This window comes from Pseudomonas sp. TWI628 (genome assembly GCF_039673865.1).
GTDB lineage: Bacteria > Pseudomonadota > Gammaproteobacteria > Pseudomonadales > Pseudomonadaceae > Aquipseudomonas.
In genome coordinates this window covers 1-56,077 of record NZ_JBDJMM010000008.1, presented here as the reverse complement: position 1 = coordinate 56,077, position 56,077 = coordinate 1, and the positions used below count along the sequence as shown (strand labels likewise).

Here is a 56,077-nt window from a genome sequence, read left to right as displayed (position 1 = left end):
CGCATCCTCGGAGCTCACATCGCTGTCTGGTGGCCGTCTTCCACGGGACACCAGGTAGTTCTTCGCCGTGTTGATGGCGATGCGGTACAGCCAGGTATAAAACGCACTGTCACCGCGGAAATTGCCAAGCGCACGGTAGGCCTTGATAAAGGCTTCCTGCGCCACATCCTGGGCCTCGTGGGTGTCGTGAACGAACCGCACGATCAACCCTAGAATCTTGTGCTGATACTTCAGCACCAACAGATCGAACGCTCGCCTGTCTCCGCGCTGCACGCGCTCGACAAGCTGCTGATCCTCTTCCTGGGTTAGCATGAACACTCCTCAGTGAACTCGAAGGAGCGTTGCAACAGCCTTTGTTCAGGCCTGCAACCATAGACTCGGGCTTTGCGCAAAAGTTCTCCCCTCCAAGCAAGTTTCCTGCGGCCCTTGGTCGGCTCGCACGGAAGACGCGGCACGGTCACGGCCCGCTGCGTCGATAATCAGGTTTCGAATACGCAGGTGTCAGCCCGGATAGAGCTGCCGCCCCGCGTCGCCGCGGCAAATTGTGGCGTGCGGACAGCCTTCATAGGATTTCCGGCCGTGTCGGAAAGTTCCCACAAAGATTGACGCAACGTCCTAACCGGCATGGAAATTGGCTACCGCAGGCTGCTATAAAGGCAGCCCGGCCAGTATTCACGATAGTTTCACATTGCCATCTGCACGTGACTATTGTGCCGCGCCCTTTCCAAAGATTACTAGTGTCCCGACATGAGCCAACAATTCCAACATGATGTCCTGGTGATCGGCAGCGGCGCAGCCGGTCTCAGCCTGGCACTGAACCTTCCCGGCCATTTGCGCATTGCCGTGCTGAGTAAAGGCGACCTGGCCAACGGTTCGACCTTCTGGGCCCAAGGCGGCGTCGCCGCCGTACTCGACAACACCGACACCGTGCAGTCGCATGTCGAAGACACCCTCAATGCCGGTGGCGGCCTGTGCCACGAAGAGGCTGTGCGCTTTACCGTCGAGCACAGCCGCGAAGCCATCGAATGGCTGATCGAGCAAGGTGTTCCTTTTACCCGCGACGAACACTACAGCGTCGATGATGGTGGCTTCGAGTTCCACCTGACCCGTGAAGGTGGCCACAGCCACCGACGCATCATCCATGCTGCCGACGCTACCGGCGCGGCGATTTTCACCACGTTGCTGGAACAAGCCCGCAAGCGCCCGAACATCGAATTGCTGGAACAGCGGGTAGCGGTCGACCTGATCACCGAGCGCCGCCTGGGCCTGGCGGGCGATCGTTGCCTCGGGGCCTACGTACTGAACCGCAACAGCGGCGAAGTCGACACCTTCGGCGCGCGCTTCACCGTGCTGGCGACGGGGGGCGCAGCCAAGGTCTACCTCTATACCAGCAACCCCGACGGTGCCTGCGGCGATGGCATCGCCATGGCCTGGCGCGCCGGCTGTCGGGTGGCGAACCTGGAATTCAACCAGTTCCACCCGACCTGCCTGTATCACCCCCAGGCCAAGAGTTTTCTGGTCACCGAGGCCTTGCGTGGCGAAGGGGCGTTGTTGCGCCTGCCCAACGGTGAGCGCTTCATGCCGCGCTTCGACCCGCGCGAAGAACTGGCACCGCGCGATATCGTCGCCCGCGCCATCGACCACGAGATGAAGCGACTGGGCGTGGACTGTGTCTACCTGGACATCACCCACAAACCCGCCGATTTCATCAAAAGCCACTTCCCGACCGTTTACGAGCGCTGCCTGGCCTTCGGCATCGACATCACCCGCCAGCCGATCCCGGTGGTTCCGGCGGCCCATTACACGTGTGGCGGGGTCATGGTCGATGATCGTGGCCACACCGATGTACCCGGCCTGTACGCCATCGGCGAAACCAGCTTCACTGGCCTGCACGGCGCCAACCGCATGGCCAGCAACTCGTTGCTGGAGTGCTTCGTCTATGGCCGTGCCGCAGCCGCGGACATCGAGGCGCATCTGGACCAGATCGCCATGCCCAGGGCCCTGCCCTGCTGGGATGCCAGCCAGGTGACCGATTCGGACGAGGACGTGATCATCGCGCACAACTGGGACGAGCTGCGCCGCTTCATGTGGGACTACGTGGGGATCGTACGCACCAGCAAACGCCTGCAGCGCGCCGAGCATCGCGTTCGCCTGTTGCTCGACGAGATCGACGAGTTCTACAGCAACTACAAGGTCAGCCGCGACCTGATCGAACTGCGCAACCTGGCCCAGGTGGCGGAGCTGATGATCCGCTCGGCGATGCAGCGCAAGGAAAGCCGTGGACTGCACTACACCCTGGATTACCCGGGGATGCTGGCCGAAGCCAAGGACACCATCCTCAGCCCGATCTGAAACAGGCGTCGAAGCGGCGCCGGCTGAACTTCAGCCTCACCCGCAAACGCCGATGCAGGTCAGCCCCCAGGGCGTCTCGCGGCACGCACTGGCTCTCGCCGAGCCAGTGCCCTGCCCTGACGAACCGCAACACCACCAACCCCGGCACTGCCACGCTGTCCCGGCACAAGCGCACCGGCTGCCAGCCCTGCGCCAGGCTGAACACACGCCAGCCCTGCGCGTCACGGCGCAGGCCGGTAACAGCACGGGGGTCAGTCAGCAGGATACAACGAGGGATGGCCCAGCTAGCGTGGGCAATACAACTGGCAAACACACAAAGGCCAAGCCACCAGGGCAGCGCACTCAGCCACAACACCAGTAGCGCCAGCACCTGGCAACCCAGGTAGGCCGTCAGCAACAGGCGCGAGCCCTGCCAACGGCACTCGAAACACTCACTTGGGCTGGACACGATCCAGAATGATGCGGACCATGCGCTGCAGCTCCGGGTCTTCCGACTCGGTGCGCTCCATGAACCAGCCGAACATGTCCTGATCTTCACAGCTCAACAGGCGGACATAAAGTTCGCGGTCAGCTTCGCTCAGGGTCGAATAGACCTCCTGGGTGAATGGCACCAGCAGTACGTCCAGTTCCAGCATGCCGCGGCGGCTGTGCCAGAAAAGCCGGTTGAGTTCAGTTTGTTCGACCATGGGGCCCTCCTCGAATGGTCGCGCAGTATACCGCGCAGCGAACGAAGCGGCACAGGGCGTTGGTCTAGTCACCTACCTATTTTGTTACTGGCGTTCTATGATGGCCGCCAGTCTTTAGCCACCGCGATCACCCATGGCCGATTCCGCTTTCTTCAGCCCCCTGTCCCACGAGGGCATCCTCGCCGTCCGCGGCTCCGACGCCGGCAAGTTCCTGCAGGGCCAGCTGACCTGCAACATCAACTACCTCAGCCTCGAGCACGCCAGCCTTGGCGCCCGCTGCATGGTCAAGGGGCGCATGCAGTCGAGCTTCCGCATCCTGCCCGAGGGCAATGGCTACCTGCTGGCCATGGCCAGCGAGTTGCTGGAGCTGCAACTGGCCGACCTGAAGAAGTACGCCGTCTTTTCCAAGGCCACGCTCACTGACGAGAGTGCTGCCTGGGCGCGCTTCGGCCTGCAAGCTGGTGGCGCCGCGCTGCAGGCATTGGGGCTGGACCTGCCGACAGCAGCGGGCAGTACCGTTCGCCATGATGGCCTGATCGCCATTGCCGTCTCCGCCGACCGTGCCGAGCTTTGGGTACCGGCAGACCAGGCCGCCAGCATTCGCCAACAGCTGGCAGCCACGCTGCCGCAAGGCAGCCTCAACGACTGGTTGCTGGGGCAGGTGCGCGCCGGTATCGGCCAGGTCATGGGGCCGACCCGTGAGCTGTTCATCCCGCAGATGATCAACCTGCAGGCAGTCGATGGCGTGAGCTTCAAGAAAGGCTGCTACACCGGCCAGGAAATCGTCGCGCGCATGCAGTACCTGGGCAAGCTCAAGCGCCGCCAGTACCGGTTGGCGCTTGAACAGCAGGATATTCCGGCCCCGGGTACGGAAATCTTCTCGCCGACCCATGGATCCTCTGTTGGCGAGGTGGTACTGGCCGCCAGCACCGGCCAGGGCTGTGAGCTGCTTGCAGTGCTCAGCGCCGAGTCGGTGGAAGACGATAACCTGCACCTGGGCAGCCTCGAAGGCCCTCGCCTGCAGGTACTGAGCCTGCCGTACGAGCTGGACCGCGATCAGGAAATCCTGCGCTGAACAGTGCACCACCCTTGCCGTTGAGACGTTCATGAACAAGCTGGCCGAGATGGTTCAAGCGCAGTTGCTCGCTGCCATCGACAACGATGACCTGGTCCTGCCAACCCTGCCCGAGGTAGCCCTGAGCATTCGCGAGGCTGCCGAAGACAGCGAGATCAGCGTGGCCGCCCTGAGCAAGGTGATCGGCCGTGACGCCGCCCTGTCGGCGCGCCTGATCAAGGTGGTCAACAGCCCGCTGCTGCGCGCAGCGGTCGAAGTCACCGACCTGCACACGGCCATCACCCGCCTGGGCATCAACTACAGCTGCAACCTGGCCATCGGCCTGGTGATCGAACAGATCTTCCATGCCCGCTCGTCGGCAGTTGAACAAAAATTGCGCGATATCTGGTCGAACAGCCTTGAAGTTGCAGGCATAAGCTATGAAATTTGCCGCCGCTTTACGCAACTGAAACCCGACCAGGCGACGCTTGGCGGGCTGGTCAACCAGATCGGCGCGCTGCCAGTGCTGATCTATGCCGAAGAACACAACGAGCTGCTTTCCGACCCGGTCTGCCTGCACTATGTGATCGAGCAGATCCAGCCGGTGCTGGGGGACAAGATTCTCTCTTCGTGGGAGTTTCCCGAGCAGTTGGTCAACCTGCCGAGCCAGGTTCAGGACCTGGACCGGCGTACCGACAAGGTCGACTACATCGATGTGGTGCAGATCGCCAAGTGCCTGAGCCAGCGCGCGCGCAGCCGGCCGTTGGCGGCGCTGCCGGCTTATCGCCACCTTGGGCTGCCGTTTGGCACCGAACTGGACGTTGCCGAGTTGCTGGAAGCGCGAAGCATGCTGCGCTGACTTGCGCTACCTGTGCCGGCAACACATCAGTGCAGGCAACAGATCAGTCGGCGATAAAGCTCACGCGCACTTTCAACCCGCCCTTCTCGCCATCATGCAGGCTTATCTGCGCCAAGTGCGCCCTGCAGATCTCACCTACGATAGCCAACCCCAGCCCACTGCCCTGTACACCGCGCCGATAGAAGCGCTCGAACACCCGTTCGCGCTCATCTTCGGGAATCCCGGGGCCATCATCCTCGACCTCCAGCACCGCCGGCGCCAACACCCGAAGGATCACATTGCCGCCCGCCGGTGTATGCGCCAGCGCATTGTCCACCAGGTTGCTGAGCAGCTCGTTGAGCAAGGTCGGCTCCCCCTTCAACCACACTGGCGCCTCGGCTTCCAGGGCCAAGGCTACGCCCCGGTTGTATGCCAATGGCGCCATGGCCATGCCCAGTTCACGGGCCAACTGACTCAAATCCAGGCGCTGGGCTCCGCCTTCGGCAATCGCTCGGGCACCGTTCTCGACCCGCGCCAGTGACAGCAACTGATTGGCCAGATGAGTCAGGCGATCTGTGCCTTGGGCCGCCGACTCCAGGGTCTGCCGCCACTCTTCGGGCTGCTGCGAACGCAACCCCAGTTCGACCCGCGCCTTCAGCGCCGCCAGCGGCGTGCGCAGTTCGTGGGCAGCCTCGGCAATGAACTGCGCCTGGCGTTCGAACTGCCCACGCAAACGCTCGGTGAAATGGTTCAAGGCACGCACCAGTGGGCCCAGCTCACGCTGTACCTGCACCACCGGCAACGCCCGCAGGTCATCCGGCTGACGCTCCTCCACCGCCGTGCGCAGGCGCTCCAGCGGGCGTAGCGCGGCGCTCACCGCGAACCACACCATGACCAGCGCACCCAGTGCCAACATGCCCAGGCGCAGCAAGGTGTCGGCCATCAACCCACGGGCCATGCGCACCCGCGCCTCTTCGGTCTCGGCCACGCGGATTTCCGCCATGCCGTTCATGTTCGGCTCGCTCACCGCCTTCAGCAGGCTGACCACCCGTACATCCTGGCCGAGGTAGGTGGCGTCGTAGAAGCGCGCCAGCGCCGGGTAGTCGTCAGTGCGCGGCGTGCCGGGCGGCGGTGGTGGCAGGCGCTCGTAACCGGAAATCAGCTTCTGATTGATGTCCAGCACCTGGTAGTAGATACGCCCGGCGCTGTCGTAGGCGAAGGTGTCCAGCGCCACGTAAGGCACGTCGGCACTGAGGCTGCCATCACGCTGGGACAGCCCGGCGGCGATGGTCCGCGCCGAGGCCAGCAAGGTGCGGTCATAGGCGGTATCCGCCGCTTCGCGACCGTTCCAGTAGGCGCTCAGGCCGCTGGCCAGCATCAGCACCACCAGCAGCAGCGCCAGGTTGCCCAGCAGCCGCCCGCGCAAGCTGCCGTTGTCACGCATCGCGGTGCTCGAGCAGGTAACCCAGCCCGCGGAAAGTGACGATGGCGACCGGGTGGCCATCGAGCTTCTTGCGCAGCCGATGGATGTAGATTTCGATGGCGTCGGGGCTGGCCTCTTCATCCAGGCCGAATACCTGGGCGGCCAGCTGTTCCTTGCTCATCACCCGGCCTGGGCGGGCGATCAAGGCCTCCAGCACGCTTTGTTCGCGCGAGGTCAGGGTCAGGTTGTCCTCGCCGAGGCTGAAGCGCCGGGTGTCCAGGTCGTAAACCAGTGGCCCGCAGCGCTGCTGGCGTTCGCCACCGAGCACACTGCGCCTGAGCAGGGCCTTTACCCGCGCCTCAAGCTCGGTCAGCTCAAAGGGCTTGGCCAGGTAATCATCGGCGCCGAGGTTCAGGCCATGCACGCGGTCCTTCACATCGCTGCGCGCGGTAAGCATCAGCACCGGCAGGGTCTTGCCACGGCCACGCAGGCGCGCCAGCACCTCGAAACCGTCCATGCGCGGCAGGCCCACGTCGAGCACGGCAACGGCGTATTCCTCGCTGGCCAAGGCCAGGTCGGCGGCCACGCCATCGTGCAATACATCCACGGTCAGGCCGTGGCTTTTCAGGGCCTGAGCCACGCTTTCGGCCAGTTGCAGATGGTCTTCGACCAGCAGCACACGCATCGGATTCTCCCTGCTCGGGTGGGGCGGTGGCGCGGAGTGTACCGCTGTCGCCGGGCCTGTGAAGCCCCTCGGAACAAACCTTTCACGCTGAAAGGTTAGCGAAAGGTTGATTGCCTAGCATCGCACTACGGTCGCTCCACGCACCGAAAAAAGCACCAGCAAGGTGCAACGAATAAGAACAAAAAAACGGAGTCATCCCGATGCTGTCATTACAGCCTCAGGCGTTCGCGCCTAGCCGTTCCCTGTCCGCACGCCCTTCTGCCATCGCCAGTGCCCTTGCACTTGCCGGTGTCGCCCCGCTGAGCCAGGCCGCCTTCTTCGAAGACAGCACGGCCACCTTCGAAACCCGCAACATGTACTTCAATCGCGACTTCCGCGACGGCACCAGCGCGCAGCAATCCAAGCGCGACGAATGGGCCCAGGGCTTCATGCTCAACTTCGAGTCCGGCTACACCGATGGCCCCGTGGGCTTCGGCCTGGATGCGCTGGGCATGCTGGGCATCAAGCTCGACTCCAGCCCCGACCGCACCGACACCGGCCTGCTGCCGACCCACGATGACGGCAAGGCCGCCGACGAGTACTCCAAGCTCGGCCTGACCGGCAAGGTGAAAGTGTCGAAGACCGAACTGAAGATCGGCACCCTGATCCCTGAACTGCCGACCCTGCAGCCCAACGATGGTCGCATCCTGCCGCAAACCTTCGAGGGCGGCCTGCTGACCTCGCAGGAAATCAAGGGCCTGACTTTCACCGGCGGGCGCCTGGACAAGGCCAAGGACCGCAACGACACCAACTGGGAAGACCTGGCCCTCAACAACAAGAACGGCCGTTTCGGCGGCACCTTCAGCGCCGACAACCTCGACCTGGCCGGCCTGGACTACAAGTTCACCGACCGCATCACCGGCAGCTACCACTTCGCCCAGCTCGACGACATCTACCGCCAGCACTTCATCGGCATGCTCGCCACCCAGCCCTGGGGCCCGGGCACCTTCGGCGCCGATGTGCGCCTGGCGATCAGCGACGATGCCGGCGCGGCCAAGGCCGGGCGCATCGACAACACCACCTTCAACACCCTGCTCAGCTACAGCCTGGGCGGGCACAAGGTCAGCGCCGCCTGGCAGCAACTGTCGGGCGACAGCGCCTTCCCCTACATCGATGGCGCCGACCCGTACCTGGTCAACTTCGTCCAGATCAACGACTTCGCAGGTAGAGACGAACGCTCGTGGCAAGCCCGCTACGACTACAACTTCGCCGCCCTCGGCGTGCCCGGCCTGACCTTCATGACCCGCTACATCAACGGCGACAACGTCAGCCGCGCCGCCGGTGGCGAGGGCAAGGAGTGGGAACGTGATACCGAACTGAAGTACGTGGTACAAAGCGGCCCGTTGAAGAACGTCGCCGTGCGCCTGCGCAACGCCACCTTCCGCTCCAATTTCGCCCGCGACGCGGACGAAGTGCGGCTGCTGGTGAGCTACAGCGTAGCGCTGTGGTAACCCAAGCGGTACCCCATAACAAAAACGCTCACGGAGACATTCGATGACCTTTTCACTGCGCCGCCTCGTCCTCGCCACCGGCTGCCTGCTGCTGGCCGGCAACGCCCTCGCTGCCGAACCGAAACGCCCTGAATGCATCGCCCCGGCCTCGCCCGGCGGTGGCTTCGACCTGACCTGCAAACTGGTGCAAAGCGCCCTGGTGCAGGAGAAGATCCTCAGCAAGCCGATGCGGGTGACCTACATGCCCGGCGGTGTCGGTGCAGTGGCCTACAACGCCGTGGTCGCCCAGCGCCCGGCCGACGCCGGCACCCTGGTTGCCTGGTCCAGCGGCTCGCTGCTGAACCTGGCCCAGGGCAAGTTCGGCCGCTTCGATGAAAACGCGGTGAAATGGCTGGCCGCGGTCGGCACCAGCTACGGCGCCATCGCGGTGAAGAGTGATTCGCCCTACAAGACCCTTGACGACCTGGTCGCCGCCCTGAAGAAAGACCCGAGCAAGGTGGTGATCGGCTCCGGTGGCACCGTCGGCAGCCAGGACTGGATGCAGACCGCACTGATCGCCAAGGCCGCCGGCATCAACCCGCGCGACCTGCGCTACGTGGCCCTGGAAGGCGGCGGCGAGATCGCCACCGCGCTGCTGGGCGGGCACATCCAGGTTGGCTCCACCGACATCTCCGACTCCATGCCGCACATCCAGAGCGGCAACATGCGCATCCTCGCGGTGTTCGCGGAAAACCGCCTGGACGAGCCGGAAATGAAGGACATCCCTACCGCCAAGGAACAGGGCTACGACATCGTCTGGCCGGTGGTACGCGGCTTCTACCTGGGGCCGAAGGTGAGCGACGAAGACTACGCCTGGTGGAAAGAATCGTTCGACAAGATGCTGGCTTCGGAAGACTTCGCCAAGCTGCGTGACCAGCGCGAGCTGTTCCCGTTCGCCATGACCGGCGCCGAGCTGGACGGCTATGTGAAGAAGCAGGTGACTGAGTACAAGGCACTGGCCAAGGAATTCGGCCTGATCCAGTAAGCCCCCGACCTTTCACCGATCCCTGTGGGAGCGGGCGTGCCCGCACCCCCAGGGCACGCGCCCAACGAGGACTCTTTGATGATCCTGCAACGCATCTTCGCCCTGGCCCTGCTGGCGGTGTGCGCCGCCCTGGCCGTGATGGCCTGGCCCTACCAGGCCGCGTTTTCCTACGAACCGGTGGGGCCACGCGCCTACCCACTGCTGATGCTCGGCCTGATGGGCCTGGGCCTGCTGTACCTGGCGATCCGTCCCACGCCCATCGTGCGCAAGGACGACGAGCCCGAACTGGACCGCGAAACCCTGATCAAGATCGCCGTCTGCGTCGGCTTGCTGATCGTCTTCGCCGGCACGTTCGAACCCTTGGGCTTCATCCTCAGCGCCATCCTGGTCGGTATCCCCATGGCCCGGCTGTACGGCGGCCGCTGGCTGCACAGCGCCCTCGTGGTGGTGGGCATGAGCGTGTTCCTCTACTGGCTGTTCGACCGCGTCATGGACGTGCCCCTGCCCCTCGGCCTGCTGAGCGTACTGGAGAACTGACATATGGATACCTTGAGCTACCTGGGCCAGGGCTTCGGCGTCGCCCTGTCCCCCTACAACCTGGTCACCGCCCTGGCGGGCACGCTGATCGGCACCGTGGTCGGCCTGCTGCCGGGCCTGGGCCCGATCAACGGCGTGGCACTGCTGATCCCGATCGCCTTCGCCCTTGGCCTGCCACCGGAGTCGGCGCTGATCCTGCTGGCCGCGGTGTACCTGGGCTGCGAATACGGCGGGCGGATCAGCTCGATCCTGCTGAACATTCCGGGCGAAGCCTCGACCGTGATGACCACCCTCGACGGCTACCCGATGGCGCGCCAGGGCTTGGCCGGCGTGGCCTTGTCGCTGTCGGCGTGGAGCTCGTTCATCGGCGCCTTCATCGCCACCTGCGGCATGGTGCTGTTCGCCCCGCTGCTGGCGAAATGGGCGATTGCCTTCGGCCCCGCGGAATACTTCGTGCTGATGGTGTTCGCCATCGTCGCCCTTGGCGGCATGGCCGGCGACAAGCCACTGAAGACCTTCATCGCCGCCCTGATCGGCCTGTTCCTGTCGGCGGTCGGCATCGACGCCAACAGCGGCGTATACCGCTTCACCGGTGACAGCGTGCACCTGGCCGACGGCATCCAGTTCGTGGTGCTGGTACTGGGCCTGTTCTCGATCAGCGAGATCCTCCTGCTGCTGGAGAAGACCCACCATGGCCACCAGGCGGTGAAAGCCACCGGGCGCATGCTGTTCAACTTCAAGGAAGCGGCCTCGGTGTTCGTGGTCAACATCCGCTGCGGCCTGTTGGGCTTCATCATGGGCGTACTGCCTGGGGCCGGCGCGACCCTGGCCAGCGCCGTGGCCTACATGACCGAGAAACGCATCGCCGGTGAAAAAGGCAAGTTCGGCAAAGGTGACGCCCGCGGCCTGGCTGCCCCGGAAACCGCCATCGGTGCTTCCTGCTGTGGCGCCCTGGTGCCAATGCTGACCCTCGGCGTCCCCGGTTCGGGCACCACCGCGGTGATGATCGGCGCGCTGACCCTGTACAACATCACCCCAGGCCCATTGCTGTTCGAACAGCAGCCGGACATCGTCTGGGGCCTGATCGCCTCGCTGTTCATCGCCAACATCATGCTGGTGGTCCTGAACATCCCGATGATCCGCATCTTCACCCGCATTCTCGCCGTGCCGAACTGGGCGTTGGTACCGGTAATTGCGATCATCACCGGGATCGGCGTCTATGCCGTGCATGCCACTACCTTCGACCTGTTCCTGATGGTCGGCATCGGCATCATGGGCTACATCCTGCGCAAGCTGGACTTCCCGCTGTCGCCGATCCTGCTCGGTTTCATCCTCGGCGGCCTGATGGAGCAGAACCTGCGCCGGGCACTGTCGATTTCCAACGGTGAGCTGGGCATCCTCTGGTCGAGCACCATCAGCATGTCGGTGTGGGTGCTGACCCTGTGCATGCTGACCCTGCCACTGCTGCGCATCTGGCGCAAACGCAGCCTGCAGCGCCGGGCCTTGGCGGATGCCTGATCGGCCACTGCCGCTGTTTGTCGCAACCGGGCTGGTCGGCCGTGCTGGCGGTTTTGCCGCCAGCAACGTCGGCTGGCCTTTGCCGTGGATGGTCGGCGCGTTGCTGGCGATCATCCTGGTGCGCTGCCTGACGCCCTGGCAGTTGTCGGAAATCCCCAATGGCCGCAAGTGCGGGCAATGCATCATCGGCATCGGTATCGGCTTGCACTTCACTCCAGCGGTGATCGAGCAGGTCGCCAGCCACTTCGCGCTGATCTTCTTCGGCGCCCTGTTCACCACGCTTTCCAGCGTGATCAGCGTGTGGCTGCTGCGGCGTACCGGTGAAGACCGCGCCACGGCCTTCTTCGCCAGCATGCCCGGTGGTTCGGGGGAGATGGTCAACCTTGGCGCACGCAATGGCGCGGTACTCAGCCAGGTGGCGGCGGCGCAGAGCCTGCGCGTGCTGGCTGTGGTGCTGTGCGTGCCGGCACTGTTCAAATTGCTGCTGGGTGACGGCGTGCCGCTGAATCACGCCGGCAGTGTCAGCTGGGCTTGGCTGGCGCTGATCGTGCCGCTCGGCGTGGGGGTCGGTTTTGCCTGGCAACGCCTGCGCCAGCCCAACCCGTGGCTGTTCGGGCCGTTGCTGGCCGCGGCGTCGGTGAGCCTGGCGGGCAACCTGCAGATCGCTTTGCCCAACGGTGCCAGCCAGATCGGCCAGTGGCTGATCGGCAGCGGCCTGGCCTGCCATTTCAACCGCGCGTTCTTCCGCCGCGCGCCGTCCTTTCTCGGGCGCACGCTGCTGGCCACGGCGCTGTGCATGGCGATTTCCGGCAGCGCGGCGTGGGGGTTGAGCGTGATAACCGAGCTCGACCTGCGTTCGCTGACCCTGGGGATGATGCCAGGCGGTATCGCCGAGATGAGCCTGACGGCCGAAACCCTGCAGCTGTCGGTGCCGCTGGTGACGGCGCTGCAGGTGGTGCGGTTGATCCTGGTGCTGTTTCTGGCGGAGCCGTTGTTCCGCTATTGGATCAAGGCTCAGGACTAGGGGCCGCCAGGCAGCCCCTGCCCGGCTTCAAAGTGGCGGCAGCGCCCAGTTGATCGGCGCCATGCCACGCTGTTCGAGGAAGCTGTTGGTGCGGCTGAAGTGCCCGCAGCCAAGGAACCCGCGATAGGCCGACAGCGGCGACGGGTGCACCGACTTGAGCACCAGGTGCTTGGTGCCATCGATCAGCTTCTGCTTGCTCTGGGCATGTGCCCCCCACAGCAGGAACACCACGTTCGAGCACTGCTCGCTGACCACCTGGATGATCCGGTCGGTAAAGAACTCCCACCCCTTCTTCGCATGCGAGGCGGCATTGGCGCGCTCGACGGTCATGGTCGTGTTGAGCAGCAACACACCCTGCTCGGCCCAGCTCTGCAGGTAGCCGTGGCTGGCGATCGGGATGTTCAGGTCGCGCTGCAGCTCTTTATAAATGTTGACCAGCGACGGTGGCGCCGGCACGCCCGGCTGTACCGAGAAGCACAGGCCATGGGCCTGGCCCGGGCCGTGGTATGGGTCCTGGCCGAGGATCACCACCTTGACCTGCTCCAGCGGCGTGGAATTGAGCGCATTGAAGATCAGCGGCCCCGGCGGGTAGATCTCCTTGCCGGCTGCGTACTCCTGGCGCAGGAACTCACGCAACTGGTGCATGTAGGGCTGGTCGAACTCGGCGCGCAGTGCAGCCTTCCAGCCGGGTTCGAGTTTGATGCGATCGTCTTCAGTCATGGGGACATCCGTAAACAATGGCGCGACACTAGGTAAGCGAATTGCCCTTGTCAATCGATCCGACCGAAGACCGGCATGATCGGCCATGCGGGCCATACTTGGCAGATGACTTGCGCGAGGTAGTCCATGGCCATTCATTGCGAGGTACTCACCGGCGCCGATGGCGCCCGAATCGGCATCGCCACCCTCGATGCCCCCAAGGCGCTCAATGCCCTCAACCTGCCGATGATCGAAATGCTCGGCGAACAGTTGCACAGCTGGGCCACCGACCCTGGAGTGGTCTGCGTGCTGTTGCGTGGTAACGGTGCCAAGGCCTTTTGCGCCGGCGGCGATGTACGGGCGCTGGCCCAGGCCTGCCTGGCCCACCCCGGCAGCGTGCCGCCACTGGCCGCCACCTTCTTTGCCGCCGAATACCGCCTCGACTACCTCTTGCATACCTACCCCAAACCGCTGCTGTGCTGGGGCCACGGGCATGTGCTGGGCGGCGGCATGGGGCTGCTGCAGGGCGCCGGGGTGCGCATCGTCACGCCCAGCAGCCGCCTGGCCATGCCGGAAATCAGCATCGGCCTTTACCCGGACGTAGGCGCCAGCTGGTTCCTCGCACGCTTGCCCGGCAAGCTGGGTTTGTTCCTCGGGCTGACCGGGGCACCGATCAATGCCCGCGATGCGCTCGACCTGGGCCTGGCGGACCGGTTCTTCGGGGAGCACCAGCAAGAGGCGTTGATCGAAGAGTTGCTGCAACTGAACTGGCAGGAGCAAACCAGCCTGCAGCTGAACAGCCTGCTGAAGGCCGAACAGCATCGCGCCTGGGCCGAGCTGCCGGCGGCGCAGTGGCTGCCGCGGCGCCAGGTGATCGACGACCTGCTCGATGTGGCCGACCCGGCTGCTGCCTGGCGCGCCCTGGAAAACCTCAAGCATCACACTGATCCGCTGCTGGCCGAAGCCGGTCAGCGCCTGCATGAGGGCTGCCCGCTGACGGCACACCTGGTCTGGGAGCAAATCCAGCGTGCCCGGCACCTGTCACTGGCCCAGGTGTTCCAGATGGAATACAGCATGAGCCTCAATTGCTGCCGGCACCCGGAATTCAGCGAAGGTGTGCGCGCCCGCCTGCTGGACAAGGACAACCAGCCGCACTGGCACTGGCCGGATGTGGCGCAGGTGCCAGCGGCGGTGGTCGAGGCGCATTTTGCCAAGGTGTGGGAAGGGCGACATCCATTGGCCGATTTGGGCTCATGACACCATCAGCGCTGCCAGTTGTGGTCCCCTCCGCGCCCACGATCTGACTGGCGGTCGTTGTCCCCGCGGTTGTTCGAATGCCAGCGATCATGCGGGTAGCGCTGGCTGCCATCGCGATAGTCATGGCGGTCGCGATCACGGCCATAGTCATTGCGCTGGCGATTGCCATAGTCGTAGCGCGGGTTGCCGTGCCACTGGTTCATCCCCGGCTGAGGGCCTGGCCGGTAATAGGGGGCAGGTGCCGGCCGGTAGTAACGGGGCGCCGGCTGGTAGTAGTAGCGCGGCTGCGGCGTCGCGTAGTAGCGGTCATAACGGTAATACCCCGGCGCTACGTAGCGATCGGTCGAATAGTATTCGGAACGGGAATAGCCGCCACCCTCGTAGTAAGGCGCGCAGGCAGACGTCATCAGACCCAGCAGGGCGATCAACAGAATTCGATAGGACATGGCGGCCTCCTGGACCGCTGGGGTGCTCAAACAGCGGCGCTGGCGAGCGTCGACGCAAATGTGTTCATCGACAATGAATCAGACAACGGCGCCAAGGTGCAGTGCCATTTCAGCAACAAATTGATACAGGTCGAAATAACCCTGAAAAACATGCAGTCATTTGCCTGTCATCTCACTAGAATGAGCGCCTCGGCACACATCACGGGAAGATCATGCCTTCACGCTCCGCCCTGTTTTCACAGCGCTCGCTGATCCTCACCCTGCTGCTGTTGCTGACCTGCGGCTTCCTCGCCACATCGCTGATCAGCTATTTCGCCTCGCGCAGCGCGATCCGCGACGGCATCGTCAATACCGAGCTACCGCTGACCTCCGATACCGTCTACTCGGAAATCCAGAAAGACCTGATCCGCCCGGTGCTGATCGCCTCGATGATGGCCCAGGACACCTTCCTGCGCGACTGGGTACTGGCGGGCGAACAGGACACCCAGCGCATCACTCGCTTTCTCGGCGAGGTCATGGGCAAGCAGAACACCTTCACTTCATTCTTCGTCTCCGACCGCACCCTCACCTACTACCAGGCCAAGGGCGTGCTCAAGCAGGTGGTACCGAACACCTGGCGCGACGCCTGGTACTTCCGCCTGCGCGATATGAAAGCGCCGTATGAAATCAACGTCGACCTGGACATGGCCAACCAGGACAGCCTGACGGTGTTCATCAACTACCGGGTTCTGGACTACCAGCAGCGCTTCATCGGCGCCGCCGGGGTGGGCCTGAGCGTCGACGCGGTGATCAAGCTGATCGACAAGTACCAGCGCCGCTACCAGCGCGCGGTGTTCTTCACCGACGCCAAGGGCAAGGTCATTCTGACTGGCTCGGAGGGTAGCCCGCCTGGCCTGAAGATCGGGCAATCCTTGACCGACAATGCCGACCTGAGCGATTTGCTGGCGCAGCGCCCGACCCCCGCCGAAGGCAGCCATGAGTACAAGGACAGCAAAGGTCACAGCCATTTCCTCAATGTGCGGCAATTGCCGGAGCTGGGCTGGTACCTGCTGGTCGACAAACGCGAGACCGGCGCCCTCGACCACATCCGCCACTCGCTGTACCTGAACCTGGTGATCTGCGCGATGATCACCCTGGTGGTGCTGTCGCTGCTCAACGGCATGCTCAGGCGCCACCAGGCCAGCACCGAGGCGCTTGCCACCCTCGACAGCCTGACCGGGCTGCCCAACCGCCGCAGCTTCGACCTGCTGGCCGCCCACGCGCTGCAGGAGGCCAAGCGCGATTGCGCACCGCTGGTCGCCTTGCTGATCGACCTCGATCACTTCAAGGTGCTCAACGATACCCATGGCCACCTGGCAGGCGACGAAGTGTTGCGTCAGTTCGCCAACGTGCTGCAGGGCAGCCTGCGTCAGTCGGATATACTTTGCCGCTGGGGCGGTGAGGAGTTCATCGTGCTGCTGCGTGAGGCCGAAGGCCGGCAGGCATTCGACGTGGCGGAGAAGATCCGTCGTCGTACCGAGCAACTGACGTTCAGCTACGAAGATCAACCTTTGCGCCTGACCACCAGTATCGGCCTCAGCGCCTTGCAGCCGGGCGACTCGCTGCACGCCCTGCTGACCCGCGCCGACCGTGCGCTATATCGTGCCAAGCAGGCCGGTCGCAACCGCGTCTGCAGTGAAATTCCCGGAAGCGAACATGAATGACAGCCAGCACTGCCCCGCCTGTGGTGCCCTCAACCAGTGCAGCCTGGCCGACCCGCGCAGCGCTACCCAGGCCTGCTGGTGCTACGGCGTGAGCATCGACCCCGCCGTACTCCAGGCCCTGCCTGCCGAACTGCGCGACAAGGCCTGCCTGTGCCCGCGCTGCGCGGCCGTGGAAGATCAGCTTGTGGCTGATGCAACTGCGGTCATCGGTGAAAACCGCTAAACTGCGCGCCTCCTTTGACTGCCTTGCCGCCATGCGCCTCGACCGCTTCCTCGCCAACCTGCCCTGCTTCAACCGTCAGCAAGTGCGCCTGCTGCTGGTGCAGCGCCGTGTGCGCCTGGACCATGAAGTGGTCTGCGACCCCAAGGCCGAGGTCCGGGAATTCAGCCGCGTGGAAGTGGACGATCAATTGCTGCAGGCCGGCCGCCCCGCACGCTACCTGATGCTGCACAAACCCACGGGCTGTGTCAGCGCCACGCAAGACCCGCAGCACCGCACCGTGCTCGACCTGCTGCCCTGCGATTTGCGCGACGACCTGCACATCGCCGGGCGCCTGGACTTCAATACCACCGGCCTGATGATCCTGACCAACGATGGCCAGTGGTCGCGGCGCCTGACCCAGCCGGCCACCAAGCTGCCCAAGCACTACCTGGTGGAAACCGAAGACGAGATCGGCGCGCACTATGTCGCCAAGTTCAGCGAAGGGTTGTACTTCGCCTTCGAAGACCTGACCACCCTGCCCGCCCAACTCGACATCCTCGGCCCGCGGCAGGCACGGCTGGCAATCGTCGAAGGGCGTTACCACCAGGTCAAGCGCATGTTTGGCCATTTCGACAACAAGGTGGTCGGCCTGCATCGCGAAAGCATGGGTACGATCCGCCTCGATCCAGGCCTGCAACCTGGCGAATTCAGGGCCCTGACAGCGGAAGAAATCGCCTCGGTCTGAATGCCGTAATACAGGCATACGACCGCTGAGCGGCCCGAGTCACAAATTTGCGCAAACGGCACTTGCGGGAACCCCGACCCACTGCTTGACTCCTAACTTGTCAGTCCGCGAGTGACCAACCAGTCACGCCTGCAGTTCATGACACCTTTTGCCGGCCACCCAAAGCCCTGATGCCTTGGGGCACGGCAGATTGCCCGCCACAACAATATCGTCGACACGTGTGCCAAGGATCGACACAGGGCCCCCCGATTTATTCAGGCGAATGCCTACCTGTCATAAAGAACGTGCACCCTAGGTGACGCGATTACCCTTTTTGCGCCAGGAGTCGATGACATGAGGCCAGAAATCGCTGTACTTGATATCCAAGGTCAGTATCGGGTTTACACGGAGTTCTATCGCGCGGATGCGGCCGAGAAGACGATCATACTGATCAATGGGTCGCTGGCCACCACGGCCTCGTTCGCCCAGACGGTGCGTAACCTGCACCCGCAATTCAACGTTGTGCTGTTCGACCAGCCGTATGCCGGCAAGTCAAAGCCGCACAACCGCCAGGAACGGCTGATCAGCAAGGAGGACGAGGCGCAGATCCTCCTCGAACTGATCGATCATTTCCAGTGCGACCACGTCCTGTCCTTCTCCTGGGGCGGTGCCAGCACCCTGCTGGCGCTGGCGCACCAGCCGCGGCGGGTGAAGAAGGCGGTGGTCAGCTCGTTTTCGCCGGTGATCAACGAACCGATGCGCGACTATCTGGAGCGTGGTTGCCGGTACCTGGCCGCCTGTGATCGTTACCAGGTCGGCAACCTGGTCAACGACACCATCGGCAAGTACCTGCCATCGCTGTTCAAGCGCTTCAACTACCGGCATGTCAGCGGCCTGGACAGCCACGAGTACGCGCAGATGCACTTCCACATCAACGAAGTGCTGCAACGTGACCTGCAACGGGCATTGAACGGCGCGCGCAACATCGACATCCCGGTGCTGTTCATCAACGGCGAGCGCGACGAGTACACCACCGTCGACGATGCACGCGAGTTCGGCAAACATGTAGGCAACAGCCAGTTCAGCGTGATCCGCGACGCTGGCCACTTCCTCGACATGGAAAACAAGGCAGCCTGTGAAGACACCCGCAATGTCATGCTCGGTTTCCTCAAGCCGACCGTGCGCGAGTCCCGTCAACGCGGTAACCCATACATCCAGGGGCAGCATGCATTGGCCATCTGAGCGCATCGGCGTCCCTACCCCACACCCGCAGGTCATGGGGCGCCGACAAGCTTTTTTTATAACTTGGGCTTCTAATTCGGGGAGGCTTCTGGTAAAAAGTCCAGCGCAGACGCGGGTATAGTTTAGTGGCAAAACGAAAGCTTCCCAAGCTTTAGTTGAGGGTTCGATTCCCTCTACCCGCTCCACACATTGCATTCCCCCGCATGGCGTTCCAGCAACGTCATCGCTGTCAAAAGGAGCCCGAGGCTCCTTTTTTCGTTTCTGCCCTTTCATTGATATGGCCCATGGCCGCGTTGGCCACCTTCCGCTTCAATTCGCTTGCAAGCGAACCGGCTTGGGGCGCATATGCTTCATGGTTCCGTGAAACATTTCGAAAGGACGACGCATGTTTCTCTCCCGCTGGCTCCCCGGCCTTGCCAACCTGCTGCACTACCGCCGCGAATGGTTCCATGCCGACCTGCAGGCCGGGTTGTCGGTGGCGGCGATCCAGATCCCCATCGCCATCGCGTATGCACAGATCGTCGGCCTGCCGCCGCAGTATGGCCTGTACGCCTGCGTGCTACCGATGATGGTGTATGCCCTGATCGGCAGTTCGCGGCAATTGATGGTCGGCCCTGACGCCGCCACTTGCGCCATGATCGCGGGTGCCGTAGCGCCACTGGCCCTGGGTGACCCGCAGCGCATCGCCGAACTGTCGGTGATCGTCACCGTGCTGGTCGGGGTGATGCTGATTGTCGCCGGCCTGGCGCGCGCCGGGTTCATTGCCAGCTTCTTCTCGCGCCCGATCCTGATCGGTTACCTCAACGGCATCGGCCTGAGCCTGATTGCCGGGCAACTGTCCAAGGTCGTGGGGTTCAGGATCGAGGGCGACGGTTTCATCCTCAGCGTGGTGAATTTCTTCCAGCGCCTGAACGAGATCCACTGGATGACCCTGGCCATCGGCCTGGCCGGGCTGGCGCTGCTGATCTGGCTGCCGCGCCGCTACCCGCGCCTGCCGGCCGCCCTGGTGACCGTGGCAGTTTTCACCTTGCTGGTCGGCCTGCTCGGCCTCGACCGTTTCGGCGTCGCCATTCTCGGGCCGGTACCGTCCGGCATCCCCAAACTCGCCTGGCCGCACAGCAACCTGGGCGAAACCAAGAGCCTGCTGCGCGATGCCCTGGGTATCGCCACCGTGAGTTTCTGCAGCGCCATGCTCACCGCCCGCAGTTTCGCCGCACGACACGGCTATGCGATCAATGCCAACCATGAGTTCGTCGCCCTCGGCGTGAGCAACCTGGCCGCCGGTATCTCTCAGGGTTTCGCCATCAGCGGCGCCGACTCGCGCACGGCGGTCAATGACATGGTCGGCGGCAAGAGCCAGCTGGTCGGCATTATCGCGGCACTGGTCATCGCCCTGATCCTGCTGTTCTTCACCGCACCGATGGCGTGGATCCCGCAGGCGGTGCTGGGCGCCGTGCTGCTGATGGCCGGCTGGGGCCTGATCGACATCAAGTCGCTGGGCAGCATCAAGCGCCTGAGCCGCTTCGAATTCTGGCTGTGCCTGCTGACCACGGTCGGCGTGCTCGGCCTGGGCGTGCTGCCGGGCATCGTGTTTGCCGTGACCCTGGCGATCCTGCGCCTGCTCTACACCATCTACCAGCCCACCGACGCCGTGCTCGGCTGGCTGCCGGGCACCGAAGGCCAGGTCGACATCCGCAAGCACAAGGACGCCCGTACCGTGCCGGGCCTGGTGGTGTACCGCTTCGACGACGCGATCCTGTTCTTCAACGCCGACTACTTCAAGATGCGCCTGCTCGAAGCCGTGCAGAGCCAGGCCCAGCCCCAGGCAGTACTGTTCGATGCCGAGGCGGTGAGCAGCATCGACGTCAGCGGCATCGCCGCCCTGCGCGAGGTGCGCGACACCCTGACGGCACAGGGCATCCACTTCGCCATCGCCCGCGCCCGCGGCAGCTTCCTGCGCATGCTGGTGCGCTCGGGGATGGCGCGGGAGATGGAAGACAAGCTGCTGTTCGGCTCAGTGCGGGCGGGGATAAGGGCTTATCGGGTTTGGCGGAACAGGCAACAAAAGGCGACACTGTAGTCAGCAACCCTCGCTCACCTTGCATGACATGCTAAAGTCCCCGCCGTTTCCCGCCCCACCGAACGGACCGCCCATGCCAGCTCTCGACGCCCGCCTCGCCTCTTGGCCAGACCTCAACCAGCGCCACCCGTGCACCGCCCTGCTGCTGGGCAATGGCGCCAGTCGTGCGCTGTGGAAACCGTTCGGCTACTTCTCGCTGTATGAGGAAGCCCAGCGCGCAGGGCGCAAGAAAGGCCTGGCGATCAGCGACCAGGCCCTGTTCAAGTCGCTGGGCACCGAGCTGTTCGAGCCGGTGCTGACCACCCTCAACCACACCGTGCGCGCCAACGCCGCCCTGGCCATCAACTCCACCGCGCCGCTGAACCGCTATTACTCGATCAAGGAAGGCCTGATCCACGCCATTCGCACCCTGCACCTGCCTTGGCCACTGGTGCCCGCCGCCACCCTCGCGTCGATCAACCAGGCCTTGCGCGAATACCGCAGCGTCTATACCAGCAACTACGACCTGATCCTGCCCTGGGCCCTGCAGCACAATCCACAGGGCTTCGCCGCGCTGTTCGACGATCAAGGGTTCTTCGACGTACGCCGCACCTGCTGCGAAGGCACCCGCGTGCTGCACCTGCATGGCGGCCTGCACCTGCTCAAGCTGCCCGACGGCAGCACCCGCCAGCGCAGCGCCGACAGCGCCGAGTTGCTGGACGGCTTTGCCGTGAACATTCCGGGTGAAGTGCCGTTGTTCGTCAACGAAGAACGCAGCGACGAGAAACTGCGCGCCATCCGTAACTCGGACTATCTGTCCTGGGGGTTGGGGCAGCTGGCACAGGAAAGCCAGGGCATGTGCCTGTTCGGGCAGCATCTGGACGGCACTGACCAGCACCTGCTCGAAGCCATTCGCCAGGCGCGGCCGACGCATCTGTCGATTGCCATCCGACCGTTGAGCGAGGCATCGGTGATCAATCAGAAGCAGCACTTTGTCGAGCGGTTCGGGGATATGACCGGGACAGCGCTGCACTTCTTCGATGCCAGTACGCACCCGTTGGGGTTTGAGGAACTCGCTATCGAGGTACCGGCAGCTCGTCGCTAAATATACCTAGCTGTCATCAGATCAGCTTATCCGCCCTCAACAACGTCTCCAGGCAATGCTCCTGCACCCCATAAAACGCCTTGAGCTGTTCGATCTTCTCTAGCAAGGCCGCGTTATCCCCCGCCTGCCGGCGCTTCACTGCAAGAATCATCTTGTTCTTGTTGGTGTGCTCCAGGGAGATGAACTCGAACACCTTGGTCTCGTAACCACAGGCTTCCAGATACAGCGCACGCAGGCTGTCGGTCAGCATCTCGGCCTGCTGCCCCAGGTGCAGCCCGTATTGCAGCATCGGCTGCAGCAGCCCCGGGCTGTGCAGTTGTGGGCGGATCTGTTTGTGGCAGCACGGCGAGCACATGATGATCGCGGCGTTGCAGCGGATGCCGGTGTGGATGGCGTAGTCGGTGGCGATGTCGCAGGCGTGCAGGGCAATCATCACCTCGATGGCCTCGGGCACCACACTGCGCACGTCGCCGCACTGGAATTCCAGGCCCGGGTGTTCCAGGCGCTGAGCAGCGGCATTGCACAGGTCGACCATGTCCTGGCGCAGCTCCACGCCGGTCACCTGCGCCTCGCGGGCCAGGGTGTTGCGCAGGTAGTCATGCATGGCGAAGGTCAGGTAGCCCTTGCCCGAGCCGAAGTCGGCGACACGCAGCGGCTGCTCGGCCGGTACCGGGGCATTGGCCAGGGCGTGGTCGAAGACTTCGATGAATTTGTTGATCTGCTTCCACTTGCGCGACATCGACGGGATCAGCGCGCCCTGGGCATCGGTCACGCCCAGGTCCCGCAGGAATGGCCGCGACAGCTCCAGGTAGCGTTTCTTCTCGCGGTCATGGCCGGTATTGGCAACCGTTTCGCGTGGTGCCTGGGCGCCGTGGCGCTGGAGCATCGGCTTGCCTTTCTTGCTGAAGGTCAGCTGCACTTCGCCATCGGCATCGAACAGGTGGGCATTGCGGAAGCTCTCCGGCAGCAACTCGGCGACCAGCGCCTGGGCCTGGTCCAGCGGCAGGTTGCGGGTGATGTCACGGGTCTGGTGGCGGTAGACCAGCGACAGCTGGGCCTGGCCCTTGACCTGCAACGGCTTGGCGATGATGCGCTGCAAGGTCTGGTCGGCTCCGACATGGCGCGCCAGTACCAGCTTGACCAGGGTGTTGCCGTGCAGGGCGGCACTCAGCAGGTCGAGGAACTGGGCGCGCGCATCCGGCGCGGAAGAAGCGGAAGTACTGGCGGACATGGAAAACGGGTGCCTCGAATAACAGGGGGCGCGTTGCGCAATGCCGCGCATTCTACACCCTGCAGCCGCCGCTTCAGTCGAGAATCACCAGACGGTTGGGCAGTTCGTTGCGTGCATGGGTGCGTGGCACGTGTTCGCACAGCCGTTCGCCGCATGCCTCGATGCAGTCGACAAAACCCTGCAAGGTCCGCCCCTGGCGCACTTGCTCGGCCAGACGCGCAACGATCACGGCCCGGGCCTGCGCATCGAGATGGCGATCAATCCCCTGGTCGACCAGGATTTCCACATGCCGCTCAGCCTCGGCGACAAAGATCAGCACCCCCGTGGCCCCCACCGTGCCCTCCAGGTTCTGCTCGCGAAATTGCTGTCGCGCCAGGCGCGAAGCACGCCAGCGGCGCAAGGCGTGCGGGATCAGCCAGGCGGCCACGCGCGGGCTGCGCAGCAGCAGGCACAGGCCGATAAACAGCAGCACGTTGGCTACCAGCAGCCCACGCATCCCGGGCCAGCCCAGCAGCCAGTGCATCAGGCCAGGCACGGCCAGCGCCAGCACGGCAGCCCAGAACAGCGGCAGGTAAGCATAATCATCGGCCCGTCGCGCCAGCACGGTCACCAGCTGCGCATCGGTGCGCCGCTCGACGCGGGCGATGGCCTCGGCCACCTGACGGCGCTCGTATTCATTGAGGGGAGTCATGCCTTCGGTCTCTTCAGCGTTCTTATAGTTGTTGTCCCGGCATTCGGGGCTTCCTCCGCAGCCGACATATTCAGGCATAATCCGCCGCTGGATGAATTACCGGCGAATCGTACAACAATAGCCGCCTGAAAACTTCGGCCGCGCGCGTATCACCGTGGATACGGCAAAGGCCTCGACAATGGAATTGATGATGAAACTGTCTTTGCTGGGCCTGGCCATGGGCCTTGCCAGCCAGGCGGCCCTTGCCGCCCCAACCGCCCCGCCCCTGCAGGACAAGCAGGCTTTCATCGACCATCTGATCAGCCAGATGACCGAAGCGGAAAAGATCGGCCAGCTGCGCCTGATCAGCATCGGCCCGGAAATGCCGCGCGAAAAGATCCGCGAAGAAATCGCCGCCGGGCGTATCGGCGGCACCTTCAACTCGCGCACCGCCCCCGAGAACCGGCCGATGCAGGATGCCGCCATGCGCAGCCGCCTGAAGATCCCGATGTTCTTCGCCTACGACACCATCCACGGCGAGCGCACCATCTTCCCGATCGGCCTGGGCCTGGCCGCCAGCTGGGACATGGACGCCATCGCCAAGGTCGGCCGCACCTCGGCCATCGAAGCCTCGGCCGACGCCCTGGACATGACCTTCGCGCCCATGGTCGACATCGCTCGCGACCCGCGCTGGGGCCGCACCAGTGAAGGCTTCGGTGAAGACACCTACCTGACCTCAAAGATCGGCCAGGTGATGGTCCGCTCGTTCCAGGGCAGCAGCCCGGCCAACTCCGACAGCATCATGGCCATCGTCAAGCACTTCGCCCTGTATGGCGCAGTGGAAGGCGGGCGCGACTACAACACGGTCGATATGAGCCTGCCGAAGATGTACAACGACTACCTGCCGCCCTACCGCGCCGCGCTCGACGCCGGTGCGGGCGGGGTAATGGTGGCGCTGAACTCGATCAACGGCGTGCCGGCCACCTCCAACACCTGGCTGATGAACGACCTGCTGCGCAAAGAGTGGGGCTTCAAGGGCGTGACCATCAGCGACCACGGCGCCATCCAGGAACTGATCCGCCACGGTGTCGCCCGCGACGGCCGCGAAGCCGCCAAGCTGGCGATCAAGGCCGGCATCGACATGAGCATGAACGACACCCTGTACGGCGAAGAGCTGCCAGGGCTGCTGAAGTCTGGCGAAGTGACCCAGCACGAGCTGAACCAGGCCGTGCGCGAGGTGCTCGGTGCCAAGTACGACATGGGCCTGTTCAAGGACCCGTACGTGCGTATCGGCAAGGCCGAAACCGACCTGAAAGACTACTACGCCGATGACCGTCTGCACCGCGACGCCGCCCGCGACGTCGCGCGTCGTAGCCTGGTGCTGCTGGAAAACCGCAACCAGACCCTGCCGCTGAAAAAGGCTGGCACCATCGCCCTGGTCGGCCCGTTGGCCGATGCCCCGATCGACATGATGGGCAGCTGGGCCGCCGACGGTAAACCGATGCACTCGGTCACCGTGCGCGAAGGCCTGCGTCGCGCTGTCGAGGGCAAGGCGAAGCTGGTGTATGCCAAAGGTTCCAACGTCACCGGCGACAAGGCGATCCTCGACTACCTTAACTTCCTCAACTTCGATGCCCCGGAAATCGTCGATGACCCACGCCCTGCGGCGGTGCTGATCGATGAAGCGGTCAAGGCCGCCCAGCAGTCCGATGTGGTGGTGGCCGTGGTCGGTGAGTCGCGTGGCATGTCCCACGAGTCGTCGAGCCGCACCACCCTGGAAATCCCGGCCAGCCAGCGCGAGCTGATCAAGGCGCTGAAGGCCACCGGCAAGCCGCTGGTGCTGGTACTGATGAACGGCCGCCCGCTGTCCATCGGCTGGGAGCGTGAACAGGCCGACGCTATCCTCGAAACCTGGTTCTCCGGCACCGAAGGCGGCAATGCCATCGCCGACGTGCTGTTCGGCGACTACAACCCGTCGGGCAAGCTGGCGATCACCTTCCCGCGTTCGGTCGGGCAGATCCCGATGTACTACAACCACACCCGCATCGGCCGGCCGTTCACCCCAGGCAAGCCGGGCAACTACACCTCGCAGTACTTCGAAGAGCCCAACGGCCCGCTGTACCCGTTCGGCTATGGCCTGAGCTACAGCAGCTTCGAGCTGTCGGGCCTGACCCTGTCGAACAAGGACCTCAAGCGCGGCGATACCCTGGACGCCAAGGTGACGGTGAAGAACACCGGCAAGCTTGAAGGCGAAACGGTGGTACAGCTGTACCTGCAGGATGTCTCGGCGTCGATGAGCCGCCCGGTCAAGGAGCTGAAGAACTTCCAGAAACTGATGCTCAAGCCTGGCGAATCGCGCACCTTGACCTTCCGCATCAGCGAGGACGACCTGAAGTTCTACAATGGCCAGCTGCAGCGGGTGGCCGAGCCTGGCGAGTTCAATGTCCAGGTCGGGCTGGATTCCGAGGCGGTGCAACAAAAGAGCTTCGAATTGCTGTAACAGGTTGGTCGCCGTTCCGGCCTCTTCACAGCACCCGTGAAGAGGCCGGATCTGATATCCCTGCATCTGGATCCGCCCATGCCCTTTTCCTTTCGCGCCCTGCGTCTGGGGCTGATCACCCTGCTGATTGTGCTCGGCACCGTCCTCAGCGCCGGCTGGGCCATGCACCAGGCCAAGCGCCAGGCCATGGAAGACGATGCCCGCCGCGCCAGCCAGCAACTGGGGCTTTACGCCAACGCCCTGCACACCCTGATCGATCGCTACCGCGCCCTGCCCGCCGTGCTGGCGCTGGACCCGGAGCTGATCGAGGCCCTGCGCGGCCCGGTCAGCGAGCAGAAGCAACACGCGCTCAACCTCAAGCTCGAACGTATCAACGGTGCCGCCAACTCCTCGACCCTGGAGCTGCTCGACCGCACCGGGCTGGCCGTGGCCGCCAGCAACTGGCGCCTGCCGACCACCTACGTGGGCTCCAACTACGGCTTTCGCCCCTACTTCAAGCAAACCCGCAGCCAGGGCAGTGGCCGCTTCTACGCGGTGGGCGTGACCAGCGGCGTGCCGGGCTACTTCCTGGCCAGCGCAGTCAGCGATGAGCAGGGGCGCTTCCTCGGCGCCATGGTGGTCAAGCTGGAGTTCCCTGAGCTCGAACGCGAATGGCGCCAGGGCAACGACATCCTGCTGGTCAGTGACGCCCGTGGCATCACCTTCATCGCCAACCAGGAGGGCTGGCGCTACCGCGAGCTCAAGCCACTCACTGGCGACGACCGCGCCGAGCTGGCCGAAACCCGCCAATACGACAAGCAGCCGCTGGTACCGCTTCAGCACCAGGTGCTGACCCGCTTTGCCAGCAACAGTCAGCTGAGCCGCGTGCAGAGCCCCGAAGGCAGCGCCGAATTCCTCTGGGAGAGCCTGCCGCTGGCAGGCGAAGACTGGACCTTGCACCTGCTGCGCAAGCCGCAGGTCGAAGCGGCCGGTCGCAACGCCGCACTGGGCGCCGCGGCGGTATGGCTGAGCCTGGTGTTCGCCGCGCTGTTCGTCAGCCAGCGCCTGCGCCTGGCCCGCCTGCGCCAGCGCAGCCGCGAAGAGCTCAAGCGCCAGGTCGAGGAGCGCACCCGCGAGCTGCGCACCGCCCAGGAAGGCCTGGTGCAATCGGCCAAGCTGGCTGCCCTGGGGCAGATGTCGGCGGCCATGGCCCACGAGATCAACCAGCCGCTGACCACCCAACGCATGCAACTGGAGACCCTGCGCCTGCTGCTCGACCACGGCCGCTACGACGACGCGCGCAAGGCCCTCGAACCGCTGGAGCAGATGCTCACGCGCATGGCCGCGCTCACCAGCCACCTGAAGACCTTCGCCCGCAACAGCCCAGTCGGCCTGCGTGAACGCCTCGACCTGGCCACCGTGGTTGACCAGGCCCTGCACCTGCTGGACACCCGCATTCGCAGTGAAGCAGTCGAGGTGGCCCTTTACCTGGCGCGCCCGGCCTGGGTCCGGGGCGATGCAATCCGCCTCGAGCAGGTATTGATCAACCTGCTGCGCAACGCCCTGGACGCCATGGCCGACAAACGCTACAAGCGCCTGGAGGTCCGCATCGAACCAGACCACGAGCAATGGCGCCTGAGCGTGCTGGACTCCGGCGGCGGTATTGCCGAAGCGAACCTGGCCAAGGTCTTCGACCCGTTCTTCACCACCAAGCCGGTGGGCGAAGGCCTGGGCCTGGGCCTGGCGATTTCCTATGGCATCATCGTCGAAGCCGGCGGGCAGTTGCTCGCCGAGAACCTGCCGGGCGGCGCCCGGTTGAGCCTGACCCTGCCCCGTGACCTGGAGCCTGTATGTTGAATTCGGTGATCGTCGTCGATGATGAAGCCAGCATCCGCACGGCAGTCGAGCAGTGGCTGAGCCTGTCGGGCTTCAGCGTGCAGCTGTTCGCCCGCGCCGAAGACTGCCTGGCCCAGCTGCCCGCGCACTTTGCCGGCGTGATCATCAGCGATGTGCGCATGCCGGGCATGGGCGGCATGCAACTGCTCGAACGCCTGCAGGCGGATGACCCGGACCTGCCGGTGATCCTGCTGACTGGCCACGGGGATGTGCCGATGGCGGTCGAGGCGATGCGCAACGGTGCCTACGACTTCCTGGAAAAGCCCTTCACCCCGCAGCACCTGCTGGGCAGCCTGCGCCGCGCCCTGGAGAAACGCCAGCTGGTTCTGGAGAACCGCCGGCTGCATGAACAGGCCGACCTCAAGTCGCGCCTGGAAACCACCCTGCTGGGCATGTCCCAGGGTTTGCAGCAATTACGCCGGCAGGTGCTGGACCTGGCCAGCCTGCCGGTCAATGTGCTGATCCGCGGCGAGACCGGTAGCGGCAAGGAGCGCGTGGCGCGTTGCCTGCACGACTTCGGCCCGCGTGCCGAAAAACCGTTCGTCGCACTCAACTGCGCGGCCATCCCCGAAGCGCTGTTCGAAGCCGAACTGTTCGGCCACGAAAGCGGTGCCTTCACCGGCGCCCAGGGCAAACGCATCGGCAAGCTGGAATACGCCAACGGCGGTACCGTGTTCCTCGACGAGATCGAGAGCATGCCGCTGGCCCAGCAAGCCAAGCTGTTGCGGGTGATCCAGGAACAGAAGCTGGAGCGGCTGGGGGCCAACCAGAGCATCAGCGTCGACCTGCGGATCATTGCCGCCACCAAGCCTGACTTGCTCGAAGAGGCCCGTGCCGGGCGTTTTCGCGAGGATCTGGCCTATCGCCTGAACGTGGCGGAACTGCGCCTGGCGCCGCTGCGTGAACGGCGTGAGGACATCCCGCTGCTGTTCGAGCATTTTGCCCGCGCGGCTGCCGAAAAGCTGGGGCGCGCGGCGCCAGCGCTGAGCGGTGCGCAACTGGCGCAACTGCTGTCGCATGACTGGCCAGGCAATGTGCGTGAACTGGCCAACGCGGCGGAACGGCATGCCTTGGGATTGGGCTCGCCGAACATCGAAGTGGTGCCTGCCGGGCAGTCGCTGGGAGAGCAGATGGAGGCGTTCGAGGCGCAGTGCCTGCGTGCTGCATTGCGCCAGCATGCAGGAGAGATCAAGGCGGTGATGGAAACGCTGCAGCTGCCTCGACGCACGCTGAACGAGAAGATGCAGCGACACGGGTTGGTGCGGGAAGACTTTCTTCCATAAGCGCTTTATCGCCTATCAGCCACATCCAATAAGCGGAAATCCGCTTATTCAACCCTGGATAACAGAGGGGCTGTTTCCCGCCCCATTGCCGCCAACCCAGTGCCCACGGGCCTCACGCCCCCATTTGGATCGTCACGCACCCATTTGGCACACCTTCTGCAATTGCCCTGGCAAGCTGCGCCTCGGCGCGCTCCACAAAAACAACGAGAAGGTATCCCTGATGGATAACGCCACCTCCCTGCCAGCCGGGGCGGCCGTCACGCCCGCCGCTGAAAAAACCACCGCCAGCCGCCTCAAGTCGATCTTCAGTGGTTCCATCGGCAACATGGTCGAATGGTACGACTGGTACGTCTACGCCGCATTCTCGCTGTACTTCGCCAAGGCCTTCTTCCCGGCTGGCGACTCCACCGCCCAATTGCTCAACACCGCTGCGATCTTCGCCGTGGGCTTCCTGATGCGCCCGATCGGTGGCTGGCTGATGGGCCTGTACGCCGACCGCAAGGGGCGCAAGGCCGCATTGATGGCTTCGGTGCTGCTGATGTGCGCCGGCTCCCTGGTGATCGCCCTGACCCCGGGCTATGAAACCATCGGCGTCGCCGCACCGATCCTGCTGGTCATCGCGCGCCTGCTGCAGGGCCTGTCGGTGGGTGGCGAATATGGCACCTCGGCTACCTACCTCAGCGAAATGGCCAGCAAGGAGCGCCGTGGCTTCTTCTCCAGCTTCCAGTACGTGACGCTGATTTCCGGCCAGCTCATCGCCCTGGCGGTACTGATCGTCCTGCAGCAGACCCTGACCACCGAGCAGCTGTACGCCTGGGGCTGGCGTGTACCCTTCGTGATCGGCGCGCTGTGCGCGGTGGTTGCCCTGTACCTGCGCCGCGGCATGGAAGAAACCGCCTCCTTCACCAAGAAGGAAAAGGCCAAGGAAAGCCTGATGCGCACCCTCATGCGCCACCCCAAGGAACTGATGACCGTGGTTGGCCTGACCATGGGCGGCACCCTGGCCTTCTACACCTACACCACCTACATGCAGAAGTACCTGGTCAACACCGTGGGTATGAGCATCAGCGATTCGACCACCATCTCGGCGGCCACGCTGTTCCTGTTCATGTGCCTGCAGCCAGTGATCGGTGGCCTGTCCGACAAGATCGGCCGTCGCCCTATCCTGATCGCCTTCGGCGTGCTCGGCACCCTGTTCACCGTGCCGATCCTCAGCACCCTGCACACCATCCAGACCTGGTGGGGCGCGTTCTTCCTGATCATGGCGGCGCTGATCATCGTCAGCGGCTACACCTCGATCAACGCAGTGGTGAAGGCCGAGCTGTTCCCTACCGAAATCCGCGCCCTGGGCGTCGGCCTGCCGTACGCGCTGACCGTGTCGATCTTCGGCGGCACCGCCGAGTACGTGGCCCTGTGGTTCAAGAGCGTCGGCATGGAAAGCGGCTTCTATTGGTACGTTACGGCGTGCATCGCCTGCTCGCTGCTGGTGTATGCGACCATGAAGGACACCAAGCAGCATTCGCGGATTACTACTGACTGACGGTATTCAGCGATTGAAAAAGGGGCGCTCCGTGAAACGGACGCCCCTTTTTTGTGGCTGCCAGGTGCTTGCCTGGAGATCTCGGCGCCTATGAGATCGAGCGCCGCCCGCGGCGCTCGATTTCCGCCTCACCTCAGCATTCAGCCAGGCACTCAAGATATCTCCAACACCTGACGCGGCTCACGCTTCTGGTACCAGCTCGCCATCAGCACCAGCACAACCAGCACGCCACCCAGCACCGCAGAAGAACCGATGGTGCCAAAATCCAGCCCACCCTTCTCATGCGGTTTGGTCAGGAAGTCGCCAAGGGTCGCGCCAAATGGACGGGTCAACACGAAGGCCACCCAGAACAGCACCACCCCCGGGATGCGCGTCCAGTAACGGGCCAGCACCACTACGGCGATGGCGCTGCCAATCAGCAGTGCACCACCGGCAAAGCCCAGCCCCGAGTCGTCCGCCAGATAGTCGCCCAGCGCTGTGCCCAGGGTGTTGGAGAACAGGATGGCGACCCAGTAGAAGATTTCACCGGTGCGGTTCTTGATGCGGGTAACGTCGAGCGGGTTGCCGCTCAGGCGCCAGACCAGGAAGGTCAGCATCAGGATGCCGATCAGGATTGCCGAGCCTGCGGCATAGCCCAGGCCCAGGGTGCGGTCCATGAAGTCGGACATGGTGGTGCCGGCCGTGCTGGTGGACAGGATCACCAGCCAGTACAGCATCGGGTGATAGCGGCGCGAAAACAGCTGACCGAACAAGGTCACCAGGAACACGCTGATCAGCACCATCGAGCTGACCGCGTAACCAACGTTGAGGGTCATCGACAGCAGATCACCGGCAGTTTCGCCAAGGGTGGTGGCGCAGATCTTCATGACCCAGAAGGCCAAGGTGATTTGCGGAAGTTTGTTCATTGATTGCCGCTCCGGAATTGGGTGCGGCGATGGTGCGGAGCAGGGCCTGAAAAATCGGTTGGCGATATATGAAAAAAGCGTCATACGTTGTTACAAATTTAGATTTTTCGTTCTTAACTGCCGATTAATCCCATTCCCTCATTCTGCAATGGCTGACGAAGCATTGCGCTCGCCTTGGGCATAAAGCACCTCATCCAGAAGCTTCAGCACCCGCTGGATTACCCAGCGTGCGGCCTAAAATATCTATTAATTCGATTATTAGTCGCTATTTTTTGCGCTTTTTAATCAAATTAATCGGCGTAGCATTAAACCCATAGAAGCAAACACCCTCTCGCACCCAAAGGAGCAACGACCATGAAAAGCAAACTGATCCTCACCCTGGCCCTCTCGGTATTCGCTGCTGGCGCCTTCGCCGAAGATGGTTTTGAACGCACCAACGCCCACACCTTCGCCGCCGCCCAATCTCAGTCGGCCAGCTACGCCGAAGACGGCTTCGACCACACTGGCGCACAGCGCTTCGCCGAAGATGGTTTCGACCGCACTGGCGGCCAACGCTTCGCCGAAGACGGCTTCGATCACACGGGCGCTCAGCGCTTCACCGAAGATGGTTTCGATCGCACTGGCGGCCAACGCTTCGCCGAAGATGGCTTCGACCGCACCAACGCTCACCGCATCAGCTGACCCCTGTGCGCGCTACCAGCCCGGCCTTGGCCGGGCTTGATCATTTCCAGGCGGACAAAGGCTTGGCACACTAGGCGCCTCGTTCCCAGGATGTTGGCAGATGTACTACTACGAACCCGCCAAAGGCCACGGCCTGCCCCACGACCCGTTCAACGCCATCGTCGGCCCGCGCCCGATAGGCTGGATCTCCTCGCAGAGCCAGGACGGCCAACTGAACCTCGCGCCGTACAGCTTCTTCAACGCGTTCAACTACATTCCACCGATCATCGGTTTCTGCAGCGTCGGGCGCAAAGACAGCCTGAACAACATCGAGCAGACCGGCGAATTCGTCTGGAACCTGGCTACCCGGCCACTGGCCGAGCAGATGAACCAGAGTTGCGCGGCCGTCGCCGCCGATATCAACGAGTTCGAACTGAGCGGCTTGACTGCGGTGCCATCGAACATCGTCAAAGTGCCACGCGTAGGCGAAACGCCGGTGGCCTTCGAGTGCAAGGTGAGCCAGATCGTCCAGCTCAAGCGTGCCGACCAGGAGCTGGTACCGAGCTGGCTGATTCTGGGTGAAGTGGTGGCGGTGCACATTGCCGAGCACCTGCTGAAGAACGGCATCTACGATACCGCTGCCGCCGAGCCGATCCTGCGTGGCGGTGGCCCGGCGGATTACTTCGAGTTGGGCAACCTGTTCAAGATGGCTCGCCCACAGGCCTGATCACCAGATCAGTTCGCCTTCCTCGCCCACGCCCTGCAGGCGTGCAAGCTCGGCGCAGGCGGCTTCGTCAGCCGCCACGGCGCTTTTGAACACTTGCTCGTCGAGTACCTTGTGAAAGCGCGGTGCGCCGCCCATGCCCAGTGCCTTGACCGCAATGGCGGCGTTATAGCCACCGCCTTCCACCGGGACCATCGCCGAAACCGCTTCGAACTGCGGGAATTCCTTACGTGCCATGTTGCCATCCGCCTGTTGATCGAGGGGCGGCATTCTAACCACGTTTCAATCGAAGGTATGCAAGTCGAGGCTGCTGACGACCTGCGCCTGAACCAGCTCGCCGAACACATTGAGGGTAGGCGAGGCGAAGTAGCCACTCATCGCCTGCTGATCCTGCCAACTGCCGCTGAGCAGCCACAGGTCGGCGTCGGCCTGGGAGCGCTGCACGGTGAAGCTGAGGCAGCCGGGGGTGCGCAAGGACGGCTCCAGCAGGTCGCGCAGGCGGGCGCCGAGTTCGGCGGAACGACCGCTGCTGGCACGGATGAAAGCCAGATGGGTGACCGGTTGTCGTAGGGTCATTGCACGATCTCCTTGAAGCAGGCGGGCGGAAATACCAGGCTGCCAAGGTTAGGGGCTGGCACGCGCGACGCGTTAGGCCATTACTGCTCACCGATTGCCTGATCCTGCAGCACGGCAGGATCAGGCAATCGACGTGCAGCTTTCGACTAGCGCCAGCCATTGCCCAAACCTATGCTGCGTCGGTCAGCAGAGGAACGCCATCATGACCACAGCACCGTCCATCGACCCGACACTGGAAGTACAACGCCAGGAACTGGCCGACCTGATTCGCAGGCACGCCGGTGACCCCTACGGCCCCGCCTCGGCCATCGACGACCTGTATCTGGTGCGCTACTCCGAAAACGTCCGATCCGTGCCGACCCTGGCTCAACCGGCTTTGTGCATCCTGGCGCAAGGCAGCAAGAGCCTGTTCCTCGGCGACGAACAGTACGCCTACGACCCACTGCACTACATGGTGGTATCGGTGACCTTGCCGCTGAGCGGCGTGAGGCTGGACGCCAGCCCGGAGAACCCGAGCCTCGGCTTGCGCATGGACCTCGACCCGGCTGAAATCAGCCAGCTGATCGCAGAGAGCGGACCGATGCTGGTGCCCAACCTGCCCTCCGGCCGCGGCCTGTATGTGGAACGCACCGACCCGCAGTTGCTCGACGCGCTGCTGCGGCTGGTCCGCTTGCTGGACTCACCGCGCGACATCGGCATGCTCGCGCCGCTGATTCGCCGCGAGATTCTCTACCGCCTGCTGCGTGGGCCTCAGGGTTATCGACTGTACGAAATCGCCCTGGCCAACAGCCAGACCCACCGGGTGTGCCAGGCCATCACCTGGCTCAACCAGAACTTCCAGCAACCGCTGCGCATCGAGGACCTGGCCCGCGAGGTCAACCTCAGCACCTCGACCCTGCATCACCGCTTCAAGGCCGTGACCTCCATGAGCCCGCTGCAGTACCAAAAGCAACTGCGCCTGCAGGAGGCGCGGCGGCTGATGCTCAACGATGGCCTGGAAGCAGCGGTGGCGGGCTATCGGGTGGGGTACGAAAGCCCATCGCAGTTCAGCCGCGAGTACAGCCGGCTGTATGGCGCACCGCCGATCCGTGATGTGGCCCGGCTGCGGGCCAGTGTGGGCTGAGCTAGCCCGCTACTGCCGCCTGCCACTGGTTCTGGTCGACCTGGATCAAGGTCGGCCCCTTGCGCTCGACCGCCCTGCCAAGCGCAGCCTGCAGCTGCCCGACATCGGCCACATGCTCGGCCTCGGCACCCAATGCCCGGGCCACGCCAATGAAGTCCGGGGTATGGATATCCACGCCGACCGGCTCGATCGCCCGGTTGACCATGTACTTCTTGATCTCTTCGTAACCCTGGTTATTCCACAGCAGCACGATCAACGGCACCTGCGCCTCCACCGCGCTGGCAAGCTCCGGCAAGGTGAACTGCAGCCCACCGTCGCCAATCAGGCACACCGCTGGCGCACGCTCGGCCGCTTGCTCGGCGCTGCCCAGCCAGGCCCCCATCGCTGCAGGCAATGCATAACCCAAAGTGCCGTAACCGGTCGAAGCATTGAACCAGCGGCGCGGCTGATCCATGTCCAGGGTCAGGTTGCCGGTGTACACCGGCTGGGTCGAGTCACCGACCAGAATGGCGTTGGGCAGGCTTTGCAGAATGCTGTTCAGCAGGCGTGTCTGGCTCAGCGTCGGCTGGTCCCAGCCCGTTGCCAACACATCACGCAGGCGCTGCGCCCGGGCAACGCCCCAGCCCTCGGCACGCACCGGTGCTGGTAGCTGATGCAAGGCCTCGAGCAGAGACTGAGCGGCCAGCTCGGCATCCGCGACCAGCGCCAGCTCCGGCAGATAGTTGCGCACGGTCTGGTCCGGGTCGATGTCGATACGCAGCAAGCTGCCGGGAATCTTGAAACCGCCCTTGAAGGTCACGTCATAGTCGGTCTCGGCCAGCTCGGTGCCGATTGCCAACACCACATCAGCCTCTTCCACCAGCTCACGGGTGGCAACCAACGATTGGGTCGAACCGATCTGCAACGGGTGGCTGGCCGGCAGCAGGCCTTTGGCATTGATGGTCAGTGCCACCGGCGCCTGCAGGTGCTCGGCCAGCAGCGCCAGCGGTGCACCGGCAGCCAGCGCACCGCCACCGGCCAGGATCAGCGGCCGGCGAGCCTTGGCCAGGCGCTCGGCCATGGCGGCCACGGCCTGCGGGGCGGCACCTGCGCGGGCACTGCGCACAGGGCGGCCAGGCAGCAGATGGTCGGCGGGCTCGACCAGTACGTCCAGCGGGATCTCGATATGCACTGGCCGCGGGCGGGCGCCATCGAACACGGCAAAGGCGCGCGCCAGTACCTGGGGCAGGTCATCGGCGCTCATCAGTGTCTGCGAGAACGCCGCCACGCCCGCCACCAGCGCGGCCTGGTTCGGCAGCTCGTGCAGCTTGCCGCGGCCACCGCCCAGTTGATCGCGTGACTGCACGCTGGAGATCACCAGCATCGGAATCGAATCGGCATAGGCCTGGCCCATGGCGGTGGTGATGTTGGTCATCCCTGGGCCGGTGATGATGAAACACACGCCAGGCTTGCCACGGGTACGCGCATAGCCATCAGCCATGAACCCGGCGCCCTGCTCGTGGCGCGGAGTGATGTGGCGTATCGACGAGCCCGCCAGGCCACGGTAGAGCTCCACGGTATGTACGCCGGGGATGCCGAAGACATGGTCCACGCCATAGCCTTCAAGGAGTTTGACCAGTACTTCGCCGCAGGTTGCCATCGGATGTCACCTTGGATTTTGTTGGAAATCTGCGCCCATTGGACCCAAGGCAGTGCTACCGCCACAATGCAAAAAAACACATACTAGCCATGTCCTGCAATCATGGCTCAGCGCAATGAAACGGCTACCGCCCCTGCCCGCCCTCTACACCTTTCTGGTCACCGCCCAGCACTGCAATTTCACCCGTGCCGCGCAGCAGTTGCACATCACTCAGGGCGCCGTGAGCCGGCAGATCGCCGGGCTCGAGGAACACCTGGGCTACGCCTTGTTCCAGCGCCAGGCGCGTGGCCTGAGCCTGACCCGCGAGGGCCAGGACTGGCTGCCACGGGTGCAGCAGATCTTCAGCCTTGTCGAACAAGGCGTGCGCGAAGTGGGCGGGCGCAGCGCCACCTTGCAGCTCAAGGCACCGACCTGCGTGATGCGCTGGCTGCTGCCGCGGCTGATGGAGTGGCAGGCGCTGCGGCCGGACGTGCCGGTCGAGCTGACCACCACGGTGCAGCACGGTGTGGATTTTCGCCGTGAGGGGTTCGATGCCGCCGTGGTCTATGGCGATGCGCCGAACCATGGGCTGCGGGTGCGCAAGCTGTTCGACGAGCAACTGACACCGGTGTGCGCGCCTTCGCTGATGAACGGGCCGGTTCCGCTGCAAAAGATCCAGGACCTGGCGCGCCATATGCTGTTGCACCCTTCCCGTGATGAGCATGACTGGCGATTGTGGCTACAGGCAGCAGGCGTGAACCTGGAGGCACAGGGGCCCAAGCAGCACTTCGAAACGCTGGACATGGCGATGGCCATGGCGTCGCAGGGAACCGGAGTGGCGATTGGTGACTGGGCGCTGATCGGTGATGACTTGCGCGGGGGGCGGCTGTGCATGCCGTTTGCGCTGAAGGTACAGACCGGCAAAGGCTATTACCTGGTGAGCCAGGCAAAGAGCTTGCCGCAGGGGCTGGTGGAGCTCATGGACTGGCTGGAGAGCCAGAGCAGCCCATGAGCAGTCGTTTTCTCAGTAACCGACAGTGAAGCGCTGGCGCGAGTGCGCGGGGTTCTCCAGCTCATCGAGCATGGCGATGGCATAGTCGGCAAAGGTAATCGTGCTTTTGCCATCCGCGCCGATCAGCAGATGGTCCTTGCCCAGTTTGTAGTGCCCGCTGCGCTCGCCTTCGACAAACTCCGCCGATGGCGACAGGAAGGTCCAGTCCAGTGTCGGCTCCTGGCGCAGCACTTCGAGAAAGCGCACGCCGGCAGTGGCTTCAGCCTTGTAGGCTTCAGGGAAGTCCGGGCTGTCGATCACGCGATGCCCGGAAGGCAGCAGCAGGCTGCCCGCACCGCCGACCACCAGCAGGCGCTTGACCCCGGCGCGCTTGACCGGCTCGATGATGGCGTGGGGTTCGAGGGTGGAGAAGTGCGCAGCACTGAGCACCGCATCGGCACCCGCAACCGCCTGCTGCAAGGCTGCACTGTCCTTGGCATCCAGCGCCTGGGTGGTGACCCCCTCACGCCCCTGCAACTTCGAGGGGTCACGGGCGATGGCCACGACGCTGTGGCCACGGCGCAGGGCTTCTTCCAGCAGTTGGCTGCCGGCACGGCCGGTGGCACCGATGATTGCGATCTTGCTCATGGGTAGATTCTCCAGCAGTTGAACAACGAATACGCACAGCTTAGTTGCCCGATCCATGACAAAAAATGCGATGCTCAGACATAGTTTGTTTCTGAAATCGGGCAAATCATGGACCGTCTCAACGCCATGCGCGTTTTCGTCACCGTCGTCGACCTGGGCAGCCAGTCGGCAGCGGCAGACCAGCTGCAGCTTTCACGGCCAGTGGTGTCGCGCTACCTGGCCGAACTGGAGGACTGGGTGGGCGCACGGCTGATGCAGCGCACCACGCGCAAGCTCAGCCTGACTGCCGCCGGCCAGGAAACCCTGCCCCGCTGCCGGCAGTTGCTGGAATTGGCCGGCGACCTGCAGGCCGCCGTGCAACAACCGGAAGATGCGCCCAAGGGTGCCCTGCGCATCAGCGTCAGTACGTCGTTTGGCCAAGCGCAGCTGGTGGATGCGGTCGCCGATTATGTGCGGCGCTACCCAGGCGTGAAGGTTGAACTGCAGATGCTCGATCGCACGGTCAACCTGGTGGACGAGCGTATCGACCTGGCGATCCGCACCAGCAACGACCTGGACCCGAACCTGATCGCCAGGCGCCTGACCGTGTGCCGCTCGGTGATCTGCGCATCGCCCGCCTACCTGCGCGAGCACGGCACGCCGCAACGGGTCGAGGAGCTGAGCCAGCACAACTGCCTGACCCATGCCTATTTCGGCCACAGCCTGTGGCATTTCGAGGTGGGCGGCCAGCAGATTGCCGTGCCGGTGCAAGGCAACATCAGCGCCAACGAGGTCATGACCCTGCAAAACGCGACGCTGGCAGGTGCCGGTATTGCCATGCTGCCAACCTACCAGGCAGCCACGGCATTGCGCAGCGGTGCCCTGGTGCGCCTGCTGGCTGACGCGCGGCCACGGGAGCTGAACCTGAACGCGGTCTACACCTCGCGCAAGCATATGCCGGCAACCTTGCGCAGCATGCTGGATTTTCTGGTGCAGCGGTTCAAGGATGAACCGGAGTGGGACCGCGACCTGTATTGACTAGGTCGAAGGTTCAACTGCCGCCCTTTGGTTGGGCGGCGCCACGCCGATCACTCCTCGACGCTCATGTACTCCTTGGCCCAGCGGATGTAGTCCTCAGGCTGGGTGTAGGTGTGCGAGAGCTCGGTGGCGCTGAGGTTCTCGGACTTGTTCTGCTGGCCGCGCTGCAGGCGCAGGCAGTCATAGGTGGCCTTGATCGCGGCAAAGTAAGCGGCATGGCCATCGACCACGATGCGCACGCCCAGGCGAGCAAGGCGCTCGTCGTCGCGCAGGTTGGGGTTGGCGTAGGTCACCAGCATCAGCGGCACGGTCAGGTGCTCGGCAATCTGCTCCAGCTGCTCGAAGTCTTTTACCCCGACCATGCAGATACCGTCGGCACCAGCCTTCTGGTAGCTCTGGGTGCGGACGATGATTTCTTCGGTGGTGAGCACCCCGGCGTTGGTCCGGGCGATGATCGACAGCGAGGAGTCGACGCGCGCTTCCAGGGCCGCACGGATCTTGCCCACGCCCTCTTCGACCGAGATCAGGTCAGTGGACTTGCGCCCGAACTGGGCAGGCAACAGGGTGTCTTCGATGGTCAGCGCAGCCACGCCGGCGCGCTCCAGCTCGATGACCGTGCGCATGACGTTGAGCGCATTGCCGTAACCGTGGTCGGCATCGGCAAGCACCGGCAGTTGCGCCACGCGGCCAATGCGGGTGGCCTGCTCGACGAACTCGCTCAAGGTGATCAGGGCGAAGTCCGGTGCGGCCAGCACCTGCAACGAAGCCACCGAACCGCCGAGAATGCCGACTTCGAAGCCCAGGTCGGCAGCGATGCGCGCCGACATCGGGTCGAACACGGAGGCGGTGTGGTAGCAGGAACCTGAAGCGAGCAGCTCGCGGAAGGCAAAACGCAGATCTTGATGGGAAGCCTTGGGCATGATCACTCCGCTTATATATGTAGAAATTGAACGGTTGCTACCGACCCCTGAATCGGGTCTACCTGACCTGTTCCAACCGTCGCCATCTGGGCGGTCATGCTCGACATGCAGGCAGAGGAATAAAAGGTGTGGGAGACAGCGGCGTACCCAGCCTGCGGCAAATTGCTGCACCAAGCTGGTGCGGGCCGCGGCTTTCAGCCCCTGTGGCATACCAACGATATCACGCGGCCATGCAGCACTGGATGAATGCGCCAATGCCGATCTTGCATAGGCGATGCAGATAGTACATAGGAAGCTACCTAACTCGGGTTACAATCCGGCTATTCGCGTCACCCTTCCAGACAAGGTGCCCCCGTGACTGCCGCCCTGCCCCCGACCGTCCTGCGCAACGTGTTGACCGCCCTGATGCTGGCGATCTTCCTCGGCGCCCTCGACCAGACCATCGTCGCCGTCTCCCTGCCGGCCATCTCGGCGCAGTTCAATGACGTCGGCCTGCTGGCCTGGGTGATTTCCGGCTACATGGTGGCGATGACCGTGGCCGTGCCGATCTACGGCAAGCTCGGCGACCTGTATGGCCGGCGGCGCATGATCCTCACCGGCATCAGCCTGTTCACGCTGGCCTCGATCGCCTGCGCCCTGGCCCAGGACATGCAGCAACTGGTCATGGCGCGCGTGCTGCAAGGCATCGGTGCCGGCGGCATGGTGTCGGTGAGCCAGGCGATCATCGGCGACTTCGTGCCACCGCGTGAACGCGGCCGTTACCAGGGCTATTTCAGCAGCATGTACGCCGTGGCCAGCGTGGCCGGGCCAGTGCTCGGCGGCTGGCTGACCGAGTACCTGTCCTGGCGCTGGGTGTTCTGGATCAACCTGCCGCTGGGCCTGGTCGCGCTGTGGGCGATCCGCCGCGCCTTGGCCGGCATGCCAGTGCAGCACCGTCAGGCCCGGGTGGATTACCTCGGCGCCGTGCTGTTGATTCTCGGCCTGGGCAGTTTGCTGCTGGGCATCACCCTGGTCGGCCAGGGGCAGCCCTGGAGCGCACCACCCGTGCTGGCGCTGTTCGCCTGCGCGGTGCTCGGGCTGGCGCTGTTCATCGGCCATGAGCGGCGCTGCCAGGAACCGCTGCTGCCCATGGGCCTGTTTGGCAACCGTGTGGCTGTGCTGTGCTGGGGGGTGATCTTCTTCGCCAGCTTCCAGTCGATCTCGCTGACCATGCTGATGCCGCTGCGCTACCAGGGCATCACCGGCGCCGGGGCCGACAGCGCTGCGCTGCACCTGCTGCCGCTGGCCATGGGCCTGCCCTTGGGCGCCTTCACCGGTGGCCGCATGACCAGCCGCACCGGGCGCTTCAAACCACAGATTCTGGCGGGCGCCGTGCTGATGCCCGTGGCGATCTTCGCCATGGCCATCACCCCACCGCAGTCTGGCTTGCTCAGTGCCGTGTTCATGCTGCTGACCGGCATCGCCTGTGGTTTGCAGTTCCCCACCTCGCTGGTGGGCACACAGAGCGCGGTGGACAGCAAGGATATCGGGGTGGCCACCAGCACCACCAACCTGTTCCGCTCGCTCGGCGGGGCCATGGGCGTGGCGTGCATGTCCAGCCTGCTGCTGGCGCTGCTGCAACAGGGTGGTTTCGAGTTGCTGGGCAACCCGCTGCTGGGGAGCCTGAAGGCGGGCGAAGCGGATCCGCACACGCAGTTGCGGCTGCTGGAAACGTTCCGTCACCTGCTGCTGGGCAGTGCGGGGATTGCCTTGCTGGGCCTGCTAGCAGCCCTGGCGCTGCCGGACCGGCAATTGCGCGGCCGCTGAGGGCTGCGCAGCTGCCGCCGTTAGGTATTAATGCTCACTTAATACACAAGGGAAACACTTCCTCACAATCCTTAACAAAGTGTCATTTGCGCAGCGCAGGGCTCAAGCGCAGCATATCCAGCCCTGTGTCGACCCATTTTTCCGCGTCGCGCAGCAGATCGAAACTGTCCGGCAGCAACAACCAGCGCCCGATCAGGCCATCGACATAGGCGAACAGAGCCACGGCCGCTCGTTCTATATCCATATCCGCAGGTAGCTGGCCACGGCGCACGGCATTGGCGAAAGCCAGCTTGATGCCCTCATGGCAATCCAGCACCGCGCCTTGGCGCTGCTGGCGAATGTCACACATGTCATCGGTGAACTCGCACTTATGATGCAGGATTTCATTGATACGCCGGGTACGGGCGTCCAGCACCAGCTCGTTGAGCACCTGCAGCAGCAGCTTGCGCATGCAGCCGAGCGGGTCCAGTTCGTCTTCGCTTTCACTGGCCCGCGCCAGGTGGTCATGCGTTTCATGCAGGCTGTCGAGCAGCGCCTGCACCAGCTCCGCCTTGTTGTTGAAGTGCCAGTAGATCGCCCCCCGGGTAACGCCCGCCAGTTCGGCGATGTCGGCCAGGGTGGTTCGCGCAACACCGCGCTTGTAGAAGGCCTTTTCCGCAGCCTCGATGATCTGGGCGCGGGTTTCCTGGGCTTCTTCTTTGGTTCGACGGACCATGGCAGTACAACCTCATCTGGGCCCGCTGCGCTCGCGGGGAATCCGCCGGGGTCACCTCTGCAGGGTGCCTCCCGGATGGGCTAATCAAGGGCTGTGGTAGTAGCCAAGTACTACCCAGCGGTATTTACAAACAACCATGAATGTAAGTATATTCCTTAGCAAGCTATTTATCCACCGGATAGTTTTTTTCTGACAAGACTCTTCCATTACTCTTGAGCGTCTCCCTGCTCTTGCGACCCGAGGATCCTCATGCAATTCAAGCCAGCCGTTACCGCTCTGGTTTCCGCCGTCGCCCTGGCAACCCTGCTAGGTGGCTGTAAGAAAGAAGAAGCCGCGCCCGCAGCGCAGGCTCCTCAGGTCGGCGTCGTGACCATCCAGCCGCAACCCTTCACCCTGACCACGGAACTGCCGGGGCGCACCAGCGCCTACCGCATCGCCGAAGTGCGCCCGCAGGTCAACGGCATCATCCTCAAGCGCCTGTTCAAGGAAGGCAGCGAGGTCAAGGAAGGCCAACAGCTGTACCAGATCGACCCGGCCGTGTACGAAGCCACCCTGGCCAACGCCCAGGCCAACCTGCAGTCGACCAAGTCGCTGGCCGAGCGCTACAAGCAGCTGGTCAACGAACAGGCGGTGTCGAAACAGGAATACGACGATGCCAGTGCCAAACGATTGCAGGCCGAAGCTTCGCTGAAAAGCGCGCAGATCGACCTGCGCTACACCAAGGTCCTCGCCCCGATCAGCGGCCGCATCGGGCGCTCCGCAGTTACCGAAGGGGCCCTGGTGAACAATGGCCAGACCAACGCCATGGCTACTATCCAGCAGCTCGACCCGATCTACGTCGACGTCACCCAGTCCACTGCCGAGCTGCTCAAGCTGCGCCGTGACCTGGAAAGCGGCCAGCTGCAGAAAGCTGGCGACAACGCCGCCTCGGTGCAGCTGGTGCTGGAAGACGGCAGCCTGCTGAAGCAGGAAGGCCGCCTGGAGTTCTCCGAAGTCGCGGTCGACGAGACCACCGGTTCGGTGACCCTGCGTGCGCTGTTCCCCAACCCCGATCACACCCTGCTGCCAGGCATGTTCGTGCATGCGCGGCTCAAGGCCGGGGTCAACGCCAACGCCATCCTGGCCCCGCAGCAGGGCGTGACCCGCGACCTCAAGGGCGCGCCGACCGCACTGGTGGTCAACCAGGAGAACAAGGTCGAACTGCGCCAGCTCAAGGCCAGCCGTACCCTGGGCAGCGACTGGCTGATCGAGGAAGGCTTGAACCCGGGCGACCGCCTGATCACCGAAGGCCTGCAGTACGTGCGCCCAGGTGTCGAGGTCAAGGTCAGCGACGCCACCAACGTCAAGCAGCCAGGCAAACCTGATCAGGCCAGTGCGGCCAAAGCAGACGCCAAAGCGGAGTAAACCATGTCGAAGTTCTTTATCGATCGCCCGATCTTCGCCTGGGTGATCGCCTTGGTGATCATGCTGGTCGGCGCCTTGTCGATCCTGAAGCTGCCGATCAACCAGTACCCGAGCATTGCGCCGCCAGCCATCGCCATCGCCGTGACCTACCCGGGCGCCTCGGCGCAGACGGTGCAGGACACCGTGGTGCAGGTCATCGAGCAGCAGCTCAACGGTATCGACAACCTGCGTTATGTGTCGTCGGAAAGTAACTCCGACGGCAGCATGACCATTACCGCCACCTTCGAGCAGGGCACCAACCCTGACACCGCCCAGGTCCAGGTACAGAACAAGCTGAACCTGGCCACCCCGCTGCTGCCGCAGGAAGTGCAGCAGCAAGGTATCCGCGTCACCAAGGCAGTGAAGAACTTCCTGCTGGTGATCGGCCTGGTGTCCGAAGACGGCAGCATGACCAAGGACGACCTGGCCAACTACATCGTCTCCAACATGCAGGACCCGATTTCGCGGACTGCCGGTGTGGGTGACTTCCAGGTGTTCGGTGCGCAGTACGCCATGCGTATCTGGCTCGATCCGGCCAAGCTGAACAAGTTCCAGCTGACCCCGGTCGACGTCAAGACCGCGGTTGCCGCGCAGAACGTGCAGGTGTCCTCCGGCCAGCTCGGCGGCCTGCCGGCCATGCCGGGTACCCAGCTGAACGCCACCATCATCGGCAAGACCCGCCTGCAGACCGCCGAGCAGTTCGAGAAGATCCTGCTCAAGGTCAACAACGACGGTTCGCAGGTGCGTCTGGGCGATGTTGCCCAGGTCGGCCTGGGCGGTGAAAACTACGCGGTCAGCGCACAGTTCAACGGCAAGCCGGCTTCCGGCCTTGCGGTAAAACTGGCTACCGGCGCCAACGCCCTGGACACCGCCAAGGCCCTGCGCAAGACCATTTCCGACCTGGAACCGTTCTTCCCGCCTGGGGTGAAAGCGGTATTCCCGTATGACACCACCCCGGTGGTCACCGAATCGATCAGCGGCGTGATCCACACCCTGATCGAAGCCGTGGTCCTGGTGTTCCTGGTGATGTACCTGTTCCTGCAGAACTTCCGCGCCACCATCATCACCACCATGACCGTACCGGTGGTGTTGCTGGGTACCTTCGGCATCCTTGCCGCCGCGGGCTTCAGCATCAACACCCTGACCATGTTCGCCATGGTCCTGGCCATCGGCTTGCTGGTGGACGACGCCATCGTCGTGGTGGAGAACGTCGAACGGGTGATGTCCGAGGAAGGCCTGCCGCCCAAGGAGGCGACCAAGCGCTCCATGGAGCAGATCCAGGGCGCCCTGGTGGGTATCGCCCTGGTGCTGTCGGCGGTACTGCTGCCCATGGCGTTCTTCGGCGGCTCCACCGGTGTGATCTACCGGCAGTTCTCCATCACCATCGTCTCGGCCATGGGCCTGTCGGTACTGGTGGCGCTGATCTTCACCCCGGCCTTGTGCGCAACCATGCTCAAGCCGCTGAAGAAAGGCGAGCACCACACCGCCAAAGGCGGCTTCTTCGGCTGGTTCAACCGCAACTTCGACCGCAGCGTCAACGGCTATGAACGCAGCGTCGGCGCGATCCTGCGCAACAAGGTGCCGTTCCTGCTGGCCTACGCGCTGATCGTGGTCGGCATGATCTGGCTGTTTGCCCGCATCCCCACCGCGTTCCTGCCTGAAGAAGACCAGGGTGTACTGTTCGCCCAGGTGCAGACGCCGGCCGGCTCCAGTGCCGAGCGTACCCAGGTAGTGGTCGACCAGATGCGTGAGTACCTGCTCAAGGAAGAATCCGACACCGTGGCATCGGTGTTCACCGTCAACGGCTTCAACTTCGCTGGCCGTGGCCAGAGCTCGGGCATGGCGTTCATCATGCTCAAGCCGTGGGGTGAGCGTTCGGCCGAGAACAGCGTGTTCAACCTGTCGCAACGTGCCCAGCAGCACTTCTTCAGCTTCCGCGATGCGATGGTGTTCGCCTTCGCCCCGCCGGCGGTGCTCGAACTGGGTAACGCCACCGGCTTCGACGTGTTCCTGCAGGACCGCGCCGGTGTCGGCCATGCCAAGCTGATGGAAGCGCGCAACCAGTTCCTGGCCAAGGCCGCGCAGAGCAAGGTGCTGATGGCGGTGCGCCCGAACGGCCTGAACGACGAACCGCAGTACCAGCTGACCATCGATGACGAACGTGCCAGCGCCCTGGGCGTGACCATCGCCGACATCAACAACACCCTGTCGATTGCCCTGGGTGCCAGCTACGTCAACGACTTCATCGACCGTGGCCGGGTCAAGAAGGTGTACATCCAGGGTGAACCCAACTCGCGGATGAGCCCGGAAGACCTGCAGAAGTGGTACGTGCGCAACGGCGCCGGCGAGATGGTACCGTTCTCCTCCTTCGCCAAGGGTGAGTGGAGCTACGGTTCGCCGAAGCTGTCGCGTTACAACGGCGTCGAAGCGATGGAAATCCTCGGTGCCCCGGCGCCAGGCTACAGTACCGGTGAAGCCATGGCCGAAGTCGAGCGTATCGCCGGCGAACTGCCAGCCGGTATCGGCTTCTCCTGGACCGGCATGTCCTACGAGGAAAAACTCTCCGGCTCGCAGATGCCGGCGCTGTTCGCCCTCTCGGTACTGTTCGTGTTCCTCTGCCTGGCAGCCCTGTACGAAAGCTGGTCGATCCCGATCGCCGTGGTGCTGGTAGTACCGCTGGGTATCATCGGTGCACTGATCGCCACCAGCCTGCGCGGGTTGTCCAACGACGTGTACTTCCTGGTCGGCCTGTTGACCACCATCGGCCTGGCGGCGAAGAACGCGATCCTGATCGTCGAATTCGCCAAGGAACTGCACGAACAGGGCCGCAGCCTGTACGACTCGGCCATCGAAGCGTGCCGCATGCGTCTGCGCCCGATCATCATGACCTCGCTGGCGTTCATCCTCGGCGTGGTACCGTTGACCATCGCCAGCGGCGCCGGCGCCGGCAGCCAGCACGCCATCGGCACCGGTGTGATCGGCGGCATGATCAGTGCGACCGTGCTGGCCATCTTCTGGGTACCGCTATTCTTCGTCGCAGTGTCGTCGCTGTTCGGCAGCAAAGAGCCGGAAAAGGACGCCACCCCTGAAACTCCACGTTATGAGGCTGGGCAATGACCAAGTCTTTGTTGTCCCTGGCGGTAACCGCTTTCATTCTCGGCGGCTGCTCGCTGATCCCTGATTACCAGACCCCGGAATCGCCGGTGGCTGCGCAGTGGCCGCAAGGCCCTGCGTACTCGCCGACCCAGTCGGCCGAGGTGGCCGCCGCCGAACAGGGCTGGCGCCAGTTCTTCCATGACCCGGCACTGCAGCAGCTGATCCAGACCTCGCTGGTGAACAACCGCGACCTGCGTGTGGCGGCGTTGAACATCGACGCCTACCGCGCCCAGTACCGCATCCAGCGTGCCGACCTGTTCCCGGCAGTGTCGGCCACCGCCAGCGGCAGCCGCCAGCGCGTGCCGGCGAACATGTCGACCAGCGGTGAATCCAGCATCACCAGCCAGTACTCGGCCACCCTGGGCGTCAGTGCCTATGAGCTGGACCTGTTCGGCCGCGTGCGCAGCCTGACCGAACAAGCCCTGGAAACTTACCTGTCCAGCGAGCAGGCGCGCCGCTCCACGCAGATCGCCCTGGTCGCCAGCGTGGCCAACGCCTACTACACCTGGCAGGCCGACCAGGCCCTGTTCAAGCTGACCGAAGAGACGCTCAAGACCTACGAGGAAAGCTACAACCTGACCCGTCGCAGCAACGAAGTCGGTGTGGCTTCGGCGCTCGACGTCAGCCAGTCGCGCACCGCCGTGGAAGGCGCACGGGTCAAGTACTCGCAGTACCAGCGCCTGGTTGCCCAGGACGTCAACAGCCTGACCGTGCTGCTGGGTACCGGCATTCCGGCCGACCTGGCCAAGCCGCTGGAGCTCAATGCCGACCAGTTGGCCGAAGTGCCGGCCGGCCTGCCGTCCGAGATTCTGCAGCGTCGCCCGGACATCCAGGAAGCCGAGCACCTGCTCAAGGCCGCCAATGCCAACATCGGCGCGGCCCGTGCAGCGTTCTTCCCGAGCATCAGCCTGACCGCCAATGCCGGCAGCCTGAGCCCCGACATGGGTCACCTGTTCGCGGGTGGCCAGGGTACCTGGCTGTTCCAGCCGCAGATCAACCTGCCGATCTTCAACGCCGGCAGCCTGAAGGCCAGCCTGGACTACTCGAAGATCCAGAAGGACATCAACGTCGCCAAGTACGAAAAGACCATCCAGACCGCCTTCCAGGAAGTCTCCGATGGCCTGGCGGCGCGCAAGACCTTCGAAGAGCAGCTGCAGGCGCAACGCGACCTGGTGCAGGCGAACCAGGACTACTACCGCCTGGCCGAGCGCCGCTACCGCATCGGTATCGACAGCAACCTGACCTTCCTCGATGCCCAGCGCAACCTGTACTCGTCGCAGCAGTCGCTGATCACCGACCGCCTCTCGCAGCTGACCAGCGAGGTCAACCTGTACAAGGCACTCGGCGGTGGCTGGTACGAGCAGACTGGCCAGGCCAACCAGCAGGCTTCGGTGGAAACGCCGAAGGGCTGATCAACCGGCAACAGCATCAAGCCCAGCCTCGCGCTGGGCTTTTTCTTGGGCAAAATTAACCAACCGGAACATAGCGTTCGATTATCGCCCAAAACCGTTTGCGGCGAATTGCCTCACCCCCGCGCAGCCCCGCACCATCCCCCACGCAACGCTTCGCAAGTTCATCAAAAGACCCGCACCTGCAGGCCGCATCCTGCCGAGCAGCGGGCAGCCCATAAAAACAAGAGATTTACGACAGATGAGCACTTCACAACCCGCACGCCAGCTGCTGCCCGGCCTGTTGGCCATTTCCTGCGCCCTGCCTGTATACGCCGCCGATAATGGCGGGTTCATGGAGGACGCCAAGGCCAGCCTCAACCTGCGCAACTTCTACATCAACCGCAACTTCGTCGACCCGGCCTACCCGCAAGGCAAGGCCGAAGAATGGACCCAGAGCTTCATCCTCGATGCCCGCTCCGGTTTCACCCAAGGCACCGTCGGCTTCGGCGTAGACGTGCTGGGCCTGTATTCGGTCAAGCTCGATGGCGGCAAAGGCACCACCAACACCCAGCTGCTGCCGGTACATGACGACGGCCGCCCCGCCGATGACTTCGGCCGCCTGGGCGTGGCATTGAAAGCCAAGCTGTCCCAGACCGAACTGAAAGTCGGCGAATGGATGCCGGTACTGCCGATCCTGCGCTCTGACGACGGCCGCTCGCTGCCGCAGACCTTCCGTGGTGGCCAGCTCACCTCGAAAGAGATCGAAGGCCTGACCCTCTATGCCGGCCAGTTCCGCGGCAACAGCCCGCGCAACGACGCCAGCATGGAGGACATGTCGCTCAACGGCCGCGCGGCCTTCACCTCGGACCGCTTCAACTTCGGCGGCGGTGAATACACCTTCAACGACAAGCGCACCATGATCGGCTTGTGGGACGCCCAGCTCAAGGACATCTACCGCCAGCAGTACCTCAACCTGGTGCACAGCCAGCCGTTGGGCGAATGGACCCTGGGGGCCAACCTGGGCTACTTCTGGGGCAAGGAAGACGGCGCGGAACGCGCAGGCCAGCTGGACAACAAAACCGCCTCGGCAATGCTGTCGGCGCGCTACAAGGGCAACACCTTCTACGTCGGCCTGCAGAAGGTAAGCGGTGACAATGCCTGGCTGCGGGTCAACGGCACCAGTGGCGGCACCCTGGCCAACGACAGCTACAACTCGAGCTTCGACAATGCCAAGGAGCGCTCCTGGCAGGTTCGTCACGACTTCAACTTCGTCAGCGTCGGCATTCCCGGCCTGACCCTGATGAACCGCTACATCAAGGGCGACAATGTCACCGCCGGTGGCGTGACCGACGGCAAGGAATGGGCGCGGGAAAGCGAACTGGCCTATGTGATCCAGTCCGGCACCTTCAAGGACCTGTCGGTGAAGTGGCGCAACTCCACCATGCGCCGGGACTTCAGCACCAACTCGTTCGATGAGAACCGGTTGATCGTGAGCTACCCGCTGAATCTTCTCTGAATCTGCTGGCCTTTCGCGGTTTTATCGGCGAAAGGCCAGCAGCCCTTTCAAATAACCAATAGAAATAAACAAATCAATAAACCTTCTTTGACGGAATATTAAGCAACCGCTTAAATTGAGCCCCGTTCCACCGCAGAGCCTCGACATGGACCTTCGCCAACTGCGCTACTTCATCGCCCTCACCGAATACCGCAGTTTCGTCCGCGCCGCCGAAGCCATGGGCATCACCCAACCCGCCTTCAGTCGGGCCATCCAGGGCCTGGAACAAACCTTCGGCTGCCCCTTGGTCGACCGCGCCAGCAAAGCCCTGCCCCCTACCCCCGAGGGCCTGGTGGTACTCCAACACGCCCGCCGCCTGGTGCAAGGCGCCACTCAGCTGAGCAACGAAGTACTGCAGATGACCAAGCTCGACGCGGGTGAACTGCATTTCGGCAGCGGCCCGGCCCTGGCCGTGCGCCTGGTCCCGCAAGCACTGCAACATTTCATTGCCAGCCACCCCGGTATCCGCACGGCACTGATGGTGGACAATGCCGAGCGCCTGGGCCAGGCCCTGCGCCGCGAGCAGATCGAGTTCTTCGTAGACGACATCCGCCCCTTCGAAGCCGACCCCAACTTCCACACCGAACCGCTCACCCCGCGCCCCGGGCTGTTCTTCTGCCGCCCTGGCCACCCGCTGCTGGCCAAGGACAGCCTGTCGACCAACGACCTGTTCGCCTACCCCTTGGCCAGCGCCCTGCTCGCCCCCGGCGTGCGCAAGCGCCTGGCCAACCTGAGCGGGCGCAGCGACTTCGTCCCGCACCTGCAGACCGAGCATCTGGCGGTGTTGCGCAGCGTGGTGCTGGCCAGCGATGCCGTGGGTACGGCCAGCGAAGAAGCCGTGGCCGACGACCTCGCCAGCGGGCACCTGGTGCGCCTGCACTGGCGCAACCTGCCACCGGCACTGGAGGTGCTGAGCGTGCGTTGCGGGGTAGTCAGCCGCAGCGGCTACCGGTTGTCACCGGCGGCACGGGCAATGATCGAGACCCTGGTGGGGCTGGATGCGCCAATGCGCGCTGCTGCCATTCGCTGAACTGATGATGGTGGTGGCTGCGGGCTATTCTCAGCTATATCGAGACATCGGCCCCCCAGGGAGGAACAACAATGAAAACCCTCGTCGAACACCTGAGCCAATACGCCAACTACCACCGCGACCCCCGCAACATCACCACCCACTTCGTCGGCATTCCGCTGATCGTGGTAGCCGTCACTGTGCTGCTGTCGCGCCCCGGCTGGGACGTTGCAGGGATCTGGTTATCCCCCGCCCTGCTCGCCGCAGCCGCTGCCGTGCGGTTCTACCTGCGCCTGGACCTGCGCTTCGGCCTGGTCATGGGCCTGTTGCTGGGCCTGTGCCTGTGGATCGGCCAGGCACTGGCCACGCAATCCACTGGCCTGTGGCTCAGCGCCGGGCTGGGTGCGTTCGTGGTGGGCTGGATCATCCAGTTCGTCGGGCATCATTACGAAGGCCGCAAGCCGGCATTCGTCGACGATATCAGCGGGCTGATCATTGGCCCGCTGTTCGTGGTGGCTGAAGCGGCGTTCATGTTGGGCCTGTGCCCGGCACTGAAACAGGCCGTGGAAGCCAATGCCGGGCCGGTGGCCATACGCGGGGTTTAACCCCGCGACTCTACGCCCAGCTCATCCCACACCGACTCGGCCAGGTGGAAGGTGGCATTGGCTGCCGGGATGCCGCAATAGATCGCGCTCTGCATCAGCACTTCCTTGATCTCGTCACGGGTCACGCCGTTGTTGGCCGCGGCGCGCAGGTGCAGCTTGAGCTCGTCGTTGCGGTTCATGCCGATCAACATGGCGATGGTGATCAGGCTGCGGGTATGACGCGGCAGGCCTGGGCGGGTCCAGATGTCACCCCAGGCGTGCCGGGTGATCATTTCCTGGAATTCGCCGTTGAAGTCGTTGAGCTTCTCCAGGCTGCGATCCACATGGGCATCGCCCAGTACCGCGCGGCGAACCTGCATGCCGGCGTCGTAACGTTGTTTCTCATCCATGGCCAATTCCTCAGCGAGCCAGCAGGAAGTCGAGCACGCGGCGGCTGAACGCCTCGCCGATCTCGACGTTGGACAGGTGCGCGGCCGGGAACTCGGCGTAGGTGGCACCGATGATACCGGCCTGCATGAAGCGGCCATGCTCAGGCGTGGTGACCACGTCTTCGGTACCGGCGACGATCAGTGTGGCCACCTGGATGCGGCCCAGTTGCTCACGGAAGTCGGCGTCACGCACGGCCGCGCAGTTGGCGGCATAACCTTCAGGGCTGGTCTGTGCCAGCATCTGGCAGATGCGCTGGGCCTCTTGCGGCTGCTGCTGGGCAAACGCCGGGGTGAACCAGCGAGCGATGGACGCATCGCGCAGGTCGACCATGGCTTGCTGGCCGCCCTTGAGCACGGTGTCGATACGGGTGTTCCACACCTCGTCGTTGGCAATTTTGGCGGCGGTGTTGCACAGGGTCAGGCTATGCAGGCGCGCGCCTGCATGAATACCCAGCCACTGGCCGATCAGGCCGCCCATGGACAGGCCGACGAAGTGCGCGTGCTGGATGTCCAGCGCGTCGAGCAGCGCCAGTACATCCTGGCCCAGTTGCTCGACGCTGTACGGGCCTTCAGTGACCTGCGAAGCGCCGTGGCCACGGGTGTCGTAGCGCAACACGCGGAAGTGTTCGCTCCACAGCGGGATCTGGCTGTCCCACATGCCAAGGTCGGTACCCAGCGAGTTGGACAGGACCAGCACCGGAGCATCGGCCGGGCCGTCGAGTTGGTAGTTCAGTACGCCATCGGCCAGTTGCAAGTGCGCCACAGCGGTCTCCTTCAGGCAGTCAAACGTTGATGTTCAGCCACGGCGCGCGCCACCCAGACGCGGGCCTGGCCGAGGTAATGGGCAGGGTCGAGCAGGCGGTCGAGTTCTTCCGCGCTCAGTTCGGCACTGACCTGCGGCTCGTCACCCAGTACGGCGCGCAAATGGCGCTGTTCGGCCACGGCCCGCTGGCAGCACTGCTCCAGCAAGTGGTGGGCACGGTCACGGCCCAGGCGCTGGGCAAGCACGATGCTGACCGCCTCGGCCAGCACCAGGCCCTGGGTCAGCTCGAGGTTGCGGCGCATGCGCTCGGCGTCCACTTCCATGCCTTCGGCGATCACCTGGGCCTGGCGCAGGGCGCCAGAAACCAGGCAGCAGATGTCCGGCAAGGTTTCCCATTCGGCATGCCACAGGCCGAGGCTGCGCTCGTGCTCCTGGGGCATGGCGGCGAACAGCGTCGACAGCAGGCCCGGCACGCGGGTAGCAGCGCCGATCAGCACGGCGGCGCCCACCGGGTTGCGCTTGTGCGGCATGGTCGAGGAACCGCCCTTGCCCGGCGCGGACGGCTCGAACACCTCACCGGCTTCGGTCTGCATCAGCAGGCTGACATCACGGCCGAACTTGCCCAGGCTGCCGGCAACCAGGCCCAGCACCGAAGCGAACTCCACCAGGCGATCACGCTGGGTGTGCCAAGGTTGCTCGGGCAAGCTCAGCTGCAGTTGTTCGGCCAGCGCTTCTGCCACCGGCATGGCTTTGCTACCCAGGGCTGCCAGGCTGCCGGATGCACCGCCAAACTGCAGCACCAGCAAACGCGGGCGCAGTTCCTGCAGGCGCTGGCGATGGCGGGTCAATGCACCGAGCACACCCGCCAGCTTCATGCCCAAGGTCACTGGCGTGGCGTGTTGCAGCCAGGTGCGGCCAACCAGCGGCGTGTCGGCATGCTGCAGGGCCTGACGCGCCAGGGTCTCGGCCAGCTTGCCAAGGTCTGCTTCGACCAGGTCCAGTGCCGCGCGCAACTGCAAGACCAGCCCGGTATCCATCGCATCCTGGCTGGTAGCGCCCAGGTGCACGTAGCGTTCGGCTTCAGGCACACCACTGGCGATTACCTTGCCCAGCGCCTTGACCAGCGGGATCGCCGAGTTGCCGGCGGTGGCGATGGCATCGGCCAGGGCGCGCACGTCATAGCGCTCGGCCTGGCAGGCCGCTTCGATGGCCGCCACGGCACTGTGCGGCACCAGGCCGGCAGCGGCCTCGGCACGGGCCAGCGCGGCCTCGAAGTCGAGCATGCCCTGCAGGCGGCCACGGTCGGAGAATACGTCGCGCATGGCCGGCGCGGTGAAGTAGGCGTCGAACAGTTGGTTGCTCATGCAACGTCCTTAATCATCGTGGTGCAGGTATTGCGCCTGCTTCGGCAGGCGCAGGCTGAACAGGAAGGCAATTGCCATCATGGCCGTCACGTACCAGTAGAAGGTGTTTTCCATGCCCAGGGTCTTCAGGCCCAGGGCGACGTATTCGGCCGAACCACCGAACGCTGCGTTGGCCACCGCGTAGGCCAGGCCCACGCCCAGCGCACGGACCTGCGGCGGGAACATCTCGGCTTTCACCAGGCCACTGATCGAGGTGTAGAAACTGACGATGCACAGGGCCAGGGTGATCAGCACGAAGGCCATGAACGGGCTGGTCACGGTCTTCAGCGCCATCAGCAGCGGCACGGTGCAGATCGTGCCCAGCGCGCCGAACAGCAGCATCGAGTTACGCCGGCCGATGCGATCGGAGAGCATGCCGAAGAATGGCTGCATCACCATGTACAGGAACAGCGCTCCCGTCATCACGAAACTGGCCGTCTTCGCATTCATGCCTGCGGTGTTGACCAGGTACTTCTGCATGTAGGTGGTGAAGGTGTAGAAAATCAGCGAGCCACCGGCGGTGTAGCCCAGCACGGTGATGAACGCTGCGGTGTGGTTGCGGAACAGCCCCTTGATGGTGCCGGCGTCCTTGTCCTTGCGGGTTTCGGCGCTGCTGGTCTCGTGCAGCGAGCGGCGCAGCATCAGCGAGATCAGCGCGGCGATGGCGCCGACCACGAACGGAATGCGCCAGCCCCAGCCACGCAGCTCTTCCTCGGTCAGCAGCTGTTGCATGATTACCACCACCAGCACCGCCAGCAACTGGCCACCGATCAGGGTCACGTACTGGAACGACGCGAAGAAGCCGCGTTGACCGCGCAGGGCTACTTCACTCATGTAGGTCGCGGTGGTGCCGTACTCACCCCCCACCGACAGGCCCTGGATCAGCCGCGCGAGCAGCAGCAGCGCCGGCGCCCAGGCGCCGATGCTCGAGTAGGTCGGCAGGCAGGCGATCATCAGGGAGCCGAAGCACATCATCAGCACCGAGATCATCAGGGAATTCTTGCGGCCATGGCGGTCGGCCAGGCGGCCGAAGATCCAGCCACCGATCGGACGCATCAGGAAACCTGCAGCAAATACACCAGCCGTGTTGAGCAACTGCACGGTGGGGTCGTCGGAGGGGAAGAAGGACGCGGCGAAGTAGATCGCGCTGAAGGCATAGACGTAGAAGTCGAACCATTCCACCAGGTTGCCCGAAGAGGCACCGACGATGGCGAAGATGCGTTTGCTGCGCTCTTCACCGGTGTAATAGGTTGAGGTCATGGTGTGTTTACTCCTGAAGGGTCACAGGTAAGTCTAGACATACCTAGTAACACACTCGTTCCGCCTGCAGGCTGGCAATTGGCCTTGTGTCGTAAGTGCCGGCCGCTTCGCGGGGATAACCCCCCCCCCCACCGGGGGGGGGGGGGGCCCCGGGGGGGGGGGGTTTACCGCGCACAGGGCGGGTGAGATCTCAC

General features: G+C 63.9%; 51 protein-coding genes and 1 tRNA gene (1 of these 52 cut by a window edge). 32 read left to right on the top strand and 20 right to left on the bottom strand.

Annotated elements, in window-relative coordinates; genetic code table 11:
- Positions 1–312, bottom strand: partial view of an RNA polymerase sigma factor RpoE gene (gene rpoE, locus ABE528_RS08130; protein ID WP_003252049.1) — the 5' portion only. It extends 270 nt beyond the left edge of the window; only the first 312 of its 582 coding nucleotides appear in the window; its start codon is at positions 310–312; the stop codon falls past the left edge of the window.
- 435 nt (positions 313–747) lie between these two features.
- Here rpoE and nadB point away from each other — a divergent pair, with 435 nt between their 5' ends.
- Entirely contained in the window at positions 748–2,352 is a 1,605-nt protein-coding gene (gene nadB, locus ABE528_RS08125) for an L-aspartate oxidase (RefSeq protein ID WP_152954580.1), read from the top strand.
- On the opposite strand, the gene ABE528_RS08120 is transcribed toward nadB, so the two are convergent.
- Positions 2,339–2,800 (bottom strand): hypothetical protein, encoded by a 462-nt coding sequence (locus tag ABE528_RS08120; protein WP_346652634.1) that lies wholly within the window; start codon positions 2,798–2,800, stop codon positions 2,339–2,341. The two genes, nadB and ABE528_RS08120, sit on opposite strands and share 14 nt — an antisense overlap.
- A complete protein-coding gene (locus ABE528_RS08115) occupies positions 2,784–3,038 on the bottom strand; it encodes a succinate dehydrogenase assembly factor 2 (RefSeq protein ID WP_152954582.1) in 255 nt (84 codons plus the stop codon). Before ABE528_RS08115 ends, ABE528_RS08120 begins: the two co-directional genes overlap by 17 nt.
- Before the next feature lie 133 nt (positions 3,039–3,171).
- Here ABE528_RS08115 and ABE528_RS08110 point away from each other — a divergent pair, with 133 nt between their 5' ends.
- Positions 3,172–4,113, top strand: coding sequence for a folate-binding protein YgfZ (locus tag ABE528_RS08110; RefSeq protein WP_346652633.1), 942 nt, complete (start codon positions 3,172–3,174; stop codon positions 4,111–4,113).
- Between the two features lie 31 nt (positions 4,114–4,144).
- The gene (locus ABE528_RS08105) at positions 4,145–4,951 is read left to right on the top strand and encodes an HDOD domain-containing protein (RefSeq protein WP_152954585.1); all 807 of its coding nucleotides are present in this window, start codon (positions 4,145–4,147) and stop codon (positions 4,949–4,951) included.
- Positions 4,952–4,994: 43 nt separating this feature from the next.
- On the opposite strand, the gene ABE528_RS08100 is transcribed toward ABE528_RS08105, so the two are convergent.
- Together ABE528_RS08100 and ABE528_RS08095 are read right to left on the bottom strand one after the other, a co-directional pair.
- A complete protein-coding gene (locus ABE528_RS08100; protein WP_152954587.1) occupies positions 4,995–6,374 on the bottom strand; it encodes a sensor histidine kinase in 1,380 nt (459 codons plus the stop codon).
- On the bottom strand, positions 6,367–7,038 hold the full coding sequence (locus ABE528_RS08095) for a response regulator (RefSeq protein ID WP_027594137.1): 672 nt from the start codon (positions 7,036–7,038) through the stop codon (positions 6,367–6,369). Before ABE528_RS08095 ends, ABE528_RS08100 begins: the two co-directional genes overlap by 8 nt.
- 200 nt (positions 7,039–7,238) lie before the next feature.
- On the opposite strand from ABE528_RS08095, the gene ABE528_RS08090 reads away from it, so the two are divergent.
- The 5 genes from ABE528_RS08090 to ABE528_RS08070 all read left to right on the top strand — a co-directional run bounded on the left by ABE528_RS08090 (position 7,239) and on the right by ABE528_RS08070 (position 12,631).
- A complete protein-coding gene (locus tag ABE528_RS08090; RefSeq protein ID WP_346652632.1) occupies positions 7,239–8,528 on the top strand; it encodes an OprD family porin in 1,290 nt (429 codons plus the stop codon).
- Between the two features lie 43 nt (positions 8,529–8,571).
- On the top strand, positions 8,572–9,552 hold the full coding sequence (locus ABE528_RS08085; protein WP_152954591.1) for a tripartite tricarboxylate transporter substrate binding protein: 981 nt from the start codon (positions 8,572–8,574) through the stop codon (positions 9,550–9,552).
- Between the two features lie 78 nt (positions 9,553–9,630).
- Complete coding sequence (locus ABE528_RS08080; RefSeq protein WP_152954593.1) at positions 9,631–10,089, top strand: tripartite tricarboxylate transporter TctB family protein; 459 nt, start codon at positions 9,631–9,633, stop codon at positions 10,087–10,089.
- A gap of 3 nt (positions 10,090–10,092) precedes the next feature.
- Positions 10,093–11,607 (top strand): tripartite tricarboxylate transporter permease, encoded by a 1,515-nt coding sequence (locus ABE528_RS08075; protein ID WP_152954594.1) that lies wholly within the window; start codon positions 10,093–10,095, stop codon positions 11,605–11,607.
- On the top strand, positions 11,600–12,631 hold the full coding sequence (locus ABE528_RS08070; protein WP_346652631.1) for an AbrB family transcriptional regulator: 1,032 nt from the start codon (positions 11,600–11,602) through the stop codon (positions 12,629–12,631). The genes ABE528_RS08075 and ABE528_RS08070 overlap by 8 nt, the downstream gene beginning before the upstream one ends.
- A 27-nt stretch (positions 12,632–12,658) precedes the next feature.
- On the opposite strand, the gene ung is transcribed toward ABE528_RS08070, so the two are convergent.
- Entirely contained in the window at positions 12,659–13,351 is a 693-nt protein-coding gene (gene ung / locus ABE528_RS08065; protein WP_346652630.1) for a uracil-DNA glycosylase, read from the bottom strand.
- 126 nt (positions 13,352–13,477) lie between these two features.
- Here ung and ABE528_RS08060 point away from each other — a divergent pair, with 126 nt between their 5' ends.
- Complete coding sequence (locus ABE528_RS08060; protein WP_346652629.1) at positions 13,478–14,587, top strand: enoyl-CoA hydratase/isomerase family protein; 1,110 nt, start codon at positions 13,478–13,480, stop codon at positions 14,585–14,587.
- Between the two features lie 5 nt (positions 14,588–14,592).
- Here ABE528_RS08060 and ABE528_RS08055 read toward each other — a convergent pair whose 3' ends face one another.
- The gene (locus tag ABE528_RS08055; RefSeq protein ID WP_346652628.1) at positions 14,593–15,033 is read right to left on the bottom strand and encodes a hypothetical protein; all 441 of its coding nucleotides are present in this window, start codon (positions 15,031–15,033) and stop codon (positions 14,593–14,595) included.
- 212 nt (positions 15,034–15,245) lie between these two features.
- Here ABE528_RS08055 and ABE528_RS08050 point away from each other — a divergent pair, with 212 nt between their 5' ends.
- From ABE528_RS08050 to ABE528_RS08020, 7 genes are all read left to right on the top strand, one after another.
- On the top strand, positions 15,246–16,736 hold the full coding sequence (locus ABE528_RS08050; RefSeq protein WP_346652627.1) for a diguanylate cyclase: 1,491 nt from the start codon (positions 15,246–15,248) through the stop codon (positions 16,734–16,736).
- Positions 16,729–16,959 carry a cysteine-rich CWC family protein gene (locus tag ABE528_RS08045; protein ID WP_152954607.1) on the top strand — a complete coding sequence of 77 codons (231 nt, stop codon included), beginning with the start codon at positions 16,729–16,731 and terminating at the stop codon, positions 16,957–16,959. Before ABE528_RS08050 ends, ABE528_RS08045 begins: the two co-directional genes overlap by 8 nt.
- Positions 16,960–16,990: 31 nt before the next feature.
- Positions 16,991–17,683: a pseudouridine synthase gene (locus ABE528_RS08040; protein ID WP_346652685.1), complete on the top strand. Its 693-nt coding sequence runs from the start codon at positions 16,991–16,993 to the stop codon at positions 17,681–17,683.
- A gap of 333 nt (positions 17,684–18,016) precedes the next feature.
- A complete protein-coding gene (locus ABE528_RS08035) occupies positions 18,017–18,904 on the top strand; it encodes an alpha/beta hydrolase (protein ID WP_152954608.1) in 888 nt (295 codons plus the stop codon).
- A 111-nt stretch (positions 18,905–19,015) separates the two neighbouring features.
- A tRNA-Gly gene (locus ABE528_RS08030) sits at positions 19,016–19,089 on the top strand.
- Positions 19,090–19,289: 200 nt separating this feature from the next.
- Positions 19,290–20,984: a SulP family inorganic anion transporter gene (locus ABE528_RS08025; RefSeq protein WP_346652626.1), complete on the top strand. Its 1,695-nt coding sequence runs from the start codon at positions 19,290–19,292 to the stop codon at positions 20,982–20,984.
- 73 nt (positions 20,985–21,057) lie between these two features.
- Positions 21,058–22,068, top strand: a complete 1,011-nt coding sequence (locus ABE528_RS08020; protein ID WP_152954612.1) for a DUF4917 family protein — start codon at positions 21,058–21,060, stop codon at positions 22,066–22,068.
- A gap of 16 nt (positions 22,069–22,084) precedes the next feature.
- On the opposite strand, the gene ABE528_RS08015 is transcribed toward ABE528_RS08020, so the two are convergent.
- Both ABE528_RS08015 and ABE528_RS08010 read right to left on the bottom strand, forming a co-directional pair.
- Positions 22,085–23,299 (bottom strand): SAM-dependent methyltransferase, encoded by a 1,215-nt coding sequence (locus tag ABE528_RS08015; RefSeq protein ID WP_346652625.1) that lies wholly within the window; start codon positions 23,297–23,299, stop codon positions 22,085–22,087.
- Positions 23,300–23,372: 73 nt separating this feature from the next.
- On the bottom strand, positions 23,373–23,990 hold the full coding sequence (locus tag ABE528_RS08010) for a TPM domain-containing protein (protein ID WP_346652624.1): 618 nt from the start codon (positions 23,988–23,990) through the stop codon (positions 23,373–23,375).
- A gap of 187 nt (positions 23,991–24,177) precedes the next feature.
- On the opposite strand from ABE528_RS08010, the gene bglX reads away from it, so the two are divergent.
- The 4 genes from bglX to ABE528_RS07990 all read left to right on the top strand — a co-directional run bounded on the left by bglX (position 24,178) and on the right by ABE528_RS07990 (position 31,167).
- Positions 24,178–26,469 (top strand): beta-glucosidase BglX, encoded by a 2,292-nt coding sequence (bglX, locus tag ABE528_RS08005; RefSeq protein WP_346652623.1) that lies wholly within the window; start codon positions 24,178–24,180, stop codon positions 26,467–26,469.
- Between the two features lie 78 nt (positions 26,470–26,547).
- Positions 26,548–28,305, top strand: coding sequence for an ATP-binding protein (locus tag ABE528_RS08000; protein ID WP_346652622.1), 1,758 nt, complete (start codon positions 26,548–26,550; stop codon positions 28,303–28,305).
- Positions 28,299–29,627, top strand: coding sequence for a sigma-54 dependent transcriptional regulator (locus ABE528_RS07995; RefSeq protein WP_152954623.1), 1,329 nt, complete (start codon positions 28,299–28,301; stop codon positions 29,625–29,627). Before ABE528_RS08000 ends, ABE528_RS07995 begins: the two co-directional genes overlap by 7 nt.
- 220 nt (positions 29,628–29,847) lie before the next feature.
- Positions 29,848–31,167 (top strand): MFS transporter, encoded by a 1,320-nt coding sequence (locus ABE528_RS07990; protein WP_152954625.1) that lies wholly within the window; start codon positions 29,848–29,850, stop codon positions 31,165–31,167.
- A 152-nt stretch (positions 31,168–31,319) separates the two neighbouring features.
- Here ABE528_RS07990 and ABE528_RS07985 read toward each other — a convergent pair whose 3' ends face one another.
- Positions 31,320–32,072: a hypothetical protein gene (locus tag ABE528_RS07985; RefSeq protein ID WP_346652621.1), complete on the bottom strand. Its 753-nt coding sequence runs from the start codon at positions 32,070–32,072 to the stop codon at positions 31,320–31,322.
- 354 nt (positions 32,073–32,426) lie between these two features.
- Here ABE528_RS07985 and ABE528_RS07980 point away from each other — a divergent pair, with 354 nt between their 5' ends.
- The gene (locus ABE528_RS07980; protein ID WP_152954628.1) at positions 32,427–32,753 is read left to right on the top strand and encodes a hypothetical protein; all 327 of its coding nucleotides are present in this window, start codon (positions 32,427–32,429) and stop codon (positions 32,751–32,753) included.
- 100 nt (positions 32,754–32,853) lie between these two features.
- Positions 32,854–33,459, top strand: a complete 606-nt coding sequence (locus tag ABE528_RS07975; RefSeq protein ID WP_346652620.1) for a flavin reductase family protein — start codon at positions 32,854–32,856, stop codon at positions 33,457–33,459.
- Here the strand turns inward: ABE528_RS07975 and ABE528_RS07970 are convergent, their stop codons facing one another.
- Together ABE528_RS07970 and ABE528_RS07965 are read right to left on the bottom strand one after the other, a co-directional pair.
- Positions 33,460–33,693: a hypothetical protein gene (locus ABE528_RS07970; RefSeq protein ID WP_256669046.1), complete on the bottom strand. Its 234-nt coding sequence runs from the start codon at positions 33,691–33,693 to the stop codon at positions 33,460–33,462.
- A 45-nt stretch (positions 33,694–33,738) separates the two neighbouring features.
- Complete coding sequence (locus ABE528_RS07965) at positions 33,739–34,032, bottom strand: antibiotic biosynthesis monooxygenase family protein (RefSeq protein WP_103449332.1); 294 nt, start codon at positions 34,030–34,032, stop codon at positions 33,739–33,741.
- A 202-nt stretch (positions 34,033–34,234) separates the two neighbouring features.
- Between ABE528_RS07965 and ABE528_RS07960 the strand changes: the two genes are divergently transcribed.
- A complete protein-coding gene (locus ABE528_RS07960; RefSeq protein WP_346652619.1) occupies positions 34,235–35,155 on the top strand; it encodes an AraC family transcriptional regulator in 921 nt (306 codons plus the stop codon).
- 1 nt (position 35,156) lies between these two features.
- On the opposite strand, the gene ABE528_RS07955 is transcribed toward ABE528_RS07960, so the two are convergent.
- Positions 35,157–36,794, bottom strand: a complete 1,638-nt coding sequence (locus tag ABE528_RS07955; RefSeq protein ID WP_346652618.1) for a 5-guanidino-2-oxopentanoate decarboxylase — start codon at positions 36,792–36,794, stop codon at positions 35,157–35,159.
- Positions 36,795–36,909: 115 nt separating this feature from the next.
- Here ABE528_RS07955 and ABE528_RS07950 point away from each other — a divergent pair, with 115 nt between their 5' ends.
- On the top strand, positions 36,910–37,785 hold the full coding sequence (locus tag ABE528_RS07950; protein ID WP_346652617.1) for a LysR substrate-binding domain-containing protein: 876 nt from the start codon (positions 36,910–36,912) through the stop codon (positions 37,783–37,785).
- Between the two features lie 12 nt (positions 37,786–37,797).
- On the opposite strand, the gene ABE528_RS07945 is transcribed toward ABE528_RS07950, so the two are convergent.
- Positions 37,798–38,412, bottom strand: coding sequence for an NAD(P)-dependent oxidoreductase (locus ABE528_RS07945; RefSeq protein ID WP_152954639.1), 615 nt, complete (start codon positions 38,410–38,412; stop codon positions 37,798–37,800).
- A 108-nt stretch (positions 38,413–38,520) separates the two neighbouring features.
- On the opposite strand from ABE528_RS07945, the gene ABE528_RS07940 reads away from it, so the two are divergent.
- Entirely contained in the window at positions 38,521–39,429 is a 909-nt protein-coding gene (locus ABE528_RS07940; RefSeq protein ID WP_152954641.1) for a LysR family transcriptional regulator, read from the top strand.
- Between the two features lie 50 nt (positions 39,430–39,479).
- Here the strand turns inward: ABE528_RS07940 and ABE528_RS07935 are convergent, their stop codons facing one another.
- The gene (locus ABE528_RS07935) at positions 39,480–40,349 is read right to left on the bottom strand and encodes an oxaloacetate decarboxylase (protein ID WP_027917915.1); all 870 of its coding nucleotides are present in this window, start codon (positions 40,347–40,349) and stop codon (positions 39,480–39,482) included.
- 354 nt (positions 40,350–40,703) lie between these two features.
- Between ABE528_RS07935 and ABE528_RS07930 the strand changes: the two genes are divergently transcribed.
- Positions 40,704–42,155, top strand: coding sequence for an MDR family MFS transporter (locus ABE528_RS07930; RefSeq protein ID WP_346652616.1), 1,452 nt, complete (start codon positions 40,704–40,706; stop codon positions 42,153–42,155).
- Between the two features lie 82 nt (positions 42,156–42,237).
- Here the strand turns inward: ABE528_RS07930 and ABE528_RS07925 are convergent, their stop codons facing one another.
- Complete coding sequence (locus ABE528_RS07925; protein WP_152954646.1) at positions 42,238–42,870, bottom strand: TetR family transcriptional regulator; 633 nt, start codon at positions 42,868–42,870, stop codon at positions 42,238–42,240.
- Positions 42,871–43,119: 249 nt separating this feature from the next.
- Between ABE528_RS07925 and ttgA the strand changes: the two genes are divergently transcribed.
- From ttgA to ABE528_RS07895, 6 genes are all read left to right on the top strand, one after another.
- Complete coding sequence (ttgA, locus tag ABE528_RS07920) at positions 43,120–44,274, top strand: toluene efflux RND transporter periplasmic adaptor subunit TtgA (protein WP_152954648.1); 1,155 nt, start codon at positions 43,120–43,122, stop codon at positions 44,272–44,274.
- Positions 44,275–44,277: 3 nt separating this feature from the next.
- The gene (gene ttgB / locus ABE528_RS07915) at positions 44,278–47,430 is read left to right on the top strand and encodes a multidrug efflux RND transporter permease subunit TtgB (protein ID WP_152954650.1); all 3,153 of its coding nucleotides are present in this window, start codon (positions 44,278–44,280) and stop codon (positions 47,428–47,430) included.
- On the top strand, positions 47,427–48,881 hold the full coding sequence (locus tag ABE528_RS07910; RefSeq protein ID WP_346652615.1) for an AdeC/AdeK/OprM family multidrug efflux complex outer membrane factor: 1,455 nt from the start codon (positions 47,427–47,429) through the stop codon (positions 48,879–48,881). Before ttgB ends, ABE528_RS07910 begins: the two co-directional genes overlap by 4 nt.
- Positions 48,882–49,119: 238 nt before the next feature.
- Complete coding sequence (locus ABE528_RS07905; protein ID WP_152954653.1) at positions 49,120–50,376, top strand: OprD family porin; 1,257 nt, start codon at positions 49,120–49,122, stop codon at positions 50,374–50,376.
- A 145-nt stretch (positions 50,377–50,521) separates the two neighbouring features.
- Positions 50,522–51,445, top strand: coding sequence for a LysR family transcriptional regulator (locus tag ABE528_RS07900; RefSeq protein ID WP_152954655.1), 924 nt, complete (start codon positions 50,522–50,524; stop codon positions 51,443–51,445).
- 71 nt (positions 51,446–51,516) lie between these two features.
- On the top strand, positions 51,517–52,029 hold the full coding sequence (locus tag ABE528_RS07895) for an Mpo1-like protein (protein WP_152954657.1): 513 nt from the start codon (positions 51,517–51,519) through the stop codon (positions 52,027–52,029).
- On the opposite strand, the gene pcaC is transcribed toward ABE528_RS07895, so the two are convergent.
- The 4 genes from pcaC to ABE528_RS07875 are packed head-to-tail and all read right to left on the bottom strand — an operon-like array spanning position 52,026 to position 55,883.
- On the bottom strand, positions 52,026–52,418 hold the full coding sequence (pcaC, locus tag ABE528_RS07890) for a 4-carboxymuconolactone decarboxylase (protein ID WP_028635111.1): 393 nt from the start codon (positions 52,416–52,418) through the stop codon (positions 52,026–52,028). The genes ABE528_RS07895 and pcaC overlap by 4 nt on opposite strands.
- A gap of 10 nt (positions 52,419–52,428) precedes the next feature.
- Entirely contained in the window at positions 52,429–53,220 is a 792-nt protein-coding gene (gene pcaD, locus ABE528_RS07885) for a 3-oxoadipate enol-lactonase (protein ID WP_346652614.1), read from the bottom strand.
- Positions 53,221–53,231: 11 nt separating this feature from the next.
- Complete coding sequence (locus ABE528_RS07880) at positions 53,232–54,584, bottom strand: 3-carboxy-cis,cis-muconate cycloisomerase (RefSeq protein WP_346652613.1); 1,353 nt, start codon at positions 54,582–54,584, stop codon at positions 53,232–53,234.
- Positions 54,585–54,593: 9 nt separating this feature from the next.
- The gene (locus ABE528_RS07875; RefSeq protein WP_346652612.1) at positions 54,594–55,883 is read right to left on the bottom strand and encodes an MFS family transporter; all 1,290 of its coding nucleotides are present in this window, start codon (positions 55,881–55,883) and stop codon (positions 54,594–54,596) included.
- Positions 55,884–56,077 lie beyond the last annotated feature (194 nt).

What these genes read in the sequence shown, in the direction of transcription:
- nadB (WP_152954580.1), top strand. Translation starts at nt 748, where the DNA reads ATGAGCCAACAATTCCAACATGATGTCCTGGTGATCGGCAGCGGCGCA.
- ABE528_RS08115 (WP_152954582.1), bottom strand. Translation starts at nt 3,038, where the DNA reads ATGGTCGAACAAACTGAACTCAACCGGCTTTTCTGGCACAGCCGCCGC.
- ABE528_RS08110 (WP_346652633.1), top strand. Translation starts at nt 3,172, where the DNA reads ATGGCCGATTCCGCTTTCTTCAGCCCCCTGTCCCACGAGGGCATCCTC.
- ABE528_RS08105 (WP_152954585.1), top strand. Translation starts at nt 4,145, where the DNA reads ATGAACAAGCTGGCCGAGATGGTTCAAGCGCAGTTGCTCGCTGCCATC.
- ABE528_RS08100 (WP_152954587.1), bottom strand. Translation starts at nt 6,374, where the DNA reads ATGCGTGACAACGGCAGCTTGCGCGGGCGGCTGCTGGGCAACCTGGCG.
- ABE528_RS08095 (WP_027594137.1), bottom strand. Translation starts at nt 7,038, where the DNA reads ATGCGTGTGCTGCTGGTCGAAGACCATCTGCAACTGGCCGAAAGCGTG.
- ABE528_RS08090 (WP_346652632.1), top strand. Translation starts at nt 7,239, where the DNA reads ATGCTGTCATTACAGCCTCAGGCGTTCGCGCCTAGCCGTTCCCTGTCC.
- ABE528_RS08085 (WP_152954591.1), top strand. Translation starts at nt 8,572, where the DNA reads ATGACCTTTTCACTGCGCCGCCTCGTCCTCGCCACCGGCTGCCTGCTG.
- ABE528_RS08080 (WP_152954593.1), top strand. Translation starts at nt 9,631, where the DNA reads ATGATCCTGCAACGCATCTTCGCCCTGGCCCTGCTGGCGGTGTGCGCC.
- ABE528_RS08075 (WP_152954594.1), top strand. Translation starts at nt 10,093, where the DNA reads ATGGATACCTTGAGCTACCTGGGCCAGGGCTTCGGCGTCGCCCTGTCC.
- ABE528_RS08070 (WP_346652631.1), top strand. Translation starts at nt 11,600, where the DNA reads ATGCCTGATCGGCCACTGCCGCTGTTTGTCGCAACCGGGCTGGTCGGC.
- ung (WP_346652630.1), bottom strand. Translation starts at nt 13,351, where the DNA reads ATGACTGAAGACGATCGCATCAAACTCGAACCCGGCTGGAAGGCTGCA.
- ABE528_RS08060 (WP_346652629.1), top strand. Translation starts at nt 13,478, where the DNA reads ATGGCCATTCATTGCGAGGTACTCACCGGCGCCGATGGCGCCCGAATC.
- ABE528_RS08055 (WP_346652628.1), bottom strand. Translation starts at nt 15,033, where the DNA reads ATGTCCTATCGAATTCTGTTGATCGCCCTGCTGGGTCTGATGACGTCT.
- ABE528_RS08050 (WP_346652627.1), top strand. Translation starts at nt 15,246, where the DNA reads ATGCCTTCACGCTCCGCCCTGTTTTCACAGCGCTCGCTGATCCTCACC.
- ABE528_RS08045 (WP_152954607.1), top strand. Translation starts at nt 16,729, where the DNA reads ATGAATGACAGCCAGCACTGCCCCGCCTGTGGTGCCCTCAACCAGTGC.
- ABE528_RS08040 (WP_346652685.1), top strand. Translation starts at nt 16,991, where the DNA reads ATGCGCCTCGACCGCTTCCTCGCCAACCTGCCCTGCTTCAACCGTCAG.
- ABE528_RS08035 (WP_152954608.1), top strand. Translation starts at nt 18,017, where the DNA reads ATGAGGCCAGAAATCGCTGTACTTGATATCCAAGGTCAGTATCGGGTT.
- ABE528_RS08025 (WP_346652626.1), top strand. Translation starts at nt 19,290, where the DNA reads ATGTTTCTCTCCCGCTGGCTCCCCGGCCTTGCCAACCTGCTGCACTAC.
- ABE528_RS08020 (WP_152954612.1), top strand. Translation starts at nt 21,058, where the DNA reads ATGCCAGCTCTCGACGCCCGCCTCGCCTCTTGGCCAGACCTCAACCAG.
- ABE528_RS08015 (WP_346652625.1), bottom strand. Translation starts at nt 23,299, where the DNA reads ATGTCCGCCAGTACTTCCGCTTCTTCCGCGCCGGATGCGCGCGCCCAG.
- ABE528_RS08010 (WP_346652624.1), bottom strand. Translation starts at nt 23,990, where the DNA reads ATGACTCCCCTCAATGAATACGAGCGCCGTCAGGTGGCCGAGGCCATC.
- bglX (WP_346652623.1), top strand. Translation starts at nt 24,178, where the DNA reads ATGATGAAACTGTCTTTGCTGGGCCTGGCCATGGGCCTTGCCAGCCAG.
- ABE528_RS08000 (WP_346652622.1), top strand. Translation starts at nt 26,548, where the DNA reads ATGCCCTTTTCCTTTCGCGCCCTGCGTCTGGGGCTGATCACCCTGCTG.
- ABE528_RS07995 (WP_152954623.1), top strand. Translation starts at nt 28,299, where the DNA reads ATGTTGAATTCGGTGATCGTCGTCGATGATGAAGCCAGCATCCGCACG.
- ABE528_RS07990 (WP_152954625.1), top strand. Translation starts at nt 29,848, where the DNA reads ATGGATAACGCCACCTCCCTGCCAGCCGGGGCGGCCGTCACGCCCGCC.
- ABE528_RS07985 (WP_346652621.1), bottom strand. Translation starts at nt 32,072, where the DNA reads ATGAACAAACTTCCGCAAATCACCTTGGCCTTCTGGGTCATGAAGATC.
- ABE528_RS07980 (WP_152954628.1), top strand. Translation starts at nt 32,427, where the DNA reads ATGAAAAGCAAACTGATCCTCACCCTGGCCCTCTCGGTATTCGCTGCT.
- ABE528_RS07975 (WP_346652620.1), top strand. Translation starts at nt 32,854, where the DNA reads ATGTACTACTACGAACCCGCCAAAGGCCACGGCCTGCCCCACGACCCG.
- ABE528_RS07970 (WP_256669046.1), bottom strand. Translation starts at nt 33,693, where the DNA reads ATGGCACGTAAGGAATTCCCGCAGTTCGAAGCGGTTTCGGCGATGGTC.
- ABE528_RS07965 (WP_103449332.1), bottom strand. Translation starts at nt 34,032, where the DNA reads ATGACCCTACGACAACCGGTCACCCATCTGGCTTTCATCCGTGCCAGC.
- ABE528_RS07960 (WP_346652619.1), top strand. Translation starts at nt 34,235, where the DNA reads ATGACCACAGCACCGTCCATCGACCCGACACTGGAAGTACAACGCCAG.
- ABE528_RS07955 (WP_346652618.1), bottom strand. Translation starts at nt 36,794, where the DNA reads ATGGCAACCTGCGGCGAAGTACTGGTCAAACTCCTTGAAGGCTATGGC.
- ABE528_RS07950 (WP_346652617.1), top strand. Translation starts at nt 36,910, where the DNA reads ATGAAACGGCTACCGCCCCTGCCCGCCCTCTACACCTTTCTGGTCACC.
- ABE528_RS07945 (WP_152954639.1), bottom strand. Translation starts at nt 38,412, where the DNA reads ATGAGCAAGATCGCAATCATCGGTGCCACCGGCCGTGCCGGCAGCCAA.
- ABE528_RS07940 (WP_152954641.1), top strand. Translation starts at nt 38,521, where the DNA reads ATGGACCGTCTCAACGCCATGCGCGTTTTCGTCACCGTCGTCGACCTG.
- ABE528_RS07935 (WP_027917915.1), bottom strand. Translation starts at nt 40,349, where the DNA reads ATGCCCAAGGCTTCCCATCAAGATCTGCGTTTTGCCTTCCGCGAGCTG.
- ABE528_RS07925 (WP_152954646.1), bottom strand. Translation starts at nt 42,870, where the DNA reads ATGGTCCGTCGAACCAAAGAAGAAGCCCAGGAAACCCGCGCCCAGATC.
- ttgA (WP_152954648.1), top strand. Translation starts at nt 43,120, where the DNA reads ATGCAATTCAAGCCAGCCGTTACCGCTCTGGTTTCCGCCGTCGCCCTG.
- ttgB (WP_152954650.1), top strand. Translation starts at nt 44,278, where the DNA reads ATGTCGAAGTTCTTTATCGATCGCCCGATCTTCGCCTGGGTGATCGCC.
- ABE528_RS07910 (WP_346652615.1), top strand. Translation starts at nt 47,427, where the DNA reads ATGACCAAGTCTTTGTTGTCCCTGGCGGTAACCGCTTTCATTCTCGGC.
- ABE528_RS07905 (WP_152954653.1), top strand. Translation starts at nt 49,120, where the DNA reads ATGAGCACTTCACAACCCGCACGCCAGCTGCTGCCCGGCCTGTTGGCC.
- ABE528_RS07900 (WP_152954655.1), top strand. Translation starts at nt 50,522, where the DNA reads ATGGACCTTCGCCAACTGCGCTACTTCATCGCCCTCACCGAATACCGC.
- ABE528_RS07895 (WP_152954657.1), top strand. Translation starts at nt 51,517, where the DNA reads ATGAAAACCCTCGTCGAACACCTGAGCCAATACGCCAACTACCACCGC.
- pcaC (WP_028635111.1), bottom strand. Translation starts at nt 52,418, where the DNA reads ATGGATGAGAAACAACGTTACGACGCCGGCATGCAGGTTCGCCGCGCG.
- ABE528_RS07880 (WP_346652613.1), bottom strand. Translation starts at nt 54,584, where the DNA reads ATGAGCAACCAACTGTTCGACGCCTACTTCACCGCGCCGGCCATGCGC.
- ABE528_RS07875 (WP_346652612.1), bottom strand. Translation starts at nt 55,883, where the DNA reads ATGACCTCAACCTATTACACCGGTGAAGAGCGCAGCAAACGCATCTTC.